Source organism: Pseudoalteromonas prydzensis, from assembly GCF_011050055.1.
In the GTDB taxonomy this organism is placed as follows: Bacteria; Pseudomonadota; Gammaproteobacteria; order Enterobacterales; family Alteromonadaceae; genus Pseudoalteromonas; species Pseudoalteromonas prydzensis_A.
The window spans coordinates 57,672-115,342 of sequence record NZ_DRGM01000185.1; the positions used below are offsets into that span (position 1 = coordinate 57,672).

Sequence of the window (57,671 nt, forward strand, 5' to 3'; positions counted from 1 at the left end):
AATTTGAACAGATAATTTGTCTGATCGTGACGGCGTACAATACGCCGTTCAGCAGATGTACTGTAAAACACCTAAGTTAATTTAATAAATGGTCGACTCTGGACAGAACTCGAATACGTCACTGTAAAAAACAGCCGATAGTTTTGGCACCATAATAGAATTTAATAACGTGACAACACGTTATTGTCAGCCAGCACCATAAAGATACTTAAAGTACGAATACAGTACCAAGCTCCCCACAGATCCAGTCGTGAGACTGTACAAAAAGAAGCGATGGAGCAACTGAACAGGCGAAAAGTTTCGTCATGTCAGCGACATAACACAGTAGAGTAACAATATGAAACGTATGCTAATCAATGCGACGCAGCAAGAAGAAATGCGCGTAGCACTGGTTGATGGCCAGCGCCTGTATGATTTAGATATCGAAAGCCCGGGTCACGAACAAAAAAAAGCCAATATTTATAAAGGCAAAATCACACGTATCGAACCGTCATTAGAAGCAGCCTTTGTTGATTATGGTGCTGATCGTCACGGATTCCTTCCTTTAAAAGAAATCGCCCGTACTTACTTCCCACAAGGTTATACTTTCCATGGTCGTCCGAATATTCGTGACGTGATCAAAGAAGGTCAAGAAGTGATTGTCCAAGTTGACAAAGAAGAACGTGGCCAAAAAGGCGCAGCGCTTACCACTTTTATCAGTGTTGCCGGTAGCTACCTTGTTTTAATGCCTAATAACCCACGTGCAGGCGGGATCTCTCGTCGTATCGAAGGTGATGAACGCACCGAACTTAAAGAAGCATTAAGCCGTTTAGAACTGCCTAAAGGCATGGGTTTAATCGTACGTACTGCCGGTGTTGGTAAATCGTTTGAAGAACTAAACTACGATTTAAAAGCGCTGTTAGTGCACTGGGATGCCATTCAACAAGCATCAGACAGCGGTAAAGCACCCTTCTTAATTCACCAAGAAAGTAACGTTATTTTCCGCGCTATCCGCGATTATTTACGCCGTGACATCGGTGAAATTCTGATTGATAAAGCCCGTGTATTTGAAGAAGCTAAAGCGCACATTGAGCGTTTTCGCCCTGATTTCATGAGCCGTGTAAAACTTTATCAAGGTGAAGTACCACTGTTCACTCATTACCAAATCGAAAGCCAAATTGAGTCAGCATTCCAACGCGAAGTACGCTTACCTTCTGGTGGTTCAATTGTTATTGACCCAACTGAAGCACTTACTTCTATCGATATCAACTCATCTAAAGCCACAAAAGGCGGCGATATCGAAGAAACTGCGCTGAATACCAACTTAGAAGCTGCAGACGAAATTGCTCGCCAATTACGTTTACGCGACTTAGGTGGCCTAATTGTTATCGACTTTATCGATATGACGCCACCGCGCCACCAACGTGAAGTAGAAAATCGCTTAAAAGATGCTGTTCGTCCAGACCGTGCCCGTGTACAAATTGGTAAAATTTCGCGTTTTGGTTTACTTGAAATGTCGCGTCAGCGTCTACGCCCTTCACTTGGTGAAGCGAGCCAAGGCCCATGCCCTCGTTGTAGTGGTCAAGGTACTATTCGTTCAAACGAATCGATTGCATTGTCAATCCTACGTTTAATCGAAGAAGAAGCGATTAAAGACAATACCTCACAAGTTAATGCCCAAGTGCCTGTTGCAGTTGCTTCATACCTGTTAAATGAGCAACGCCGAAGCGTACATCGCATCGAAAAACGTCACAACTGTGATGTGGTGATCATTCCAAATAAACATATGGATACACCACACTACGAAGTAATGCGTTTGCGTAAAGATGAAACAATTGAAGCAGCAAGCTACGAGCAAATTACAGTACCTGAGCAAGAAGTGTTTGAAACCTCAAAAACACCAACGGTCGCGGTACGTGAAGAGCCAGTGTTAAAAGGCGTGGTTATGCCATCAACACCAGCACCACAAGCTCAAGCAGTCCCGGCAGCGGCACCACAAAGCGTTGCAGCCCAGCCGCAAGTAAGCTTATTTACTGCAATTGGTAATTGGTTTAAAGCTTTATTTGCAACGCCTGCTGAGCAAACAGAAAGTAAAGAGCAACAGCAGCAAAAATCGGCTAGCGAATCTCGTAATAATCAACGTCGTAATAACGATGGTGATACTCGTCGTCGTAATAACCAACGTCGTCGTAATAATAATTCGCGCAATAAACCGCAAAGTGAGCGTACAGAACGCGTAGCTGAAGAAACGCCAGCAGTTGAAAACACGCAAAACAACGAGCAACAGGAAAGAAACGATAACCGTAACAAACGTCGTCGCAATCCTAACTCGCGTAAACGTAATGACACTCGTAGCGATGACGGCAAAGTAGTAGCAGAAAAAACAGCAGCAAAAGCTGACGTAAAAGAAGCTGCACCAAGCCAAGATGTCATTGTTGAAGCAACTGAGCAAAAACCGAAGGTTCGTCGTCAGCGCCGTAACTTACGCAAAAAAGTTCGCTTGCAAGATGAAAATGCACAACCGGCTACAACCAACAATGACGCAGAGCAACAAACTGCACCTGTTGTTGATGATAAGCCAGCTAAGCCAGTTGTAACTCAAACTGAAGAAGTTAAAACATCTGTTGAGACTACTTCTGTCGAAACAACGGCTGTTGCAGCGCCTGAGCAAAAAGCTGAACAAACGGCACCAAACGAGCAAGAAGCTGTAACACCAACTGATGAAGAGCAAGGCCAAACGCGTACGCGTTCACGCCGCTCACCACGTCATTTACGTGCTGCAGGACAACGCCGTCGTCGTCCTGAGGGTGAAGAAGCTACATCAACGCAAGGTACACAACCGCCAGCATTTATTCCAGTTGCAGATCAAGCCGCTGCTGAATATGAAGCTGAGTTAAAAGCCAAGCAAGATAAGCAAGCAGCAGAAGTAGCTGAACAAGCACCTGTGGTTGAAGAACCTACTCCTGAAGTAGTTGAACAAGCGCCTGTGGTTGAAGAGCCTGCTCCAGAAGTAGCTGAACAAGCACCTGTGGTTGAAGAACCTACTCCTGAAGTAGTTGAACAAGCACCTGTGGTTGAAGAGCCTGCTCCTGAAATAGTTGAACAAGCGCCTGTGATTGAAGAGCCTGCTCCAGAAGTAGTTGAACAAGCGCCCGTGGTTGAAGAACCTGCTCCAGAAGTAGTTGAAGAAAAACCTATGGTTGAAGAACCTGCTCCAGAAGTAGTTGAACAAGCGCCGGTGGTTGAAGAACCTGCTCCAGAAGTAGCTGAACAAGCGCCTGTGGTTGAAGAACCTGCTCCAGAAGTAGCTGAACAAGCGCCTGTGGTTGAAGAACCTACTCCTGAAGTAGTTGAAGAACCTGCTCCTGAAGTAGTTGAACAAGCACCTGTGGTTGAAGAACCTACTCCAGAAGTAACTGAACAAGCGCCTGTGGTTGAAGAACCCACTCCTGAAGTAGTTGAACAAGCACCTGTTGCAGCTGAACCTGTTTCAGAAGTAGTTGTTGAAGAAACGGCACCCGTGGCAGAGACTAAGCCTACTGCAAAACCTGTAGCGCACACTAAAACAGTGATCACTTCAGGTAAAGCAAGTGCACCAATGGCACAACCTACTGCGGTTGCAGATAGCGACGTTGCCCATACGCCAAAAGCGATGGCACACGACAAACGTGAAGCGATCCCAGATAGTGGCTTACGTGCCGGTTCTATCAAACCAGCGGGTCGCGCAAATGCAGCAATGACTAAAACCATGAGTGTTGACTAACACCTTTGGTTTAGCTTAAAAGCACAGTAAAAAGCCGCGTTAATGAAAATTAACGCGGCTTTTTTAATTTCAGTTATAAGGTTAAAGAGTAAAGGGAAAAGGGAAAAGGGAAAAGGGAAAAGGGAAAAGTTTACTAAGCCTAGCTCGACATGGCAAAAATAAACAGCCCATAGCACTTGTTATTAATAAAAAGTAACGCTGTATTTATCCTTTTTTTAGCACATATTCATTAAGCAATTCAGGAAACTTTTCTTGCGCTGGAAACTTACAAAAACTGTGCTCTGCCCCCGTACTCGCCCACTCAAGTTTTTCATCGGTGTAAGTTTCAATGAATGGTTTGTAGGTGCGAGAATCATCTAGCATTGTTGCGCGTACATTTACAAAATCATCCAAACCTTCTAGATGGGTAAATAGCCAACTCATGCAATGCTCACAAAAAAAGTGCTGTGTACTGCTATCATGCAGCCCGCCAATAACAGGCGTTCCAGATGTAATTGAAAAGGCAGCTCGTTGAAATAATGAGCTTAAGCTAAATGCGCTAGACGTCATTTTCTGACAGCCAGTGCAATGACAAGCCATAGTGATCATGGGCTGTGCGCTAACTTCAAACTTTACCTGTCCACAACGACAATGCCCTTTCGTTTTATGGGATGTGCTGTTCATTATAATCTTCCTTTAAGTTCAATTTTATCAACGCTGATGCTACGTTGAATGCATTACAAATAACCTTAGCGCATGCCACAGGGTTTGATTGCGCTATAAAATGTCCGCCTTCAATCTCAACTTGGCTGAAGCTGGAGCACATTGACGCTAAGTATTTCACCGCACTAGCACTGATCAGTAAATCTCTGCTAGGGCGAATATAAATCACTGGACAAACTAATACTTGCTGCTGTTTTGAAAGACCGGCTATGTTGCATAACCTTAATTTGAGTTTACGTTTATTCGCTGTTTGCAGTGAAGCAAATACGGGATAAACCAACGTTTGGCCACCCATTAAACTAAAACCAAACAGATAAAGTAGCTTGTTACTTAAATAATTTGCTGACAGTAAGCTAACGGGTAAAAAGCCTGTCAACTTAGATAGCAAACAAGGCGCAGAGATAAAGCTGGCCAAAAATACGATGCCTTTAACACGACTGCCAAGTAGCTTATAAATCTCATAAGCCACCCGTCCAGAATAAGACTCGGCGACAATATAGATATCAGTATCTTCAAAACGCTTCGCAAGTTCTGCACCTTGCTCAGCATAAGTTACGCCTTCAAGTGATTCATATGAAATCACTTCTGTATCAAAGCTTTCAGGAAAGTTTTCCGTCAATTTAGCAAAGAGTAAGCCTGTTCCATCAAGGCCAGGTAGCAGTATGATTTTCATGCTTAAATTTGCTATTTTGTTAGAAAGTGATTATCTGTGACCTTAACTAATTCGCTATACTTCATTTAATCACCTGTTCCAGTGAAATTTGTATTTGTGCTAGCTCCGCCACCGAAAGGCTTAGATGGGCTAATAGACGAATCTTGAGTACGATGAAATAGCCATAATCCTATTGCCGCAAAGAATGGAATTAACCAAACCAGCGCTATTTGCGTTCCCTTTTGAAATCGCTCTAAATCATTCCTTTTAGCTAAAAATACAGAAACAGCTAAATTTATTAAGAATACGATTGCTAAAATGATGTACCAATAAGTAAAATCCACTTAAACCTCCATTGTCTATTACTCGAGCTAAGGCCAAAATGCGTTAGATCTGATTTTTATTTTGTATTTTCTTGTAGTGCCGTACCAACTGCAAGGCCAATGCCAATAGCTAAACTGAAATGCAATATATTAAAGATCACACCAATAGCCACCCCGATAGCAGTGCCAACTCCACCCCCTATTGCCATATAGGCACCTAAGGTCATATTCGCTGACTTGCTTTTGTTTTTGTCACTCATATCAGCCCTTAAATCATCACAGCTATGTCGGCTTATCTACAAGTCTAAAAAATGACTCGATTTGATTTATTTTCATTTGTAAACCAACCATAGCCTAGTTCCTATTTTGGTTCAATTATTTGGCAGCGGCAAGTCATGTAAATCAACTCGCTGCACTTACTTAGTCTTTAATTCTCCCTAACAGTTCGATTACTTCTTGCACCACCCTATCTGGTTCATCATTTTGAGGGTAATGATAGCTCTTATCTGTTAATACGGCTTTGCCTTGTGGAAAAGACTCAGCCCAAGCCGAATGCAATTCGCCCCACATCGTTCGGCCTGCATCGGTAAAAAAGAGTAATGGCGGATTTTTATACTTTTTCACGGATGCAATAACGGTTACTGGAATATCTGGGATCTGTGGATAATCTGGCAACGGTCTTTTCGCCCAGAAATCCAGATACTGGTTAGATATACCATTAGCCATATCATCCAGTTTCACTTGTGCTATTTCTTGCTCAGCTTTGGCAAGATCAATCTGGCGCATAATATCAACATCATGCTCGGAAGCAGGCTCAATCAGCATAAGAGCTGAAACCCACTCAGGATATGTTGCAGCGAATCGTCTTGCGATATAAGCACCATATGAATGAGCAATATAGACGATTGGTTTTTCAACGTCTAACGCTTCAAGTAGCATGCGAGCTTCGTTTGCATACTCTTCAGAGCTATAGTTTTTCCTCAATTGCGCAGAACCGCCGTTACCAATTCTTGAATAACGAATGATGCGGGCTTCCTTTGCAAGCTTTTCAAAAACCGGCTCCCAATCAGACAACCCCGCAGAGCCACCCGCTTCTAAAAGTACCGTGTGCTTGCCACTCCCCGCCATTTCGTACTCAACATCATAACCATTAACTTTGATAAAACTAGGCTTAGCAAACACACTTGCCGTGACAAAAAAACAGCAAAGCAACAATCCAAATTTCACTTCTTCTCCTTAGATACTAACGGGCTTATCGATTAGCCCGTTTTTAAATTTATTTTAATCGGTTAGTGACTTTCGTTAACTGCTCTAATACTGAATATGTACACGTCTTTAAATAATATTATGAAAAAACAAGCCAGCCCTTTTTACTTTATTAATAAAAATACATGCTAACTGGGGTCGAAACTGGAAGTTAAAAAGCCTCCAACCACCTATTAATACATAAAGTCTATATAATTAAAGTCTTCAAATTCCGACATTTGGTAAAGTTACGTAAAACATAAACAATCATAGAATCGGGATATTCATCTTCGACTAGTTGATGAAGCTTATCAATTAAACCCTCTACAATTAGAGGCAAGTCAGACTTAAAGATCTCATCATAGGCATGATATGTTTCTGACCAATATTTTTGAGGGATCGTTTGGCATACAATGTGCGTTACAAATGCATTCCCATATTTATTAATACTCCGTTTTCGACCTGAACTCGCAATAGCCCTATTTCCCATCTCATTAGAAACATAACGAAATATTTTTACTGATTTCATTATCTTTAATGCCGAAATATTAGTATTGAATAAACTGGTATATGGTTCTTGTTGAGGATCTTCCCATAGCTTACCTGACTGTTTCTTAACTAAGGTGGAATAATCAACATCAGGCCAAAGACATGCTAAACTGAAAGTAACCTCTTCAAATGTATAATTATTATCATTTGGGATTATTTTTTCTTGGGTTCTTTTATAGTGATATTCAATATTCTCTAATCTTAATTCATTTCTAATCCGTTCTTGTTCTTTATCTAACGAAACAAAGTCTTTTTTATCAACCTTATTTTGAGTGTTTGTTGCTACAGTGATTCTTTCTCCGAATCCTTCCTTACTTCCTTCTAAAGAAATAAACTTTACAAAAACATTTATTTTAGATAAATCTATATCTTCATTTTGAGATAGTAAACCAATTGATCCGAAAGTCTGAGCACCATTAACAACAGATATTCCTTTACAAGAAAAAGAACCAATATTTTTTGCAGAACCACCTTGAGGTTTCTTTTTTATAGACTCACCAAGGATAGTTATTCCATTATTAAAATAAATGAAATTTTCAGGTTCATTTACAATGGTATTTTTAATATCGTCATTTACAGAAGAGCTTCCTAGAAAACTTCTTATATTCTTAGTAAAAAGTCTAGCCCCATATTTATCCCATAACGCGGCTAAATCAGAACCTGCAATTTGACCATAATAGGATTGATATGGCTCTTCAATATATCCCCAGTTAGATAAAAGAAAGTCTTCATTTATCGGTGTGGAATTAATTCCTGTCACCAAGCCTTTATAAGCACTGTCTATATTAAAGTCACTAAATACAACTAATTCTTCTGTATCATTTTGCTCCTTTAAAAATTCATTAATTGGTTCTAAATTTTCTTTTGATAAGCCTTTACCAGTATAAGCCATCAGTAATTGAATCTTTACTGATGGGTCATCTAAGGCTCTAAGTATTTCATCTTGTCTATTTTTTATTTTGTCATTGAATTTATCGAATTCGGCATTAATTAAGTTTTTAATACCTCTAGTAAACTTCCCAATCTCTCCAGTATCAATTCCACCATTATGTTTATTGATAAATTTTGATTGTACTATCCATAGGTTATGTCTTGATTCATCATAGTAAATAGCATCAATACCATTATCGCCATAACCGTCAGTAACGGATTCTGCAGCATCATCAACTTCTGCAAATGCTTCGACGCTTAGAGAATATGCAGCTAATGCCCTAGACCTAAATTGCTTTTCTTTGTCTTCTGGAGAACAATTTGGAGATAAGTTTGATAAATCAATTTTTCCATCAAACTCTTTATCCAAGAAGTTTTTTATTCTATTTAAAGTTAATGTGCTCATATAGTTCCTTTATGATGATTGATTGTTCAAGAAATAACACAAAACAACGTATATCCTTATACTTCCAGTAAAAGTTACAAATGTAAACAATTTATTGCAGAGATAAAGTTTGCTGCTTAGTTGAAGTAAAACGAAGATTAAGAATGTGATAGGACAGAATATATAACTCATAACGCACAAACAAAAAGCGCGGTGCATGCACCACGCTTTCAACTAACTCAAATCTGCTTAAAACTTACCGCTTATGGCTTAAAGCTGACGGCTAAAGCTCTAGTCTTCACTTTCCATAAACCGTTGCAGTTGGTCTTTAAGGTTCGGCGGTATGCCTTTAATGACTAACGTATCGGTGGCTTCGTTGTACATTACCCGTTCGCCTAAGTGTTTGCGCTCAAAGCTGATGCTAACACCGCCGCCAAGGCCGGAAAATTTAACCATGCTGGTGACGGTTTTTTTATCGACCGGGAATGACTCTTCTAAATCATAGCTTTGCTCTTTGCAAAAGCTTTCAAACGGGTTGTCGTCGCCTTTGCTAAGCGTTGCAGATAACTCGCTGACGTTGGCATCTTCACCGGTGGTGACGCAATCATTACAGTAATCAAACACTTGTTTACGTAGATCGTCTTTTTCAGATTTATCAAATTGTTGCTCTGATAAGTAATCTTCAACAGCATTGAGCATTACTTGGCTTTGCTGTTTAGGATCGATGCCTTCTTCACAGCCTAAAAAGTCTAAGAAGAAATCGGCCACTTTACGCCCTGCTCGGCCTTTAATAAAAGAAATATAGCGATTGTCTTCAGCTTGGGTGTCCCACGCCGTTAAATCGATGCGTGCAGCTAGTTGCATACGGGAAATATCTAAATGGCGTGACGACGCTAAATCAAGCTCAGAGGTAATTGAGTAATGCTCTTTGATGTTGATCAATGCTATTAACATGTAGTCGGTGGCCACATATTGGTAGTGGCAAAAAATTAAATAACCGGTTTCGTTAAACGCGTATTTATTTAATTCTTCTTTTAAAACCGTGGTGGCTTGCTCTGTCATGTGCCAAAAGCCAAGCTCGTGATTGCGGTAGCTTTGCATGGCTGATGCAACCACAGAGTTTTTATCACCACTAAAAGCACAATACCCTTTACCTGGTTTGCCGTTGTACGCGTGATGAAGTTGCTCGATGAATACAGCGACTTTGTCATTCACTGCCATTTCGTCATTGCGCAAATGAATTTGCGTATCGTCGTCTTTTTTGTCTACATAATGAACGACTAACTTTTTAACATCTATTGCCATCTTTGTTTTTCACGCCTCTGGTGTTAAAATGTGAGAATATAACTCTTTTATTGAACCAACTGATGCCAATCTTATCAAAATATTCTAACGATGAAGTAGAACAAATCGTCGATCAGCTCATTGATGTGTTAACTAAGCACAATGCGCCGGTTGATTTAAGTCTTATGTGTTTAGGAAATTCTATCACGCATATCTTAAAAGAGCATGTACCAACAGGGAAAAGACAAGCGGTTGCAGACAATTTTGCCAAAGCACTTGCGCAATCGGTTAAATAGACTTTATGAATTTATCGCAGCACAATCAGTTTTCGTCTAAAGCGAGTCAATTATTAAGTTGGGGACATTGGTTTACATTCGCCAATATCGGCTTAGTGTTGCTTATAAGTTTAAGCTACTTATTTGCCGACTCTCCTCCAACCAGCTTTATGGGTATCCTTTATATGCTAGTGACTTGGCTTAGCCACACTAGTTTTATTACCTTTATTGCCTTTGTGCTGACGGTATTTCCGCTGAGTTTGATATTCCCTTACCCACGCCATATTCGCGGTATGGCGGCGATCCTCGCTACCTGTGGTGCATCATTACTCACGCTCGATGCCTATGTGTATTTTAACTTAGGTTATCACTTAAGTAGCTCTGCACTACCTGAAATTATCACTTTATTGTGGCATCGTTTAACCAGCTCGCCGGCCCTGACTACATTACTTGCAGGCGGAATTGTGATGCTTATTTTTGCGTTTCAATTATTAGCGAGTAACTATACTTGGCATCATTTGGCGCGTTTAAAACAGTATAAGTTTGCTCGTTACGCCAGTTCATTTTTATTAGTGTGTTTTGCACTGAGCCACAGTATTCATATTTGGGCTGATGCCAATTTAAAGTTTGATATAACCAAGCAAGACAATGTTTTACCTTTGTCTTACCCAACAACGGCCAAGAGCTTATTAGCAAAAAATGACTTATTAGATATTGAAAGCTATAAGCAAGCTCACAACGTGAAGCTTAATACACAAAATGTTAATTACCTTACTCCTGCGCCACTTGCTCGCTGTGATGATTTTAGCGCTGCAACAATTGATATTTTAGTATTTAGCACTGCTGCCGCACTGGATAGTTTTGCTGAACAACAAACAAATTTACATAAAACCGCACGGTTTTTACAACCGACTGATTATCAGGATGCCTTGTTTAGCTTAATTTACGGTTTACCCGCTTATTACAAGCCAGCGCTAATGACAGAGCAAACGTTACCTGTTTGGCAAAGTAATCGTCGTAGTATGACCGTCAGTGGCTTTGCTGATTATGACTATATTAATAGTGAAACAACCAGCAATGCAGCAATCCGTATTATACAAGCTGATGAAAATACCACGCTTCGTGAAGGTGTTACTCAGGTATTTGCATTTAGTTTAGCCAGTGCTGAGCAAGGGATTGTGAGTGCTTCATCGCTATATAGCACTGATAAAAAAGTAACCCGTATTGAAGGCTTGATCCAACCAAGTGATCTAATTGCTACCAGTATTGGGCAATATTTAGGCTGTAAGGCTATCGCTAAACAAAGCATGTTAGGTGTTAATTTATATGGCAAAAAAGACGACATTGGCGTTAACTATTCGCAGGGCGTATTTATTGCGTATAAGAAAGACCGCATCACGTTAATTGATTCTGACGGTAATTATAAGAATATTTCTGCGGCTCAGGGTTTTTCTATAGAGCAAGGTTTAGATATTCCGTTTTTAGCACAAAGCATTAAAAAGCTAAAAACCTTTACCGAATAACTGCCACTGGCAATTTACCCAAGTTAGGTTATAGTTTTTATAATTGATTATGTCCTAACTAGGGAAGGCTAGCGTAATGAAACTGTGTACTCTATTCGTTATTTTTATCAGTTTGCTACTCGTTACTAATCCGGTTTCCGCTGCTGAGCAATACTATAAGTGTGTCACCGAAAAAGGCACTACTTTTAGCCAGTTTCCTTGTGGCGAGCAAGCCACAGAGCATAAACTTACCGTATCCCCGAATGTTACGCCTTCTAACATAAATCATGTAAAAGCACTTAACTCTCTTGAACGTGAACAAATTGTTCGCAATCTCAACGCAGAAATTCGCAGCGTTAAACATAAACTCGCCATTTTGAGTCGTGACCGTGACCGCGCTGAATACGAGCAACTGCAACGGCTTAATCGTTTAATGAGTGATGATGATAAAAAAAAGCTTAGTAAAGAGATAAAAAAGCAGCTAAAAGTGATCAATAAAACCTTTGCCAAAAACACCAAAGCAACTAACAAACAGCTCTCCACACTAGAAAAAAAACTGAAACGTTATAAATAAGCTATTGGGTTTTACTAGTATTTAGCATACTCTTAACAAGTGTAGAGTATATACTCTATCGGTCATTTTGGAGTACCCGTTCATGCAACCACAAAACATCGCCGAGCTGATTTTAAATGGCTTTAAAAAGCATTATAAATTATTTCAGCAGATCACTGCACAGGCCCCTCTCGCATTTGCCAATAGAGACTGGGCAAAAATGCATGATATCAGTCGCCTGCGAATAACCTATTACGATGATCGGGTAAACGAAACCACTCAGCAGCTACAAAATCAGCAATTAGCCAATCAACTTGATGAATCACTGTGGCTGCAAACAAAACAAACTTATCAGCATTTTTTAACGTTTCATCCGCAAGCAGAATTAGCTGAAACTTTTTATAATTCCGTATTTTGCCGATTATTTCATCGGCGTTATTTTAATAATGATTTTATTTTTGTTAAAGCCACTTTAGCCGATGCGCCTGCTCTGCCCGTTGAAGCCGAATACCGTAGCTATTTTCCTGTTGTAGACGGTTTAAAGCCCACCATTAGAAAAATAATCAACCAGTTTGATTTTAAAGCAGATTTTGTTAATTTAGAACGTGATATACGGCTGCTTGTTAAGGCGTTTTACAAACAAGCTCCCGACACTCATCATCGTGCATGGCAAATGCGTTTTGATATTTTACAAACGCCTTTTTACCGTAATAAAGCCGCGTATATTGTTGGCCGAGTAGTCTCGCAAAGTGGCGTACAGCCATTTATTATTGCCGTGTTGCATCACCAAGAGCACGGCCTGTATCTTGATGCGTTACTCACTAACTCATCACAAATGCGGGTTATTTTTGGTTTTGCCCGCGCCTATTTTATGGTTGAAACTCACGCCCCTTCGGCCTTAGTACGGTTTTTAAATCAACTAATGCCCAACAAAACCTTGGCAGAGCTTTACAATGCCATTGGTTTTCATAAACAAGGTAAAACCGAGTTCTATCGCGAGTTTTTAACCCATTTACAACGCTCCAGCGATGACTTTGTGATTGCTCCTGGTACACCAGGTATGGTGATGATGGTATTTACCCTGCCTTCTTTTGATTATGTGTTTAAAATAATTAAAGATAAGTTTGGTGAAAGTAAACCGTTCGGTCGCGATACTGTACTTAAACGCTATCAATTAGTAAAAAGTCATGATCGGGTTGGCCGCATGGCCGATACCATAGAGTATTCAAACGTCGTATTCCCATTAGCACGTTTTAACGCTACATTGCTTGCACAACTTAAAGCAACCATTGGCTCATCAATGATCATTGAAGGTGATTTACTGATCATCAAACATATGTATATTGAACGACGTATGACGCCACTGAATTTATATTTAGAAAACGCCAATGCTGAAGATGCCGCCGTTGCTATTACAGAATACGGCCAAGCATTAAAAGAGATGATTGCGGTTAATATATTTCCGGGCGACATGCTGTTAAAAAACTTTGGTGTTAGTAAACATAAACGGATCATTTTTTACGATTATGATGAAGTGCAATATTTAACAGATATGAACTTCAGAGCACTGCCTAAAGCAAAAAGCTATGACGACTACTTAACCAATGAACAAAGCTACTCTGTAGCACCGCAGGATGTATTTCCTGAACAGTTATGCACCTTTGTAATGCCTAACCCGCGTTATAAAGCAATTTTTACTCAGGCGCACCCTGAGTTACTCGATGTGATATTTTGGCAGCAAGCACAACAAAATGTAAAAAAAGGCATTGTTAGCCATATATACCCCTATCCGGCAGCACAGCGATTTATCCACCAGTGGTAAACGAAAGGACACACAATGAATATCAGTAAAATAGATTTAAACTTACTCGTTTATCTCGATACCTTATTACGCGAATGTAATGTTACTCGGGCCGCACATCAGCTGAGTATTACACAACCGGCCATGAGTAATGGTTTAAAACGCTTACGTAATTTATTTAACGATCCAATTTTAGTACGAACAAGCGATGGCATGGTGCCTACCGAGCGGGCAATTGAATTACAGCCAGTGATCCGCGGTATATTAATGACCTTAGAAGAAACCCTTGCCCCTAATCGCGAGTTTGAAGCCAGCCAAAGTAAACGGGTATTTCGGATCATGGCCAGTGATTACGCCGCCAGCACTTTGGCGCCCAAGTTATTAAGTAAACTTCACGCAGAAGCACCCGATACCACCTTAGATATTCTAACGCCAAGTGACGTGACCTTTCATGATGTAGAAAACGGCAAAGTCGATATGGCAATTAACCGCTTTGAAAACTTACCGCAATCGTTCCATCATAAGCGAATTTGGAAAGACAGCTTTTGCTGCTTAGTAAAAGCCGACAACCCGATAATCGAAAACTTTAGCTTAGATAGCTATTTAAAAGCCCGCCATATTTGGGTGAGTAAAACAGGCTTTGGGGTCGGCGTTGGTATGGATCCCAAAGATGTGCAAAAACTGGGTTGGGTAGATGAAGCCCTCGCACACTTTGGTAAACACCGTAATATCGCCACCTTTACCCGTAATTATCATGTCGCTATCCACTTAGCGAAAGAGCAAAATTTGGTTGCTACACTGCCTTCAAAAGCCGCCAATATTTATCTAGATGATGCTGGTTTAAAAATACTTGAGCCACCTTTTCCTATTCCGCCATTTGAACTCGATATGATCTGGAGTCCTTTGTTACACCGTGATGCAAGTCATATTTGGTTACGCCAAAAAGTGGCTGAAGTAGCCGATGAGTTAAAGTAACACTCTTACAAAGTCTGTGTAAATTTTGCTTACTGAGCTTAGCTTGGTAAGCAACCCCCTCCCCAGTAGTTATATTTACCCTATAATATACAAAGTGTTATATTAATTTCTCATACTGGAACATGGCTTGCTTTAGTTAATGTGAATTTCACTAAACTTAAAGAGGTCATAATTATGAATACCCATCAAGGACAAGACGTTAATCATATCACTGACATTATCCAAGTAATGAACAGCGGCATCGACTTTTATGAAAAAGCCCAACAAGAAGTGCAAGATCCAGCAATTGGCGCGCTTTTTCAACGTATGATAGATGCGCGTAAAGTGAGTGTTGAAAACCTTCAGCCTTATGCAATCAATGAGCAAGGAGAGCGCGAAGATGGCTCTTCATTTGCTGTTGAAGCTCGCCGTGCGTACACAGCACTTATCACTAAGTTCAGCTCAAATAACGATGAAACTTATGTTAAAGAGCTTGAAGAAGTGGAAGATAAAACACTTGAAGAAATTAAAGCCGCGATGAAAAAGCCACAGCCACAGGACTGCGAAGCCGCACTGGCTAAAGTATTATTAACCATGCAAAGCTGTCATACAGAAATGAGCCGTATGCAAAAACATTAAACACACTCATTAACTCAACGCCCAACCTTGTGTTGGGCTTTTTTATGCTAAAAACCATATTCTCATGAATTTTATAACAAAAAAATGCAAAGAATTAATAAAAATAAAATATTTATTTAACCACGATAGATTTTTATTCTACTAACTTTATAAATAGGTACCTGAGATCCGCTGTGGCGCCGCAGCATTTATTTAAACTTAATAAATATAATAAGGTTCCATTATGAGAAATAAACAACATATAAACCCACAAAACGCTGACGTTGATATGACCCCGATGCTTGATATCGTATTCATATTATTAATTTTCTTTATTGTTACAACATCGTTTGTAAAACCTGTGGCTATAGAGCTACAACGGCCTTTAGATAAACCTAATATTGATAAGCAAACTAAAAGTGCCCATTTTAGTATCGACCAAAATAATGCCGTACATTTTGGCGAACGGTTAATTGCGTTAGACCAAGTAGCCACTAACCTTGCCATGTTTGCAGCAAACTATGAAATAACCGCAGTGCAAATTACAGCGAACGAAAACAGTAGCCATCAAACGTTGATGACGGTAATGAATAATATCAAAGAGTATGATAACTACCCCATCACACTGACAGCAAATTAAACGCGCAAAAAAAGGGCCTAACGGCCCTTCAAAGCTAAATAACGTAGGAGAAGTTATTTTAGAAGCGGTATTCAGCACCTACATAATAGTAAGCACCGTTAAAGCCAAATGGCGCAGAGCGACGTGAGTATTCAAATACCCCAGTGGAACTGACAATGGTATTACCCGATGCATCCACAATTGTGCCGGCACGTGAGTTACCAATGGTGTTTTTATCTGGGTATACGTCAAATAAGTTGTTAGCACCAATATTCAGTGACAGATTATCAGTAACAAAATAGTTTACTTTAATGTCAGTTAGAATTTCAGCACCATAGGTTTGCCGACCACCGTCTTCAACGGTATATTCACCATAACGGTTAAGTGACAAGTTTACCGTCCAATCTTCTAAACGATAGAGCGCACTTAAGTTAACTCTGTCTTGTGGTTGCCACTCTTCGATGATTGAAATTTCTTGTGCAGAAAATACGTCTTCAACAGGAATTGTTTCAAGGCCACTGCCCTGTGGAGTAAATAAGTCCACCACATCGGTTTCAGTAAAGTTAGCTGCAAGTGTAAAATCTAGCGTGCCGCCTAACCCTTCAGTATTCCAAGTCGCAACAAAGTCAATACCTTGCGTTTCAGTATCAGCCCCATTTAAGAAAAACTGCCCAGCACCTGCACCAGAGCTAACCAGCGCTGCATCTAAGGTGTCAGCTAAGCCTTTGCCTAAACGATTGCTGATCACAATACGGTCATCAATATCAATTGAATAATAATCTAACGTCACATTGATGTTATCAGTCACGTTGTAGACAATCCCCATACTCAGGTTTTGCGATTTCTCTTCTTTGAGTTTTGGAATACCGATACTTTGTGCAAGGGTACTGTCATTTCTAAACGTACCAACTTCTTCAGCCACTAAGTTACCATTAGGACCAACCACAAATTGGGTGCTGATGTTATTAAAATATAACTGCTGCATCGATGGCGCTCTAAAGCCGGTGCTCACCGCACCACGTAACGATACATCATCAGTAACCGACCAGTTACCCGCAAGTTTAAAGTTTACCGTATCACCAAAACCTTTATAGTTATCATAGCGAAGTGCGCCTGAAATAATCACATCATCAATAATGTAGGTTTCAGCATCAAGATAAAATGAAATAACATCGCGCGATTCATCCACCGATGACTCTGGCGCAGAGCCGCCAAAACCTTGTGTCCCACCCGCTGCATTTTCGCTGCCAATACCGCCGCTCATACCATCGTAAATATTAACACCATTGTTGGTATCGTAATCACGGTATGCGTATTCGCTGCCTTCTAAAATACGGTATTCATCGGTACGTAATTCAGCCCCCATAGCAAGTGAGAAATCGTCATAATCTTGCGTAAAATCAAGGTTAATCGTTTGCAGTGATAGCTCCATACCATACGCATACGCTTGGCGAGGAATAGTGGCACGAATATCATCCGCACTTAAACCTTGTTCATAACGTAGTAAATTAGCGTATGAGCCATTGATAGTGTCACTGGTGGTGTAATCAATGCTGTTTTCACCATAGGTGTATGACAAGTCAAGACTTGAGCTATTATCAAACTCTTTTTTAAAGCCAAAGTTATAAGAAATATCATCAATTGTGGTATTAATTTTTGGTAAGAAGCCCATTGGGATCACTGCATCACCATCTTGCAATACAGGGTTGCCACCGCCATTGGCGTTTTCACGGAAAAATGCGGCAGATTCATTATCACGGGTTGAGTAAGTGATAAAACCATATAATTCACCACCAGCAAGTTCGTAACCGGTATTCACAGTTAGCGCAAATTGTTGCGAGTCTGCATCACCAATTCGAAAGGTATCACGTGGTGCAGTAAGCTCGCGTGGATCACCCGCTAAAAGCGTGCCATCAGCCAGTTCTGTACAACCATAAAATTGGCAAGAGCCGTGTAAACCAGCGCGATTAGTCGGCGCACGGTCGCGGTAATTGATCGTGGTATTTAAATAACCATCATCACCTAGCGCAAAACCTTTATTAAAATCAACAGTAACCGTTTCGCCATCACCCTCAGAGTATTGGCCATAATTAACCGCTGCTTTACCGCCTTCATCTGCGTCTTTTAAAACAATGTTAATAACACCCGCGATCGCATCAGAGCCATATTGCGCAGCCGCACCATCACGCAGCACTTCAATACGTTTGATTGCTGCCGCTGGGATCGCATTCATATCAGTACCTGCGGTACCACGCCCTACAGATGAATTGATATGGATAATACTCGCTTGGTGACGACGCTTACCATTGATAAGTACTAAGGTTTGATCGGGCCCTAAACCACGCAACGTCGCAGGACGTAATGCATCGGTGCCATCACTGATCGCTGAACTTGAAAAGTTAAAAGAAGGTGCAATAGCTTGTAGCATACGACCAACTTCTGTTTGCCCTGTATTTTCCAGTGCTTCCGCACTTAAAATATCAACAGGGACGGGTAAATCTTCAACTGAACGCCCTGCTACACGGCTACCGACGATGGCAATTTTTTCAATGTTTTCTTGCGCGGCTTGTTGTTGTGCGTTTGCCACTTGACTATTGGTCGCCATTAAAAGTGGTAAAACAGCGGCACTGACCCCTGAAAGCTTTCTCATGTTGTTATCATTCCTATTGATTTGTTTGAGTTTTATACTCAGTAAACCATTTTGATCAACAACCGCATCGAGTTCAGTCTGCTGCAACATATTGCTAAGCGCTTCTAACTGAGTGTAATAACCATACACTGATTGAGCTTGGTATTGTTTGGCTAAATCAAACGAAAAAACCACGGTTTGTTCCGTTTGTTTGGCAAATTCAATCAGTGCTAAGTCTGCTCGCTGCGCTTTTATATCAAATTGTATCATTTGTGATTCAACCGCTGCGCTTTGCACATTAAAACTTAATGCAAGCGGTGCGACGGCTAAAAATCCATAAATTGAATACGTTTGGTTACTGCGCAACTTATATAAACAGTTGAGAAAGAATAATCCGCTATGTAATTTTATCTTTTTATTAATTATTTTGTTACTTTTTGCTTTTACCATTGTAACGTCTGACACTTTTAATCAAAAAGCTTAGCTATGATCGGACTGTTTAAGGCTCACAATATGTTCACCTAAACGTTCATGCTCAATGGCTAAATTTAATCGTAAACTATCGAGCAACCCGACAATATCCCCAGCTTTAAAAACACCCGCGACTTTTAATGAAGCTAAACTAGGATCTGCCAATTCAAAGCGTGTTGCGGTATAACGACTCACTTCTTGTAATGCATCACTAAGCGGTTCGCCATTAAAAATTAACATCCCTTGTTGCCATGCCAAATCGCGTTGTACATCGTCTTGCGTTAAACGTGTAATTGGTTTTGTTATACTTTCTTTTATCAATGCTTTTTCACCAGAGATGACAATACTGGCATTAATATTTTTAACTTTTTCGGTATCATTACTGGCGTTTTGCAATTGTACAAAATCATCCGCATTTACAGCGACTGAAGGGTCAGTGATCATTACTTTGCCTTCTGTTACTACTAATTCTAAATCAGATGCCGCATTACGTTGCACATTAAACACCGTTCCTAACGCTGTGAATGACTTATCACCCGCCATCACCGTAAAAGGACGTGCCGCATCTTTGGCAACATTAAAACGCCCTTCACCACGACTTAGGATCAGTTGGCGACGATTTTTTGTATATGCCACTTCCAATAAACTATTGGTATTAAGTTGCACTATTGTGCTGTCGGGTAATACAAACGTGGCTTGTTCACCCACTTTAGTGCGGTAAATTTTACTGTACTTGGCTTGTTCTTGTGGTGTTGTTGGCCAATGTTCAATACCAATAAACATAAAACTGGCAATCAGTAAGGCTGCAAAAATACTTGCTGCAATAGAGAAATTAGCGCCTTTGTGGGCTGGTTTATTAATACCATGCTTATTTGGGAATAAACTACTGAGCTCATTTAACACGCTTAATTCGTCCCATAATTGGGCTAATTCGAATACCGCATCTTGATGGGCTTTATTTTCTTGCACCCAAAGCTGAAATTGCTGACGTTCTTGCGCTGATAAGCCTCGATCCATTGCACTGATCCAACGGCTCGCTGTTGCTTGAATAGCGTCTTTGGACGAAAACTGATGAATATTACTCATTTTCCCACCCTCCTGGCAGGTTTAATAGTGGGATTGTGTTGCTCACCCAACTGTTCATGCTGCTGCATATAGTGCATCGACTGTAACAACCCTTTCGCGATATGTTTTTCAACCGTGCTTTCACTTAACTTCATATGAGCGGCAATTTCTTTTTGGCTCATGCCATACACTTTCTTTAAAATAAAACATTTTCGTACTGGCTGGCTTAATTGCTCAGTTGCACGACAAAATAATAAAAAGCGCTCTTTTGAGGTCACTTCATCCTCAAGTTGCATTGACTTCAACGACTGCTGATAATCATCCGAGGTGTCTAATGAGTCACACTGTTGATTATCCCATTTTGCGATATGGTTAAGCGCTAAATGCTTGGCAGTTTTTAACATATAACTGCGTGCGTACTTTATATCTTGTTTTAAATCAGCCTGATAGCTTTTTACAAAGGTTTCTTGTACGATATCTTCTACATCATCTGGTTGCACAATACGAGAAACAAACCGACGCAACTGCGAGGACAACTCAAGAAATGTAGTGGATAATGCAAGCTTGCGCGTCATTATTGACTGTACCTTTGTTATTATTATTACGCTAAGAGTACGAGTTTTGACGACAATTACAAGCGCGATTGTTAATTTTGTGGTTATTAACGTTATTTCACTCACAAAGCACTTACAATAGTTTATTTTTCAGCTGCTGGTAAACTCAATAACGATGCCATAAACTCATAACACACTTCAATTTTTCGTGTGATTAAGCTGTTTTAACCAACTCAAACCACATAGTCATGGCCGCTTAATTTTATTCCTGTAATTTAATACCGCTAATAAAAAATCGTGATGTTAAGTCAATTAGTTGCTCAATTTTTTCTTCATCAAGTGCTGGTTTCCACTGGATCACTTGCTCCCAGTAGGCCATTTTTTTTAGCCCACCGTAGAAAAAGGCCGCCGCAATATCGGCGGGAATATCATTTAACACACCTGCCGCGTGTGCTTGTGCAAACCAGCCTTGCAATCCTTTGCCGCAATCTAAAAATTTAGCTTCTAGGCGCGCTGCTTGTTGTTTATCACGCATTGACTCAATGATCACAATACGCGACAAGGTTAAATAGTCTTCATCGCTGCCTAAAGAAAGAGACAAACGTGCAAGATCTTTTAGCTGCTCGTAAATTGGTACGTCGCTACGATAATGATAATTTTGTAACTGCTCAATACGCGACAGCAACAATAACACTACATCATCAAACAAAGCTTGTTTATTGGCGTAATGTTTATAAAGTGTACGTTTAGAAACATTCGCTTTTTTCGCAATGGCTTCCATAGTCGTGCCCACTAAGCCACGCTGTGCAAATTCTTCAATCGCAACGCACAATACATCGTTTTGTTTTGTATTATTTGGTTCCATACTGCCCCCAATATTTATCCAAATATTATACATGAATTTGCAATATAATCGTACTTTCGAAAAAGTAAACGCAAGTGTATACCTTAAACATGAATAGGTATACACTTGCGTTTACTTAAGCTAAATGGATTCTGCATTACGCAATTCAAGTTGATCATAAAATCAACACTGTGTCATGCTATTAACTTAGAAATCATTTACTATTATTCATACTTAACAATTGGAACTGTGGAGTAATCATGCGTCTGTCTTTCGCACCATCAAAATTATCTGTCTCTTTATTTTTATTGACCTCAGCCGCATTGCTACTGCAAGGCTGTAGTGAAGCCCCCAAAGCCGAGCAAGCAGCGATGCATCCGGCCGCCGTTGCCACTACAATTGCAAGCTATGAAGATGCTCCATTTACAATTGAACTGCCTGCGACCTTATCAGGCTCTAAAGAAGTGGAGGTTCGTGCCAGAGTAACAGGGATTTTAGAATCTCGTAACTTTGATGAAGGTCAGACCGTTAGCCAAGGGCAGTCGCTTTTCACAGTGGATTTAGCCCCGTATCAACTCGCTGTTGAGAGCGCGCAAGCCGCCTTAGACGGCGCACAAGCCTCATTAGTACAATCTGAGCGTGAGGTTACACGTTTAGCAAAATTACGCGCTGACAAATCAGTATCGCAACGTGACTACGATAACGCCAGTTCTACTAATGATATTGCTAAGACCACTTTAGCGGCCGCTAAAGTGGCACTAAAAGAAGCCCAGCTCAATTTAGAGTATGCACAAGTAAAAGCCCCCGTTGCTGGGGTGATGGGCCGTGAATTTGTCTCTGAGGGCACCTATGTTTCAGGCCCTGATTTACTACTAACGCAAATAACTCAACTTGATCCTATTCGGTTACGATTTGGTATTTCTGAGCGTGAGCAGTTACAAATGCGCCAAGATGTCGCGAATGGTTCATTAACCTTGCCAGAAAAAGGTCAATGGCACACGAGCATTAAATTACAAGACGGTTCACTCTCCAATAAAAGTGGCAAGGTTAACTTCTCTGATGTGCGGATTAACCCAAATACCGGCACCAGCGAACTGCAGGCCATTATCCCCAACACTGATTTTGAGCTTCGCCCAGGTCAGTTTGTGCGAGTGATGCTAAGTGGCGCGGTCCGTAAAAATGCCTTTGTTATTCCACAGCGTGCAGTGCTTGATAATGGCACCGGCAAGTTTGTTTATGTCGTAGCAAAAAATGAACAAGGCGACACGATTGCCCGCCCAGCCCCTGTTGAAGTAGGCGAATGGATCCAAAAGCCAGACAATCAAGGTGATAAAAACTTTTGGTTGATTAAATCCGGCATACAGCAAGGCGATGAAGTCATAATTGATGGCATGGCAAAGATCTTCTTTCCTGGCATGCCAGTGGTCGTTAACAATGCAACACACAGCGTAAGCGCAGAATAGGCGCAGGGAGTTTTATGTTTTCTCGTTATTTTATCGACAGACCTATTTTTGCGTTTGTGATCTCTATTGTGATTGTTTTGGCGGGCCTGGCTGCTATGCGCAGCTTGCCGATCGCCCAATACCCTGAAATTGCCCCACCGGTTGTGCAAGTTACAGCAGCCTACCCAGGTGCATCAGCTGAAGTGCTGGAACAAACAGTCGCGGCGCCAATAGAAAATGCCATTACCGGTGTTGAAGGCATGATGTATATGTCTTCAACTTCTACCAGTTCTGGTGCAACTACTATTGAAATAACCTTTGAGATTGGCACCGATATTGACCAAGCTGCGGTCAACGTCAATAACCGTGTCAAACAGGTTGAAGCCCGATTACCAGAAGAAACACGCCGCCAAGGTGTGGTAGTACAAAAAGGTTCATCAAGCTTTTTACAAGTTCATGCGTTTTATTCGCCCGATGATAGCCGTGATAGTTTATGGACTTCAAATTATGTCACGCTGAATATTTTAGACCGCATCAAGCGTATACCCGGTACGACTAGCGTACAAATCTTTGGTGCGAAAGATTACGCCATGCGTATTTGGCTGCGTCCTGATGTAATGAGCCAATTAGGTGTCACTGTTGAAGAAGTAGCGGGTGCAATTCGCAGCCAAAACTCACAATACGCGGCCGGCTCAATTGGCGCAACTCCTACCTCGCAATCCGCGCAAGAACTGGTTTACAGCGTTACCGCGCAAGGGCGTTTATCTGAACCTGAGCAGTTTGAAGAAATCATTATTCGCTCAAACTTGGATGGCAGTAGCTTACGCTTAAAAGATATTGCCCGTGTTGAGTTAGGCGCAAAAGACTATAACTTTAGAGGCACCATCAACGGCAAAGAAGCCGTGCTCCTTGGTATTTTCCTGCAACCTGGTGCCAATGCCCTTGATGTAGCAGCAGAAGTAAATGGCGTATTAGCAGAAGTTACCCAGCAATTCCCCACAGGGCTCGCTCACTTAAATTCTTACGATACCACCCGCTTTGTGGAAGTCTCAATTCGCGAAGTTGTCATAACGTTAATTGAAGCAATGGTGTTAGTGTTTTTAGTGGTATTTTTGTTTTTACAAAATTGGCGCGCAACGCTTATTCCAACCCTTGCCGTGCCGGTATCGCTACTTGGCACATTTGCGGGTATGTATATGCTCGGTTACTCAATTAACTCGCTGACCTTATTTGGTATGGTGCTGTCTATTGGTATCGTGGTGGATGACGCTATCGTGGTACTTGAAAATGTTGAACGTATCATGCATGAAGAGCATGTTAGCGCCCATGAAGCCGCCATTAAAGCCATGAAAGAAGTATCTGGCCCTGTTGTTGCGATTGTGTTGGTGTTGTGCTCTGTGTTCGTGCCAATTGCCTTTTTAGGTGGCTTAACCGGTGAATTGTTCCGTCAGTTTGCAATTACTATCTCAATTGCAGTGAGCTTATCAGGCGTAGTCGCACTGACAATGACGCCTGCTTTATGTGTACTTATTTTAAAACAAGAGCATAAACAAACCGCACGCTTCTTTTTATGGTTCAACCGTGTATTTACTAAAATTACCAGTAACTATGTGGGTGCAGTAGGATTTATGGTGCGTCGCGGTGCATTGGGTTTATTACTAATGATTGGTATGGTGTCAATCACCATTGGACTTTGGAAAAACACCCCTGGTTCGTTAGTGCCTGATGAAGACCAAGGCTACTATATTTCAGCGATTTTCTTACCTGATGGCTCATCCCTTGAGCGCACAGAAGAAGTAGTCGCTGAAGTAATTAGCGCCGTACAATCTAATCCTGCCAACGAAAATGTGGTGGCATTTACCGGCTTTGACTTTATTGGTGGCGGTTATAAAAACAGTGCCGCAACCTTATTCGTCACCCAAAAACATTGGGATGAACGTGAGATTGATACTAAAAGCTTGGTTAATGAGCTGTTTATGAAAACTGCGCATATCAACGAAGCCTTAGTACTGGCGTTTAATCCCCCCGCTATTTTCGGCTTAGGCAATACTGGCGGCTTTGAGTTTTATATTCAAAACAAAGGCGCAGGTGGTCCAGAAAAGCTACAACAAGCCATGGGATTAATGATGGCTGAAGCACAAAAAAGTCCAATTTTAAGTGGCCTGCAAACGTTATGGAGACCGAATGCGCCGCAACTTAAAGTGGATGTTGACCGCGAACAAGCGCGTGCCATGGGCATTGAAGTTGACGATGCCTTCACCGCCCTTGCAGGCACACTCGGCACTTACTATGTTAATGATTTCAATAAGTTTGGCCGAGCATGGCAAGTACTGATGTCGGCTGAAGCAGAGTTTAGAATGAAACCGGATGACATAGGCCGAATTTATGTGAAAAACAGCCAAGGTACTATGGTGCCAATGTCGGCGTTTACTAACATAGAATACAGCCGCGGACCAGAAAGCCTGAATCGTTATAACAACCTGCCAGCGGTTAAATTGCTCGGTAACGCCGCACCGGGTTACAGCTCAGGGCAAGCAATTGCTGAGGTTGAACGTATTGCGAAAGCCGTATTACCACCCGATATGACCTACGACTGGACCGGCTCTGCGTATCAAGAAAAACGCAGCTCAGGTACCACAGGAATTGCTTTAGGCCTTGCGGTGATCATGGTATTTTTAATCCTTGCAGCGCTGTATGAGCGTTGGTCATTACCGCTCTCGGTGATGTTAGCTTTGCCATTTGGTACCTTTGGTGCATTAGTGTCAATTTGGTTAGTCGGTATGACCAATGATGTCTACTTCCAAATCGGCCTAGTGACGCTACTTGGCTTAGCCAGTAAGAACGCCATCTTGATTGTTGAATACGCCTTGATGAAACATCAACAAGGTTGGAGCGCAAGCGCTGCGGCACTTGAAGCTGCCCGCCTACGGTTTAGACCGATTATTATGACCTCATTGGCGTTTATTTTAGGCGTAGTGCCTTTGGTTATCAGTTCTGGAGCCGGTGCTGGCGCACGTCATAGTGTCGGTACTGGGGTTATGGGCGGGATGATGGCTGCAACATTCCTCGCAGTATTTTTTGTGCCACTGTTCTTTTACTGGCTGACCGAGCGCAAATTAACAGAGCAACGCTCCCGTGCAGATTTAGCGGATGAAATCGCAGCTCACCATAAACGAGAGCATGTCGATACTCAAGAAGGTAATGTTTAATTACTTACAACAAAAATATAAGGGCAAACAGTAGTTTGCCCTTTTTTATGGGCATTTGATAACTAGCAATTTTATGCCGTCGGCGCTACTATATTAATTCGTGCGTCGAGGAGCCTAATTATGAACAGTGAAAAATTAACCGAGTTTGAGCAGTACTTTCAAATAGATGAAAGTAACCGAGTCAATTTGTTTGCCGTTGATGATGATAAGGTGCCGACAACATTAGCGCAACTAGAAGCGGATATTCCCCCGTTATTTAAACTCGCCAATGAAGTTAGTGAGCTTGAACAAAGCTCCCTCAGACCACTGCGTAATTTAGGTGATTTAGCACAAGAACTCGTCGTGTTTTTGCAAGCGCAATCGCGCAAAATTGACCTAATAATGAGCCATATTTTAGCTTCAGAACAACCTGAAGATAACGCTATGTACTGTGATAGCTACGGCGGTGGTGGTGTCAAATTAACCGATACAAAAGCTTACTCAATTGGCCAAGCATTTCGCACAAAATTGTTTTTACAACACGAAGCGTCAGCAATTTATTGTTACACCGAAGTGGTGGCCGTTAATAAAATTGACGATGAACACTATCAATACACCTTACTATTTAAAGCTATCCGCGATACTGATCAAGAGCTTGTCGTGCGTGCCAGTTTACATGCACAAACTCGCCAGCTTAAGAAGCGCCAACAACAGCAAGCGGAGGAACAATCTTTCGAACAATTGAAAACTGACGAAGAAACACCGACAAAGCCTGAACAATAACCATGAAAAAGCTGACATCTGCGGCTGAAATGCTAAACTAGCCGCACCTTTGTTTGTTTATTAAATTCATGAACTTTAGACTTTTACCCGAATGGGCTGAGCAAGACGCCGTTATGCTCACTTGGCCACACCAAGCCACTGATTGGTGCGACAATTTAACCGCTGTAGAGCCGGTCTATGTGCAACTATGTCAGCATATCTGCAACGTTGAGCACGTAGTGATCATCGCTCATGATCAAGCCTTAAAAACCCACATTAGCCAGTTGTTAAGTCAAAACAAGGTTGATTTAAGCCGCGTGCATTTTGTGGTGACGCCTTGTAACGATACGTGGGCTCGTGATCACGGGCCTCTCACCTGCGCTGCGCTAGAAGATAACAACCAGCTAAAAATCGTTGATTGTACGTTTAATGGCTGGGGTAATAAATTTACCAGTGAATTAGATAATAAAATTAATGCGGTGCTGGTTAAGCAACTTGCCGCTCCTACTAATCAATATCAAGCGCTTGATTTGGTTCTGGAAGGTGGCGGCGTTGAGATTGATCAACACGGTGTATTATTGACCACCAGTGAATGTTTACTTAACCCAAATCGCAATCCAGATCTAACCCAACAAGACATTGAACAATGCCTACGTGAACAACTTGGCGCAAGCGACTTTTTATGGGTTGATCACGGCTACTTAGCCGGCGACGATACCGACAGCCATATCGACACTTTAGTGCGCTTTGCGCCCAATGATACCTTAGTGTATGTAAAGTGTGATGAGCAAAGTGATGAGCACTTTCCTGCTCTTGATGCCATGGAAAAACAGTTACAAGGCTTTAAAACAACTGCGGGTAAACCGTATAGCTTAATTGCTTTGCCATGGCCTAAAGCGGTATTTAATGATGATGGCGACAGGTTGCCTGCCACCTATGCCAACTATTTAATTATTAACGGCGCTGTACTTGTGCCAATTTATGCTGATGCCAATGACGAATTAGCCTTAGCGCAAATTCAGTTAGCCTACCCTGAGCATCAAATAATAGGCGTTAACTGCTTACCCATTATTCATCAATTTGGTAGTTTACACTGCATTACTATGCAATTACCCCGTGGATTTTTAGCTGGAGCATCATTATGAGCAGCCCTGCAAATTTAACCGTTGCCTTAGTGCAGCAAAGTAACACTGATAATGCCGCGCAAAACATGGCAAAATCAATCGCCGCTATTCGCGATGCCGCAAGCCAAGGTGCGCAACTGGTGGTGTTACAAGAATTACATCGCAGTCTGTACTTTTGTCAAACCGAAGATGTTGATGTTTTTGATTTGGCCGAGACTATTCCGGGCCCAAGTAGCGACACTTTAGGTCAGCTTGCAAAAGAATTAAGCATTGTTATTGTTGCCTCACTATTTGAAAAACGTGCCACAGGGCTGTATCACAATACCGCGGTAGTGCTTGAAAAAGACGGTACCATTGCCGGTAAATACCGTAAAATGCATATCCCAGATGATCCTGGTTTTTACGAGAAATTTTACTTCACGCCAGGTGATTTAGGCTTTGCACCTATTCAAACCTCTGTTGGTAAGCTTGGTGTACTAGTTTGTTGGGATCAATGGTTTCCAGAAGCCGCGCGCTTAATGGCGATGGCCGGTGCTGAATTATTAATTTATCCAACCGCAATTGGCTGGGATCCCCGAGATGATAAAGGCGAACAAACTCGCCAAAAAGATGCGTGGGTGATTTCACAACGTGCCCATGCGGTTGCCAATGGCGTACCTGTTATAAGTTGTAATCGTGTCGGTCATGAAAGTGATCCAAGTGGCCAAAGTGAGGGTATTCAATTTTGGGGTAACTCATTTATTGCCGGTCCTCAAGGTGAGCTGCTAGCAGAAGCCAACAACACCGATGAGCAACTATTAATTGTTGAGCTTGATCAAAAACGTTCTGAAAATGTCAGACGAATTTGGCCGTATTTACGCGATCGTCGTATTGATCATTACCAAGATTTAACCAAAATATATCGCGATTAAGAATAAATTAGCGCCTCAATTGAGGCGCATTAAAGGAGTAGTAAATGGCGTTTGCGCAATGGGCAGCCTTGCCTTGGGTAAAATCTCAAAAAGATAAAATTCAATGGGGGCAACTAACCGGCAGTGGCTTAAGTATTGCCATTGCACAAGGGGTAAAGCAACAAGATGGCTTAGTACTGATTGTCACTCCTGATACCCCTAGTGCGCTGCGCTTAGAAACCGAACTAGAGTGCTTACTCCCTGATCACCCGGTGATGATTTTTCCTGACTGGGAAACGCTGCCATACGATCACTTTTCACCTCACCAAGATATTATTTCATCGCGTTTAGCCACCTTAAATACACTAAAAAAAGAACAACAAAGTGTATTGATTGTGCCTGTATCGACCTTGATGCTACGTACCGCGCCTGCTTCGTTTATTTATGGTTCAACCATTAATTTTAAAGTCGGCGATATTCTCGATACTCACCAACTTCGAAGTAACTTAGAGCAAGCGGGTTACTTACACGTACAACAAGTGATGGAGCATGGTGAATACGCCATTCGTGGCTCAATTGTTGATTTATACCCAATGGGCAGCCCACACCCATTTAGACTTGATTTCCTTGATGACGAACTCGACACCATTCGTTTATTTGATGTTGAGAGTCAACGCTCGGATGAAAAAGTCGACAAAATTGAATTACTGCCTGCGCATGAGTTCCCTACCAACGAAGCAGATATTGAGCGCTTTAGGATCAACTACCGCGAAAAATTTGGCGCCAGCTCATCGCAAGACTCCGTGTATATGCAAGTAACCAAAGGTAATTGGCCGGCGGGTATCGAATATTATATGCCGCTGTTTTTTGAGCAACTAGCGACTATCTTTGATTACCTACCAGAGCACGCCACAGTAATGCAATTAGGTGACTTAGAAGATGCAGCTGAGCATTTTTGGCATGATGTGAATGTTCGCTATGAGAATCGCCGTGTTGATCCACTGCGGCCATTACTTGAACCTGTTGCGCTGTATCAACCGATTAATGAACTGTTTGCAAATTTAGGCAATTTTGCCCGCATTCGTCTGTCGCAGGCAAAGCTGCCCACCAAAGCGGGTAATAAAAACCTCACCACCAGTGAATTACCCGCAGTTCGCATTGATCATAAACTACATGAACCGTATCAAGCCTTTATAAATTATGTTGCAGCACAAAAAAAACAAAAAGGCCGTATTTTATTATCGGTTGAATCCGACGGTCGCCGTGAATCTCTGCTCGCCATACTGAAACCCAGCGGCTTAAAGTTTAAAGAGTTTTCATCATTCGATGAATTTATAAATAGCAGTAGCGATGTTGGCTTAATTGTCAGCCCACTAGAGCAAAGTGTGGTGCTTGGTACAAAACCTGCCTTATCCATCATTACCGAACAAGAATTACTCGGCATTAAAGTCTCCCAGCGGCGCCGTCGTAAACATAAGTACGAAGCCAGTCAAGATGCGTTAATCCGAAACCTCGCTGAACTTAAAGTGGGTCAACCGATTGTGCACCTTGATCACGGTGTGGGTCGCTATCAAGGATTACAAACGATTGATGCGGCAGGCCTGATCACCGAATTTGTCACTATCACCTATGCTAGTGAAGCGAAATTGTATGTGCCGGTATCAGCCCTGCATATGCTCAGTCGTTATTCAGGCGGTGAAGAAGCCAGTGCTCCGCTGCATAAACTGGGATCTGATGCTTGGGAAAAAGCGAAAAAGCGTGCGGCTGAAAAAGTACGTGATGTGGCCGCTGAACTACTTGATATTTACGCCCAGCGCCAAGCAAAATCTGGCTATGCTTTTAAACTTGATGGTGCCGCTTATCGAGTATTTAGTGATGGTTTCCCATTTGAAGAAACCGACGATCAACGCAACGCCATCGAAGCCGTACTAGGTGATATGCAAATTAAACAAGCCATGGATAGGCTGATCTGTGGTGATGTAGGCTTTGGTAAAACGGAGGTTGCGATGCGCGCCGCTTTTGTCGCCGTTAACGATAACAAGCAGGTTGCGGTATTAGTGCCTACAACCTTACTTGCGCAACAACACTTTGAAAACTTTAAAGACCGCTTTGCCGACCTACCCATTGAAGTGGGTGTGCTGTCTCGCTTTAATTCACCCAAAGAGCAAAAAGACACCTTAGAGAAAATGGCCAAAGGCACCTTGGACATAGTCATTGGTACCCACAAATTGATCCAAGCCGATATTATATTTAAAGATCTTGGCTTACTGATTGTTGACGAAGAACACCGTTTTGGCGTTCGCCAAAAAGAAAAAATCAAATCCTTGCGTGCCGATGTCGATATATTAACCCTGACTGCAACGCCTATCCCACGTACCTTAAACATGGCGATGAGTGGCATGCGAGATTTATCTATCATCGCGACACCGCCTGCTAAGCGTTTAGCGGTGAAAACTTTTGTTCGTCAACGCGATGCAGACTTGATCAGAGAAGCAGTACTACGTGAAATTAAACGTGGTGGTCAAGTTTACTTTTTACATAACAATGTTGAAACCATTGACCGCGTGGCTGAAGAAATTAGCGAATGGGTGCCAGAGGCCAGTGTTGCTTCTGCTCACGGGCAAATGCGCGAGCGCGATTTAGAACAATTGATGAGTGAATTTTATCATCAAAAATACAATGTGTTGGTGTGTACCACTATCATCGAGACTGGCATTGATATCCCAACGGCGAATACCATTATTATGGATAGAGCCGATAAACTAGGTTTGGCGCAGTTACATCAGTTACGGGGCCGAGTTGGTCGCAGTCATCATCAAGCTTATGCGTATTTATTAACCGGCAACCCAAAAGCGCTCTCTAAAGATGCTGTAAAACGCCTTGAAGCGATTGAATCATTAGAAGATTTAGGTGCTGGTTTTGCACTGGCAACCCACGATTTAGAGATCCGCGGTGCCGGTGAGTTGCTTGGTGACGATCAATCCGGACAAATGCAAACCATCGGCTTTAGTTTATACATGGAAATGCTAGAGCAAGCGGTGAAAGCCTTACGTGAAGGTAAAGAGCCAACCCTTGAAAACTTGCTCCATCAACAAAGTGAAGTAGATTTAAAACTCGCAGCATTATTACCTGATGACTATATTCATGATGTTAATGCGCGATTGGGGATTTATAAACGGGTTGCCAGCTGTGCTAATCTTGCTGACATGGATGAATTACAAGTTGAGCTGATTGATCGCTTCGGTCTGCTGCCTGATGCCACGAAAAACCTATTTAGTTTGCAACAGCTGAAACTTAAAGCCAATGAGTTAGGCATTAAAAAAATTGAAGCAAATCCAAAGGGAGGCTATTTTGAGTTTAGCCAACATACTAAGGTTAACCCTAGCTTCATTATAGGTTTGATACAAAGTGCACCTAAGGTGTATAAAATGGATGGTGCAAATAAGTTGCGCTTTGCGATCAATGAGGCCAATGCCCGTGAACGCTTAAAAATGGTCACTGCAATGATTGCAGATTTCGAAAAAAAGGTTAGCCATTAAATGTTGCTTAAAAAATCTCTGATCCTACTGTGCTGTGTATTTAGTAGCACAGCATTTGCTGAGCGCTGGTTTGAAGTAGAAGTACTGATTTTCAAACAGCGCCCTGCTCCCTATTTACAAGAAGATTTTAGTTTAGAGCGAGATCCTATCAAGGCAAAACGTAGCCTTGATTTACTTACACCGCTTTATAGCGAGCAAGCCAAGCAGGATTGTATTAACGGTGACAGTCGCTTTAATTCGCACTCATTAACAGACGCTGTGATTGGTGCGAGTCGCTCTAATTTATGCGATGACAGTATTGATTACTTACACAGTTACTCAGCGTTACCACTAAGCCCGTTAGCGCCTGCAAAAGATGATATGGAGCAAACCTATTTACTTGCTCCCGAGCAGCTACAATTTAAGTCACAACAGCAAGAACTGGTACGTAAAGGCCTAACACCGCTATTACACACAGGTTGGCGTTTTGCAGGGGCGAGCCAATCACGCTCTGAGCACATTAAACTGTTTGGTGGTAAATTATTACGCGCCCCCGTGGTCGCCAATCCATCACAGTATCCAAATAATGACTTTATTAGTTTAGTCAGCGGCAATCAGCATATCGCCCCTGTAATTGAAAAAAATGCAGATAAATGGGAATTAGATGGTATTTTTAATATTTACTTGCGCCATTATTTATTTATTAATGCCAGCTTTGATATAAATGAAAGCCAAGCCACAGGTGAAATTCAACAGGCTCGATTTTCACAATTTAAACGGGTGATAAGTGGTGATGTTCATTATTTTGACCACCCTAAAATGGGCATGATTGTACAAATCAGAAAATTCAAACACTAAAATAAAGGAAGATAAGCAAATGAAAAAGCTTTTAATCATTGCAGCGGCACTTAGCCTTGCGGCCTGTTCAAAAGTAAGTTTAGAAAACTACGAGAAAATTGAAATTGGTATGGACAAAACTGCCGTTGAAGCTATTTTAGGCAGTGCTGATAGTTGTGTTGAAAAAACCCTGCATACAAATTGCACTTGGGGTGATGACAGTAAAAACATCGAAATCACCTTAGTGTCTGATAAAGTATCTTTATATAGTAAAACCGGTTTAGAGAAATAAACCTATTACAGCTCAGGTAGTAACAAAATTACTACCTGAGCTGGGCTCTGATCAGCAACTCATTACTACCACCAATAAACCGGATAATGGCGCTTAGGATTGCGTGATAAATTATTCACTAACAGCCCCACCAATAACATAATGGCTGCGCCAAACAGTACCGGGCTTATCACATAGTAATAACCAAGTTGTTGTATACTTTCACCCCCGATCACTGCAATCAAGGCTGTCGCCCCGCCTGGCGGATGTAATGTACGTGTTAAGTGCATTACTGCAATCGATACTGAAACCGCAAGCGCACTGGCTAAGATTAAGTCTGCACTTAAAAATTTAGCAACAGTAACCCCCACCAATGCACTAAAAACATGACCACCAATAAGATTACGAGGTTGAGAAAATTCAGCTAATGGCGCACCATAAATAAGCACCGCAGTTGCACCTAATGAGCCAATTAAAAATAAGTTAGTTAGCGGATCAAATTGGATACTTTTACCAATCATAGCGACCAAGTAAATACCCAAAAAAGAACCAAGTAAAGACCACATGATTTTACTCATTGGTTTACGCGGTGGGCATTGGCTGGTTGCGGTCATTCTAGAGATAAACAGGCGCATTGCACTCCCATTAAAGCAGTATAAAGGGGGAGATAATACCTGAAGGGTCCTGAAAATCGACCACAATATTTATTCCATTTCGCTATAAATAATCTCTATATTAACTATTTTACTTCTATTTAAAGTGATCTTATAACGCTGGTATTTTATTTCCCCGTTATTCTGATAAGACACCACCACATTTAATTGATACCTTCGCTCCACACTTTGTTTAGATATCTTATTATTATCAAGATGATAAAGTTTACCTTCGCCTTTTTTTAAGTTCCGTGCAAATGCCGCTAAACTAAACTGTAAGGTCTGTTGCAAGCTATCATAGCCAGGTAAAAACTCTTTGGCATTAACCCGTATTTCACTGGCAAAGTGCAACCATTGCGCTGCTTGCTTATTTTGCTGACGCCGTTTTGAAAATATTTTTCTCACATCCTCTGGAATATACTTAAAACGGGTATATTCAAGCCAGATATATTGTGTGGCTATTTTGTCTTTGGTAACACTATTTCGAAATTGAAACCGCCATTTTGGCCGCCCTTTGACAATCGCGCGCCAGATCACTCGGGTGATATCTTCTTTGAAGATCTCTCGCATGCCATAAATAGCACCTAAAATAATCACCAAAGTTGCAGTCACCTCGGTAAAAGAGATCCGCGCATTCAGCACTACAACCATCACAAATGCCATTATAATTGCAGTAACGGTGCCTTTAACCAGCCGTTTTAAATAACTATTAAGGTAACGAGTATTACGATTTAACACCACACCATGTTCAATCAAGCGCTGTAATAAGCGCATTTTATTAGTGATGCGGTTAGCATCTGTAAGAGTCGCCTCGGAGTTATATTGCTGCTCTTGCCGATAGTCTTGCTCTGATTTACAAAAGTTCATCAGATCATTACGCTCTTTCGCGTAATCACTGTTACGAGGCCCTTCGTCAAGTAATTTTAAAAACGACTGCTCAATATGCCAACTCAGATAGTTATCTGCATTAGTATAAAACGAGATCAGTTTTTCATCATCCGGTGTGTAACGCCTTAACTTTTTGAGTAAGCTTTGACTTTGTTCACATAATTCAATAGCCCGCTGATAAAACTCATCAACTTCTTCAATCTTCAATGTGTCTTTGATATCGGTATCAATCGCTAGGCGGACTTGGTAGCAATACAAATTCAGATTTTGCCGATAGTCTTGTTGTTCACCTTTATTTTTACTTACAAAGCGGCTACGCACTAAAGGTAAGTGAATATTATTGGCGTTATAGGCTAAATACGATTTGAAGTGGTTATTGAAATACGCTTCTTCTGTTAACGTCTGCGGATTGATGCCCATTTCATTTGGGATAGAAAAATACATGTCGATCCGCTGCTCAGTACGAGGACTCAGCTCTGATTCGATAATAAAGGATAAATTTTCATCCTGCCTTAACAATCAACTCTCCAAATAAGTAAAAAGATGCCCCTAGTTTACTGCCACACTTTCATTTGTTCAATAAAAAAGGCCTAGTAAAAACTAGGCCTTAGATAGAATCAATGTTACCTACTGATTAGAATTTAACATTCACACCAGCAAATAAACGACGACCTAATACATCAAATGTATACGGGTCAGTATTTGAGTCAGTGTTACCTGTGTAGTATGGCGGTTGCTTATCAAATAAGTTGTTCACGCCTGCTGAAAATGACAGGTTGTCATTAACAATATATGAACCACTAATATCATGATAAATAACTGTTGGTGTCGTTGGTGCATAACACGTATCTTTATTTAAACAGTTATAGCTATCCATACCTGCAATGTAACGAGCCTTATAAGTAGCACTCCAGCTATCTGCTGATACTTTTAGGCTTAGGTTAGATTTCAAATCAGCGAAACCACCTTTACCAGCAGTTACAAGGCCAGCATAATCTACTGGATCACCTGTAATTTCAACAACGTACTCGTCTAAGTAAGTTGTATCAAGCGCTGCACGCCATGATAAATCTAATGCTTCAAATACATACGCAAGGTTTAAATCTACCCCTGATGTTTTCTCAGAACCAATATTTTGTTGTTGATTGTTAAGGCTAATACGGCCTGTTGAATCAAGTTGTACGTTTGCAGATTGACATAACGCAGAATCAGCATTGGCAGATGTTTTTAAACACTGATCAACGATATACTGTTCGTTAACTGAAGCAATCGCATTTTCAATTTCAATTTCATAGTAATCAACAGTCATTGAGAAACCATCAAACCACTCTGGCTCATACACAAGGCCAATTGTTGTAGTATCAGCTTCTTCAGGTGTTAACTGGTCGTTACCGCCCACAGTTACTTCTGCTTGATCTTGTGCGCCTGGGTATGTGATTTGCTCAAACGATGGTGAATTACCAGAATAAAGCTCGTCAACGGTCGGTGCACGGAATGCTGTAGATACTACACTACGTAACATTAGTTCACTGTTTACTTTCCAAGTTAAACCAAGCTTCCACGTTCTGTCAGAACCAAACGTGCTGTAATCAAATGCACGAATAGCAGCGCTAAGCTCAATGTTATCAGCAAATGCTGTATTGGCAACTAACGGTAATGCAACCTCTAGATAAGCTTCATTAACATCATAACCACCAGATGTTGGTTCTTCTTTAGGATCGTTAGCTAGACCTTGTGCAGTTAATGAATCTGGAGTATCCCATGCCTTTTCTTGACGACGCTCGATGCCTGCGGCAAAACCTGCGTAACCAGCTGGCATTTCAAATAACTCACCAGAAAGTGATGCTGCTAGGATGAACATCTGGCTGCCTGCTGAAGACTGCTCAGTGTACATGTACTCATCCATGTTCTCTTTGGTCCACGAGTTTTGATTTACAGGATCAAAATTACCTTCGAGAATGTCTTTGGTGATCGAGCCAACATTGTGCAAGTTAGCCATGCTGCTTACTGAGTCATTACGACCAAAGTTAGCCGATATATCCCAAGAATAGTCGCCTACGTAACCATCTAAGCCGACCACAACGCGAACTGTATCAACTGTTTGAGCTAAGTCACGCGTGCCAGATTCAACCATACGACGGCCATAAGAAATATCGTCTTCGCGTTGGTAATTTACTGTTTCTGTGATGTAGTTACCATCAGCATCAGTGTCTAAGTAACCATCGCCATTAACGTCTAAACGACGATCGTAGGTTTGTGATAGTAGCGATGAATCCATTGCATCAGTGTATTCAAAATCAAACCAAATTGGCTGTGGTGCCAATTTTTGCTCAGACCAACGTTTTGTATACGTTAATTCTGCAAAAAAGTTTGTTTCATCAGAAATTTGGAAGTTAGCTAAACCCGTTAAGTTCAAGCGTTCCATTGGTGTATATAAATAGCTGTCTTTTGCATAGTTATAGCTATCTGCGTTTGAATAACGATGATAGGCATTACCTAAACCACTGACACCATTATCATCAATTAATGAAAGCTCTTGATCTTTACCATCGTCACCAACAATTTTACCTTTCTCATTGTTACCATTCCAAATATGGCCACCTTGGCTGTAACTTGAACCTGTACAGAAGAGACCATTGCTGCCTTCAGCGATTGGGCAAGATGAAAAATCACGATCTGCTTGGCTTGCTTGACCACGGTCAGTGTACTGCACACCAACAACCACATTACCACGGTCAAAAGATGCACCTACGGTGAAGTCAATTGAGTTCTCTTCCGCATCATGCTTACTTGTGGCTGCAGTATTGAGATTCATATCAAAACCTTCAAAATCATCTTTTAAGATGATATTGACAACGCCAGCTACTGCATCAGTACCGTATACAGCAGATGCGCCGTCTTTCAGAACCTCAACACGTTTGATCATTGATACAGGGATAGTATTTAAGTCAACGGTAGACGCTGCGCCGGTACCTGAGTTGATCATACGACGACCATTAACAAGCACTAAAGTACGTTGAGAACCTAAACCACGCAAATCGATGCTTGCATTACCACCAGAACCATTGTTGATACCTGGATTGGTCATTGCGCCGCCTGTAGCGGTCATTTTTTGTAAAATACCATCAATTGAATTTACACCAGATGCTTTAATCTCATCAGCGCTGATTAGTGTAATTGGGCTAGCAGTTTCCATGTCTGAACGCTTAATGCGAGAACCCGTTACTTGAATTTTTTCGATAGTTTGCGCTGCTTCGTCTGCAGCAAAAACTTGTGTGCTTGAGAACATAGGAATAGCTGCAAAAACAGCTAAACTAAGAATAGATTTTTTCATGTGAAACCCTACTTGTTGGAAAAATACCTTGCTCAGGTAGTGCTCGTTATTATTAGAATCACGAGTCAACGGTGGGCAACTTAGGCGGGTTTAACTGAACGAAAACTGAATTGATGGCCACAAATTGCCCGTGCGTTTATTTATAAACCCAAAATAGGCACAAAGGTTAATGAATGTTTCATTGTTAACTACTTAATACCTTTATTATTCATAGCGATAACTCCAATTGAAAACATTTAAAACACGCATGCAACCAAACTGATTTAGTTTGTAATCATATGTAATCAGCGTAAGCAAATACCTAAATCAGAAAAATTTACAAGTTAATCACATCATTTTAGTATTACTGCAAAACTGAGCAATAAATGCTAACCATAGTTATGCAATAATTTTGCGTATTTAAGCTAATTACCACCTTATTTATAGATTTATCTGTATGTTTAGTGCTGTTCATTGCAGCTTAATATATGAATTCGGTTGCTTTATGTGTGTGGAAAAATCGAGGCTGAGATGAGGTGGCACTTAGACAAACATCGTTATACCAATCGTGTTAAGTTACTGACCATTTATAGCGACAGAAAAATACAGTGATAACAAGGCAGAAATTTTGACATGTAGTTGTTCTACATAAAAAATTACTAACGCAGTTAGCGCTTTATTTAGCGCGCTAGAATGGTTAAATATTTAAGTCGATTGGTATTATTGTATATTCATGTTCGATTTTATTAAGTCGTCTTAAGGTAAGCATATATGAGAAAGGTTTACTTTAATTATCCTACTAAATTCACTGGCTATCTTTAAAGTACAATGTGCAAACACAGTAGCTTGTGGTCGGATTGAGAGAGGATGAAGTTATAAACAGCATGGTTGTAACTATATAAAGGCAAGCCAATATCAATAAGTCACATCAAAGTAATACAACACATGCTCAGCGTGTCCCTGCTGATTGTTAAGCTCTAGCACTAATTTCCAGGTCATGTTTCGCTCTGAACAAATGCCAACCATAGTTTGTGCGACTAACATATCATCACGCGGCGCAAACAAAACGGGAATAAAACCCATATACATAGTAACGCCTTCAAGCTTTGCGCTTTGCACTGAAACCCCATTAGGCAGTGACAAATAAATTTCAAAAGGCGTTTCAGGGGTTGTTTTTTGCTCAGCCAACCAAATTTTTACTTGGTTATTATATTGGCATAATTGATTCGGTTGGCAACTTGCAGCTGGCCTTTGCTCTTCTATACTTATCGTTTGTGGATCACATGCGACTAACAGTTGTAATGCGCTTATAAGCACCATTAAAAATTTAATTGGCATAGCATTCCTTGGATAGAATAAAGGCGGATACTAATCAGCGTACCGTTAAAATACAACCACTGAGCAGAATTATCACGCAAATGGACAAAAAGTGTCTCAAAAATAGCCAACTGTGTGAGAAAAATTGATTGATGTCATAATTTTATGCAATTGACCTATCTTTTTTAGGCCAAAAATTTTATCATTTCCCTGCAAAAATAAGGGTTTCTCGAGTTTGTTTTCTGAAGCAGTCAAGGCTTTGAGGGTTTTTGATAACATACTTGTGAATAATAGTAGGCCCCACTTTCTAAAGTGGGTAATTCATTTCTAAACGCATAAATTGCAGCGGAAGCCAGAAAATGAGCCAAACAGTAGCATCACAAACTGAGTACAACTATAAGGTTGTACGCCAATTCGCTATTATGACAGTGATTTGGGGCATCGTTGGCATGAGTATTGGGGTTCTGATTGCTGCCCAATTAGCTTGGCCAGCACTTAACTTTGATACACCATGGTTAACTTACTCTCGACTTCGTCCGTTACATACGAACGCAGTTATTTTCGCATTTGGTACAAGTGCACTTTTTGCGACGTCGTATTACGTCGTACAACGTACCTGTCAAACGCGCCTTCTTTCAGATAAATTAGCCGCCTTTACATTTTGGGGCTGGCAATTAGTTATTGTACTTGCGGTTATCACGCTACCTTTAGGTATTACCAGCTCAAAAGAATATGCAGAGCTTGAGTGGCCAATCGATATCTTAATTGCTGTGGTATGGGTTACCTATGCAGTTGTGTTCATGGGCACCATAGCTAAACGTAAAGTGTCTCATATCTATGTTGCAAACTGGTTCTATGCTGGTTTTATCATTACTGTTGCAGTACTGCACATTGTAAATAGCATGGCAGTGCCGGTATCATTAACTAAATCATACTCTATCTACGCAGGTGCGGTAGATGCAATGGTACAGTGGTGGTATGGTCATAACGCGGTAGGTTTCTTATTAACCGCTGGTTTCTTAGGTATGATGTATTACTTTGTACCGAAACAAGCAGGCCGTCCGATTTACTCTTACCGGTTATCAGTGGTTCACTTTTGGGCATTGATATCACTTTATATTTGGGCTGGTCCTCACCATTTACACTACACTGCGCTTCCTGATTGGACGCAAAGTTTAGGTATGGTTATGTCAATCATCTTATTCGTTCCTTCTTGGGGTGGCATGATCAACGGTATCATGACGCTATCAGGCGCATGGCACAAACTACGTACTGATCCAGTGCTACGCTTCTTAGTTGTTTCATTATCTTTCTATGGTATGTCTACCTTTGAAGGTCCGATGATGGCAATTAAATCTGTAAATGCCCTTTCTCATTACACTGATTGGACCGTTGGTCACGTTCACTCAGGTGCGCTTGGTTGGGTTGCGATGATTTCTATTGGTGCAATTTATCACCTTATCCCTGCGTTATTCTCGCAAGGTCGTATGTACAGCGTAAAACTTGTCAATACCCACTTCTGGTTACATACCGTAGGTGTTGTACTTTACATAGTTGCGATGTGGATCTCAGGTGTTATGCAAGGCCTTATGTGGCGCGCAGTAAATGCTGACGGTACATTAATGTATAGCTTTGTACAGTCGCTACAAGCATCACATCCTTTCTATGTTATGCGCTTCTTAGGTGGTGTATTCATCGTCGCGGGTATGCTGGTTATGGCTTATAACGTTTACCGTACGATTTCTGCGAAAAATGATTCGTTGAAATTAGACGCGCAAGCACAGTTAGCATAACGGAGTGAGATGATGAGCAATAAAAATTCACAAAACAAACATGAAATAGTCGAAAAAAATATCGGCCTTATGGCTATCTTGACTGTTTTTGCTATCAGCTTTGGTGCATTAGTAGAGATCACGCCACTGATGTTCCAAGACGATACCACTAAGCCTGTAGATGGCTTACGTCCACTTAATGCACTTGAAATGGAAGGACGCGATATCTATGTACGTGAAGGTTGTTATAACTGTCACTCGCAAATGATCCGCCCTTTCCGTGACGAAGTTGAACGTTATGGTCACTACTCTGTAGCAGGCGAATCAGTATGGGATCACCCTTTCCAATGGGGTTCTAAACGTACCGGTCCTGATCTTGCTCGTGTTGGTAAACGATACTCGGACGACTGGCATTACGCTCACTTAGTTGACCCTCGCGCAGTGGTTCCTGAGTCGAACATGCCAGGCTTTCCTTGGTTAGCAGAGGATCGCGTTGATACAAGCCTGACTCTGAAAAAACTTAAAATTTTCCGTGATACATTTGCTATCAATCCAGAAAACCCAGCACACCCAGGTTTAGGATATGGTAGTGATGAAGAACTAATCGCTGACGTTGCCAAAGTTGATGCAATGAATGACGGTAAAGGTGCAACAGAAATGCAAGCCCTTATCGCTTATTTGCAACAACTTGGCACCCACTTGAAGTAATTAATTATGGATTACGGAACATACAGAGGCATTTTAACTCTGGTAATTTTAGTACTATTTATTGTCATTGTTGTGTGGGCGTACAGCAAACGTAGTAAAACACGTTTTAAAGACGCTGCAAATGCCATCTTTGAAGATGAGAAAAAGCATAACGATACAATCTCTAACGAGGAAAAGGGGTCTGAGAAATGACTAGCTTTTGGAGTATATGGGTTATTGTATTAACCCTTGCCTGCTTATTTATCATTTTTGGCTTACTTGTGTGGAATTTAACAAACTACACAGGCGTTAAAGAAGGTGAAAGCTGTGGGCATGAATTTGATGGCATTGAAGAGCTAAATAACCCACTGCCTAAGTGGTGGACTTACATGTTCTTTGCAACATTCGTATGGTCAGTTTACTACTTAGCCGCATACCCAGGTTTAGGTAACTGGGAAGGTTTAGGTAAATGGACCAGTTCTAATCAGGGTATTACTTCTTTAGCAGAATCTAAACAAGCTGTTGAAGACGCGCAAGCCGATGGCCGCTTTGTTAAGCTCGATGCGGAATACCGTGCAGCAGATGAACGTTTTGGCCCTATTTTTGCCGCTTTTGCTCAGCAAGATATCGAAACGCTTGCTACTGATGAAAAAGCACTGGAAATTGGTCAGCGTTTATTCGCACAAAACTGTTCTCAGTGCCATGGTTCAGATGCACGTGGTGGTCAAGGCTTTCCTAACCTAACTGATAAAGATTGGTTATATGGCGGTACGCCTGACAAGATCAAAGAAACCTTATTACACGGTCGTATTGCAGCAATGCCACCTTGGGGTGCTGCATTAGGTGAGCAAGGCGTTAAAGAAATGACCGCTCATGTACTAAGCTTGTCTGGCCGTACAGTCAACCAAAAAGACGCAAGCGCCGGTGCAGCTAAGTTTGCCATGTGTGCTGCGTGTCATGGTGCAGATGGTAAAGGTTCTGTTGCTCATAACCTACCGTTTGGCGCTCCTGACTTAACGGATAACATCTGGCTCTATGGTGGCTCACAACGCGCTGTTGAAGAAACTATCATTAATGGCCGTGCCGGTGTAATGCCAGCATGGAAAGACATTTTAGGTGAAGAAAAAATCCACCTATTAACGGCTTATGTATATAGTTTATCGCTAGATAAATAATCAAAACGTTAATGAAATGTTTATAAATTAATGTTTTGATTCAATAGTTTAATTAAGATCAAAAAAGCCTCCATCTGGAGGCTTTTTTTTAGTCTTTTCAATTAAATTCCTATAAAATGCGCTTATCGTAACCAAATTAAGTGTATTTATGACTGCTACTCCTTGGTATAAAAATTTCTGGCCTTGGTTCTTAATCTTTTTTCCACTCGTTGCCATCATTGGTTGTATTTCTTTGTTTATCACAGCAATCGGCAATGGCCCTGATATGGTTGTTGATGATTACTACAAAAAAGGTAAAGCGATTAACTTAGAGTTAAGTAAGTTCGATAAAGCTAAAGCGTTATATTTACACGGTGAATTACATGTTGATAGCGACAAGGTAAGCTTTAAATTCAATAAAGGTGATACTAGTAATATTCACTCGCTAAAGCTGTCTTTTTATCATCGCACAATTCAGGATCATGATTTTAGTACTCATTTAACACCTAATGCGAATGGTGAGTTTACCGCTATTATCGAACCATACATTAATGGTACTTATACTGTATTTATTGAGCCAACCGACGGTAGTTGGAAACTAAAAGAAAACATCACTTTGCCAAGTGAGCAAAGTATTGCCATAAGTCCGGAATATAAGTAGTCACCCTATCATGTCTAATAACTGCTTTCATTGCCTTGAAAGTGTACCAACTGGTTTTAGTGCTACGGTTGTTATAGAAGGTAGCGCGCAGTCAATGTGTTGCATTGGCTGCCAAACCGTTGCTGAGACCATTGTCGCCCAAGGCATGACCGATTATTATAAATTCAGAACTGTGACGGCAGGTAAAGTTGAGCAGCTCATCCCTGAGCAGCTTGAATTGATCAAAAGTTACGATAATGAAGATATTCAAGATGAGTTTATCGCCACAAATGGTGATGTCAGTGAAGTGCTACTCACCGTTGAAGGCATCACTTGCGCCGCGTGTGCATGGCTTATTGAAAAACAACTGCTGAATATGCCAGCCGTTAAACGGGTAGATGTAAACACCTCAACTAACCGTGCCATGATCCAATGGCACAAAAATGCCTTGCCGCTGAGCGAAATAATCAAATCATTACTTGAAATTGGTTACAAAGCGTATCCTTTCCAAGCCGATCTTGAAGCAAGCCAAAAACAACTCGTTGCCAAAGCCTACATACGCAGGCTTGGCGTGGCAGGCTTAATGACCATGCAAGTGATGATGTTCGCATTTGCCATGTATTTTGGTATGTTTTCTGGCATGGAAGAAAACTTTGAACAGTATTTTCGCTGGATCAGCCTAATACTCGCCTCACCAGTTATTCTCTACAGCGCGATGCCCTTTTTAAGCAACGCAATTAATGGCTTAAAAGCAAAACAACTGAATATGGATTTACCTGTTTCGTTGGCTATTTTTGGCGCGTATGGCGCTAGTAGCTATGCAACAATTATGGCAGTTGGTGAAGTCTATTTTGAATCTATTTGTATGTTTACCTTTTTACTCTTATTAGGTAAATATTTAGAGTTTCGTGCGCGTCTTAAAGCCAGTGAATTTACCGCTAACTTGCAAAAATTATTACCGCTTACAGCACGAAAATTGGATGAAAATGGCCAAGAACGTATTATTGCAGCTAAAAAGCTGCAACTCGATGATCGGGTATTAATTAAAGCTGGGGAAACCATTCCAGCAGATGGCATTATTTGCGCGGGCAGCACCACAGTTGACGAGTCAATGATGACTGGTGAACATTTACCTGTTAATAAATACATTGAGCATCACGTTTTTGCAGGAACGCTAAATCATGATGGTGTGATTGAAATTCGCATCAACAAAATTGGCCAAAATACACTTTTAAATCAGATAATAAAGCTTCAGCACAGTGCACTTGCCACGCGGCCAAAATTGGTAGAAATTACCGACAAAGTGGCACAATGGTTTGTTGCCTGCTTACTGATCTTTGCCTCGATCACCGCAATAGGCTGGTATCAGGTTGACCCAGAACATGCATTTTGGATCACTATTGCGGTGCTTGTAGCAACCTGCCCTTGTGCACTAAGCTTAGCTATTCCAACCGCATTGACCTGTGCTGTGGCCACGCTGACTCGCAAAGGAATACTGATTAAGCAATCGCATGTGCTCGAGACTCTGCCACAATTAACCCGCGTTGCATTTGATAAAACAGGCACGTTAACGCAAGGACGTTTTACACTCGATGCCGTCGATTTATTATCTGGCTCACTTTCTAAAAAACAAATTTTAGGCTTAGCTGCGCAACTCGAAAGCTATTCTGAGCATCCTATTGCCACTGCGTTTACTGAATTTACACCGACGCAACGCCATTTGACCAATATTAAGATTCATCCAGGCCTTGGTATTACCGGTGAAGATGACACGCATCATTATGCAGTGGGTAAAAGCGGCTGGTTTAACAGTAAAAAAAGCAATGCTCAAGCCACTTTTTATATTGATCAACAACCGGTTGCCAACTTTTATTTTGTTGATGAAATAAAAAACAATGCAGCACAGTTAATCGCCTCTTTACAGCAGCAAGGCTTAACTTGTCATATGCTAACCGGGGATGCCTCAAATGCAGGACAGCAAATTGCTAAGAAGCTCAAACTTGATAGCTTTAAAGTAGCCTGCTTGCCAGAAGATAAACAAAGCGAAGTACAACACTGGTCTAGCCAAGGTGAAATTGTCGCCATGGTAGGCGATGGTGTCAACGACAGCCCAGTGTTTAACAGCGCGCATTTATCTATTGCAATGGAAACTGGCGCTGATATTTCCAAAAATACCGCCGATGTGGTATTACTCAACAGTGATTTAGCTGCTATCGATCATTTATTAACGGTATCGAAAAAAACGCGCCGCATAATAAAGCAAAATTTAACGCTCTCATTGCTCTATAATGGCTCTATCTTACCGCTTGCGGCATTAGGTCTTGTGGCGCCTTGGATGGCGGTCATAGGAATGTCTGCAAGTTCCATTATTGTGATCAGTAACTCACTGAGGTTATTAAAGTTATGAGTATCATTTATATCCTAGTCCCCATTGCTATTTTATTTGTATTAATTGCAATTGGGGTGTTCTTTTGGGCTGTTCGCGGTGAACAATTTTCAGATTTAAACAAACAAGGTCATAGTATTTTGTTTGAAGACGACAAAGAGCAACACAAAAAAAGCAATGATTGATCCGTTATTCGTCAGCGCGTTTATTATGGGATTAATTGGCAGCGGTCACTGCATTGCGATGTGTGGCGGTATTGCCAGTTCCTTGCAATTAGCAACAGATAAAACCCGACCATGGCAGTACTCTATTGCGTATAACTTCGGCCGTGCTGGCAGCTATATGTTAGCGGGAGCACTGGTTGCAGGGATCAGCAGCCATTTTGCCACCCAAAGTCATTGGGTCGCGTTAACCTTAGCATTGCTAAGTGGCCTATTTATGATCTTAGTGGGCTTGTATATCATGCGTTTAGGTGTAAGCTTACAATGGCTTGAATCGCTGGGAAAAACATTAGTATGGCAGCACTTGGTAAAGCTAAACCGCTTTATCATGCCAATCAACTCATTACCTAAGGCAATCGCTTATGGCGCACTATGGGGTTGGCTACCGTGTGGTTTAGTTTATTCAGCGTTAACGTGGGCGATGACCAGTAAAACGGCCACTGACGGCGCTTTAGTCATGCTATTTTTTGCTCTTGGCACATTTCCGGCCATGTTAAGCATAGGCATGGGCGCACAAATATTACATAAAGTATTAAACCACCCATGGGCACGCATAGTGCTGGGCAGTGTACTTATTTGGTATGGGGTTTATTTACTTATTATTGCAACTGATCAGCTGCTGCATTAATCTTAACAGATTAATGTGACAACATTTTATGGATTGAACTCATGGATTTATCTCACAACAAAGCCAAAAACAATTGCACTATCAGCTGTAACGACTGCAGTATTAGCCAATTATGCTTGCCCTTTACCCTCAATGGTCAAGAGCTGGATAAACTGGATGAAATCATCGAGCGTAAAAAGCCATTACATAAAGGTGATTTTCTGTTTGAGTTGGGTGCCCCATTGAGCGCTATTTTTGCAGTTCGCTCTGGTTCATTTAAATCATACACCCTCTCTGAGCAAGGGGATGAACAGATCACTGGCTTTCACTTGGCAGGAGACTTAATTGGTTTTGATGCAATAAATAAGATGACTCATCAAAGCTTTTCTCAAGCACTTGAAACATCAATGGTATGTGAAATCCCATTTGACACATTAGATGAATTGTCAGGTAAATTGCCGAAATTACGCCAACAAATTATGCGTTTGATGAGCAGTGAAATTAACTACGATCAAGAAATGTTACTGTCTCTGAATAAGAAATCGGCTGAAGAGCGCTTAGCCAGCTTTATTCATAATTTATCGAATCGTTTCGGTGAGCGTGGTTTTTCCCGCAAAGAGTTTCGCTTTACCATGACTCGCGGCGAAATTGGCAATTATCTTGGCTTAACCGTTGAAACTATTAGCCGTTTACTCAGCCGTTTTCAAAAAGCAGAGCTAATAAAAGTGGAAGGTAAATTTATCACTATTTTAGATAGTGACGGTTTATCAGCCGCCGCGGCAATTCATCCTAAATAAACTTGATCTAGCGCAACATATGTTTTGCTGTTACTTTAACTCCTCATGAAATGCGTTACACTGTAAGTATTAACTAACCATAGAATGTAGTTAAAGGAGCAGCTTATGAACACTATCAAACAGATCCTCGCTATTATCGACCCAACCACTGATTCGCAGCATGGTTTATCTCGCTCTATTGAACTTGCTAAAAAATCCGGTGCCAGTATCACCGCCTTCATGAGCATTTATGATTTTTCATATGAAATGACGACCATGCTCTCTGGGGATGAACGCGAAGCAATGCGTAACGCAGTCGTAAAAGACCGTCAATTATGGGTAGATGATATTTTGACCCAGTATCCAGAGGTCAAAATCCAAAGCCAAGTTGTTTGGCACAATCGCGCTTATGAGGCGATCATCGATACAGTTATCAATCAACAGTTTGATTTAGTCGTCAAAGGCACTCACCAGCACGATACCCTTAAATCCGTTATTTTTACGCCCACTGATTGGCATTTAATTCGTAAATGTCCAGCCCCCGTATTATTAGTCAAAGAGCATGCATGGCCTGCGCAAGGGAATATTTTAGCTGCAGTTAATGCCGTCAGTGAAAACCAACAACACCTTGATTTAAATCATCGCATTATTAAAGACGCGCAATTTTTATGTGAACTTGCCAACGCCAGTTTAAATCTGGTCAACGCCTACCCTGCAACACCTGTGAATATCGCCATTGAAATTCCAGAGTTTAATCCGAGTGTCTACAATGAATCGGTGAAAAAACACCATATTGAATCAACCCAAGAATTAGCAGCCAAGCATCAAATTAGTCAACAAAACTGTATTATCGAAGAAGGTTTACCAGAGGATGTGATCCCGGATGTCGCTAAGCGCCTTAACAGTGAACTTGTTGTCATTGGTACCGTTGGCCGTACAGGCTTAAGTGCGGCATTGGTGGGGAATACCGCAGAGCATGTTATTGACAGCCTTGATTGTGACGTATTGGCCTTAAAACCCGATGGCTATGTTTCTCCATTAGCAAAATAAATTAGTCAATAAATAAGTTTTGAGCATTGTCACTTTCAGCATATAATACGCCCCTTTATTTTACGCATAGTATTCAAGGGGCCGTAATGTCGCATTCTGTTCAAGCCAAAGCGCAATTTAACTTCAATAAGTTACAAAAGCGCTTACGTCGCCAAACTGGTCAAGCGGTGATGGACTTCAATATGATTGAAGCAGGCGATCGCATCATGGTCTGTTTATCAGGCGGCAAAGACAGTTATACGCTACTGGATATGCTGCAGCATTTACAACGCGTTGCACCCATAAAGTTTGATCTCTTTGCTGTAAATCTAGATCAAAAGCAGCCAGGATTTCCTGAACATGTGTTGCCAGAATATTTAGACACACAAAACATTGAATACAAAATTGTCGAAGAAGACACTTACAGTATTGTCACCGATATCATCCCTGAAGGTAAAACCACCTGTTCACTATGCTCACGTTTACGCCGCGGCATTTTATACCGTACCGCAAATGAAATGGGTGCAACTAAGATTGCCTTAGGCCATCATCGTGACGATATGATTGAAACAATGTTCCTAAACATGTTTTACGGTGGCAAACTCAAAAGCATGCCGGCTAAATTAATGAGTGATAACGGTGAGCACATGGTCATTCGCCCATTAGCATACTGTAAAGAAACTGATATTGAACAATATGCTATCAGCCAAGCCTACCCTATCATTCCGTGTAACCTGTGTGGCTCACAAGAAAATTTACAGCGAAAACATACCAAAGCGATGCTTGCTCAGTGGGATATTGACCACCCAGGTCGTATTGAGAGTATTTTTACAGCAATGCAAAATGTGGTGCCATCACACTTAGCAGATAATGAATTGTTTGATTTCGCCAACTTAACAACCGGTGCAGTAATAGATGGTGGTGATATTGCGCTTGATAAACCAGATATCCCAAAACAACCTGTACTTAGCGACGATGAAACAGCTGAAGTAATGACGATTAATTTAAGTTAACAAATTAACTTATACAATAAAATGCCGCGACTATCGCGGCATTTTTGTTTTATTGCCAGTTACGGCATATCCATTAACGCTTGACTCTGTTCATCAATCTTAATGTGATAGTTCTCATGTCTTAACCCCAGTAATTGCGGTAACGTTGCAGCAATACAAATTGATGACAAAGTACCCACCACGATCCCCACAAATAGAGCGATCGCAAAGCCCTGTAATGGCGCACCTGCCAATAACCAAACGCTTGCGACCGTCGCAAGTGTAGTGCCAGAGGTGATCAAGGTACGGGTCAAAGTGCTCTTAATCGATTCGTCTATCACTGTATTCACGCTAGCTTGTTGTTTTTTAGTATCTAAACGCAGCAGCTCGCGCACTCTATCGCCAACAATAATAGAATCATTTAAGGAGTAACCAATGATTGCCAGCAAACTCGCTAACACGGTTAAGTTAAAATCAAGTTGTAGCCATGCAAATAAGCCAACCACTACAATCACATCATGCATTAAAGCAACGACTGCTCCCAGCGCTAAACGCCACTCAAACCGTAGCGCTAAATAAATCATCACGGCAACCATCGCTGCAAATAATGCCAAACACCCTTGTTCAAATAATTCATCACCCACTTGTGAGCCTAAGTAAGAAGATGACACAACTTCAGCACCCAGCGTCTCATCTTGCGTAACCGTTGCGAGCCACACTGAAGTACTTGCTTGCTCTGCTTCTCTTAGCTGAAAGTGTTGGCTAGATTGTGCACTCAAGGTAAAGTTATCAGGATGATAACCACTAATTTTAGCGGCTAGTTCAACCTTACTGATCGGCACTGAGGTAGTAAACTCGGTTAAATAGCCGCCGGTAAAATCAAGGCCAAAATTTAATCCTTTGGTAGCAATACCTAGTACAGAAAAAACCACCAATAAGATAGATAAAACCAAACCAGATAAACGTAAACGTGTTGCTGTGCTCATTTTCTCAGTTGCTTTATTCATGCGGTTACTCCTCGTTTATTTGCCAATTTTAAGTACAACGTTTGGCTTAATGCCTTCGATACATAAACGCCGGTAAACACACTGGTTATCAGTCCCAAAGCAAGCGTAATTGCAAAACCTTTGATTGGCCCATAACCAATACCGTATAAAATAATAGCGGTGATCATAGTGGTAATATTGGCATCAAAAATAGTGCTGAAAGCTTGTTTATAACCCTGCTCTATTGCTTGATATGGCGCACGGCCTTTACGGCGCTCTTCTTTGATACGTTCAAAAATAATAACATTGGTATCAACAGCCATACCAATCGTCAGTACCAAACCTGCAATCCCTGGTAAAGTGAGCACCACGCCAGGCAACAGCGACATTAATCCAACCAAGGCGGTTAAATTCAGCAATAAGGCAATATTCGCCACCAGCCCTAAACGGCGATACCACAGCGCCATAAAGGCTAATGTAATACCCATGCCTAACATTAAAGCGGCTAATCCGTTGTTAATATTATCGGCCCCTAGGCTGGGTCCAATGGTTTGCTCTTGCACTATGGTCACCGGAGCCGTCAGTGATCCAGCACGCAATAATAGCGCTAAATCTTGCGCCGCTTGTGGGCTTTGCATATTAGTAATACTAAATTGACTGCTCAGGTGCTGGGCAATATTAGCAACATTAATCACTTCACTTTTTTTAACCACATTACCTTGGGCATTTTTGTAATATTCAGAATACACCGTGGCCATTGGTTTACCGATATTACGTTTTGAAAACGCCGACATGGCTTCGCCACCTTGACTATCAAGACTTAGCTGCACCAATGGTTTTCCCCATTCATCCCGCCCAGCATGAGCATTATTAATATGCTGACCTGAAAAAATAGCAATGGGATCTAGGTTGATGGTCCCCCCATTTTGCAGAGTAAAGGTTTTTCCGCCATATTCTTTTAGTTGATAAAAATCAAGTGATGCCGTTGCACCAATGATCCGCTTTGCTTCTGTAGGATCTTGTACACCGGGCAGTTCAATACGGATACGTTGCTTGCCTTGACGTTGGGTTACCGCTTCTGTGATGCCTAATTCTTCAATACGGCCACGCAGAGTAGTCAAGGTTTGACTCATCACCTCTTTAGCAAACGCGCTACTGCCTTGCTCACTAAAGCTAAATGCCACTGTTGTTAACTTACCTTGTGCATGCACAGTCGCGGCTAAACGTTCAAAACGCTTTAATAGCTGCGCTTGCACTGCAAGTAATTCATCTTGAGCCGCTGGCAATGCATGCAATTCAAACCCCTGTGCATTTTGCTGTACGCGAACCCCTCTGGCTTTCTGATCACGAATAATCGTTTTTGTTTGCTCATAAGCGCTATCAAGTTGTTCTTGTTGTACTTTAGCTAAATCAACATCTAATACAAATAGCACGCCACCATTGAGATCAAGCCCTAGTTTTATCGGCGCTAATCCTAAACTTTGTAGCCAGTCAGGACTTGTTTGATGAGTCACTATTTTTACATGCAACTGCGCAAACTCACTTTTTAACGCTTGTTGCGCTGCTGCGCTTTTGGTGGGCTCTTGAAGTAGCACATTTAATGAAGGTAGCTGCTGTGATGACTGCACGGATTGATCGACAATAAAGCCGTGTTGATTTAAAAAATCAATGACATTTTTTTGCGTATCAATCGCTAGTAGCTCGGAGTGTAACGGCTGTTGCGGTGTAACATGCAGCCACGATTTTGCAGGATATAAATTTGGTAAGGCACTAATAGTCAGTAATATCAGCGCTAAAAGCATCGCCATATAGCTTATTTTAAAACGCTGCAACAGCGGTTTTTTTGATGATTTTTTTAACATACTTCTTCCTTAAGCCTATCAAAGCATAGGCTTCACGCCAGATAGGCGCAGTTATTTACTGCTTTAGCGAAATCGCTAAAACACCGAAAAATTAACTGGAAGAATTAACTGTGGTAGGTAAGGACTGCCCGATACTGTAAATTAGCGTCTTTCCAACCACTCAAACGTGACTTTTTACCATCATAAGATACAAACCAAGGTAATCGTGTGGGTGGTTCAAGAGGCTGTAAGTAGAGTTGCCGCGCAAGGCTTGGCACAAAAAACTCAAATATTGCCGCATAATTTGGCTCTACTTGACTAGGATATAAAAATAATGACGAGTTGCTAACCGTTAAACGTGGTTGCAATGATTCAAAACCAGATCCTTGCGGTTGTTGATCCGCAGCTAACATGGCGACTTGTTTACTTACAGATAAGTGGCTGGATACTGCTGTGTTGGCTGCTTTAGGTTGAAAATCACTGAACTGCGAAAAAATCTCTGCTCCAACCAATACGCTCGACTGTGTCTGAATTACCGCCATGCTACTGGCAGCAGTTGCCTGCACACTAAAAAGTGCAGCAAACATCAGTAACACGGTAAGGACTAAGCGAAAGCGAATCATTTTATTATCAAAAAAGTGAACTAGCTTATTAATGAGGCTGAATCATACTATTTCAATAGCTAATTTACGATAAAAAAAGCCGCAAGCTTACTACCTGCGGCTAAACAAGCACGGATCTAAATTAATCAACTGCCAATGATGACATGTCAATCACATAGCGGTGAGATAAATCGCCTTCTTTTAGGCGCTCAAACGCTTGATTGATTTCATCCATTTTAATCATTTCAACTTCAGGAAGAATATTGTGCAGTGCACAAAAATCGAGGATTTCTTGCGTTTGCGCAATACCACCAATTAACGAGCCCGCCACACGACGCCGACCCAATAATAATGGCACTGAATTTGACTCTGCCATTTCACCCACTTGGCCAACCAGCACTTGCGTACCATCAATATCTAAAAGCGGCAGATATGGGGTAAAATCATGCTTAACGGGAATGGTATTAATGATCAAATCAAAGTTATTTGCATGGCTCTCCATCGCTTTTTGATCGTTAGATATCAATAAGTTTTTTGCACCATATGCTAAAGCCTTCGTTGCTTTATCAGCACTACGACTAATGGCTGTCACATGCGCCCCCATCGCGGCTGCAATTTTAATAGCCATATGGCCCAAGCCACCTAAACCAATCACCGCAACACGGCTACCAGGGCCGACATTCCAAGTACGAAGCGGTGAATAAGTGGTTATCCCGGCACATAAGATCGGTGCACATTTTGCCAAATCTAAATTTTTCGGCACGCTAAGTACAAATTCTTCACGGACAACAATGTGCTTTGCATAACCCCCTTTAGTCATTTCACCGCTAATACGGTCTTGCCCTGAATAGGTACCAACCATGCCTTCGCGGCAAAACTGCTCTTCACCTTGATGACACTGATCGCACGCTAAACAGCTATCCACCATACACCCTACCGCAACATGATCGCCAACCTTGTACTTAGTAACGCCACTGCCTACTTCTAATACGCGGCCGACAATTTCATGACCCGGTACGATGGGGTATTGTGTCCATCCCCAATCATTTTCAGCGGTATGTAAATCAGAATGGCACACACCACAATACAAAATTTCAATATTGACGTCTTCACTGCGCAAAGCACGGCGTTCAAAATGATAAGCTTCTAATGGTTTATCCGCAGCATGTGCCGCATAACCTACTGTTTTCATGTTTGCTCCTTATTTTAACGTCAGACTGTATAACGTTAAATGTTACACTATTAGCCATATAGTATAGGCTTAATTGTAAATTTCCACTTGCCTAAATCAGGCAGACTTTTGCCTGATTCTACATTCATCAAATTTATAAAAGAGAGCCTAAATTGCGTGGAATGAGCCAAAAAGAGCATACCAGTAAACATGTAGATGCCATGAATTTAAAGCAAAGTGTTAAAACACTTTGGCCTTATTTAATGGTATTTAAAGGTCGGGTCTTGTTAGCCGTACTTGCGCTTATTGCTGCAAAAGGTGCAACCTTGCTGATGCCATGGGCGCTTAAAGAAATTATTGATGCCGTTGATGGCAACCTGCAAGCCATTCTTATCGTCCCTGTAGCGCTGTTACTTTTATATGGTGGACTGCGCTTTGCAGGGGTGTTTTTTGGCGAACTACGTGATGCTTTATTTGGCCGCGTAACAGAGCATGCCATGCGTCATATTGGCCTGAAAGTATTTAAACATTTACATGCACTTGAGCTGAGCTTTCATTTAGATAGACAAACTGGCGGCATTAGCCGTGATATTGAACGTGGTACCCAAGGGTTAAGCTTTTTAATGCGTTTTTTAATGTTTAATATCATCCCTACCCTCTTTGAAATTCTTATTGTGGCAGTCATATTCGCGACGCTTTTTTCTCCTTGGTTCGCACTTGTTACGCTCGTTGCAGTGATTATTTATATCGTCTTTACTGTTATTGTTACGCAGTGGCGTAATCGCTTCATTCGTGAAGCAAATCAGGCTGACAACAACAGCAATAGCCGTGCAATTGATAGCTTACTAAACTACGAAACCGTCAAATACTTTAATAATGAAGCCTATGAAGCGAAAAGTTACGACTCATTTTTAGCCACTTGGGAGCAAGCACGGCTAAAAAATCGCTTATCTTTATTAGCACTCAATTCTGGTCAAGCACTGATTATTGCCGCTGCGATCACCGCCTTGATGTGGTTAGCGACCTTAGATGTAGTATCCGGCGAACTCAGCATTGGTGAACTGGTGATGATCAATGCCTACATGATCCAGCTATTTTTGCCGCTTAACTTTTTAGGCTTTGTGTATCGAGAAATTCGCCGCGCCCTCACTGATCTGGAAAATATGCTTGGCCTATTAACCCGTAAGCCACTCATTACAGATGAAGAAAATGCGCAACAGCTCACTATACAAAACGCGAATATAGAATTTAAAAACGTTAATTTTGGCTATCACAGCTCGCGGGCTATTCTCAAACAACTGAGCTTTACCATTAAAGCAGGTAGCAAAGTAGCCGTTGTAGGTGCCAGTGGTGCCGGCAAAAGCACCCTTGCCCGCTTGCTGTATCGTTTTTATGATATTGACAGTGGTGCAATTTGTATTGATGGTCAAGATATACGCAGTATCACTTTACACAGCTTGCGCCAAGCAATTGCCATCGTCCCACAAGACACCGTACTTTTTAATACTAGCATACGGGACAATATCGCCTATGGACGCCCTGACGCAACAACAGCGGAAATTGATCACGCTATTGAAATGGCTCATTTAAAGCCCTTTATAAGCAGTCTTGATAAAGGCGATCAAACCCTTGTCGGTGAACGCGGCTTAAAAGTCTCTGGTGGTGAAAAACAACGCATTGCCATCGCTCGCGCCATCTTGAAAAAATCACCGATCTTAATTTTTGACGAAGCGACCTCAGCGCTGGACTCTCACTCAGAGCAAGCAATCTTAAACGCCATGCGCGAAGTTGCCAATAACCATACCAGCTTAGTGATTGCGCACCGACTATCAACAATTACCGATGCCGACACTATCCTTGTTATGCAAGCCGGAGAGCTTGTTGAACAAGGTAGCCATACGCAACTTTTAGCCTTAGATGGCGAATATGCACGGATGTGGCAGTTACAACAAACGCAAGCAAAAAATTGATAACTATCGCGTACTCCGTTACTTTAATTGTTAACACAGCTTTATCGGGTGGTTAGGTTATTCACCTCAAAAAGTTTGTCTCGCTTTGCGTTATCTATAACAATCAAGTGAGAATTATAAAAACGTATGATAAAAATAACATTCAGGGTAATCCAATGAAAAAAACACTGATTGCAGCCACACTCGCTGCCACATTTTTAGCAGGCTGTTCAAAGCCTGAAACAACCGAAACAGCCGCACCTAAAACAGCCGTTGAAACAACAACTGCCCCCGCAGAAAAACCTGAACTAGGTAGCTTTGGTGTAGATTTAACAGCCCGTAATGAAGCAGTAAAACCAGGCGATGATTTTTTTATGTACGCCAGTGGTACTTGGTATGACACCTACGTTATGCCTGCTGACAAAACACGCTACGGTGCTTTTTCAGGATTAGCTGAGCGCAGTGAAGAACGTGTTAAAGAAATTATTGAAGAAATTGCTGCACGCGATGATTTAAATGCAGAAGAGCAACTGATTGCTGATTTTTACAACGCCTACATGGACACCGAAACACTCAATAAGCTAGGTGTAGCACCGATCAAACCATTATTGACTGAGATCAATGACGTGTCATCAACCGATGACCTCACTAAATTGTTTGGTCAAGCCTGGCTTAGCGGTGTTAATTCACCGATTGGCGGCGGCATGTGGTTTAATCGCCTTGACCCCAATAAATATGAAATGTCTTTAGGCGCAGGGGGGTTAGGTTTACCCGATCGTTCATACTACCTTGAAGATTCAGAGCGCTTTGAAAAAACCCGTAACGCATACGTTGTACATATCGCTCAAATGCTTGAACTAGCAGGTGTAGACAACACCACTAAACGTGCACAAGCAATTTTAGCCCTTGAGACTAAAATTGCACAAGGTCATTGGCCTCGCGAAAAACGCCGTAACCG

The 57,671-nt window shown here is 41.5% G+C and carries 48 protein-coding genes (1 of these 48 only partly in view); 29 read left to right on the plus strand and 19 right to left on the minus strand.

Annotated elements, in window-relative coordinates; all coding sequences use genetic code 11:
• Positions 1–337 precede the first annotated feature (337 nt).
• The gene (gene rne, locus ENH88_RS18545; RefSeq protein ID WP_304184563.1) at positions 338–3,742 is read left to right on the plus strand and encodes a ribonuclease E; all 3,405 of its coding nucleotides are present in this window, start codon (positions 338–340) and stop codon (positions 3,740–3,742) included.
• 204 nt (positions 3,743–3,946) lie between these two features.
• Here the strand turns inward: rne and ENH88_RS18550 are convergent, their stop codons facing one another.
• The 7 genes from ENH88_RS18550 to yejK form a co-directional block, all read right to left on the minus strand.
• Complete coding sequence (locus tag ENH88_RS18550) at positions 3,947–4,405, minus strand: GFA family protein (protein ID WP_304184564.1); 459 nt, start codon at positions 4,403–4,405, stop codon at positions 3,947–3,949.
• Complete coding sequence (locus ENH88_RS18555; protein WP_304184568.1) at positions 4,386–5,117, minus strand: alpha/beta fold hydrolase; 732 nt, start codon at positions 5,115–5,117, stop codon at positions 4,386–4,388. The genes ENH88_RS18550 and ENH88_RS18555 overlap by 20 nt, the downstream gene beginning before the upstream one ends.
• A gap of 65 nt (positions 5,118–5,182) precedes the next feature.
• Positions 5,183–5,440 carry a hypothetical protein gene (locus ENH88_RS18560; RefSeq protein ID WP_304184569.1) on the minus strand — a complete coding sequence of 86 codons (258 nt, stop codon included), beginning with the start codon at positions 5,438–5,440 and terminating at the stop codon, positions 5,183–5,185.
• 56 nt (positions 5,441–5,496) lie between these two features.
• Positions 5,497–5,679, minus strand: a complete 183-nt coding sequence (locus ENH88_RS18565) for a hypothetical protein (protein ID WP_304184571.1) — start codon at positions 5,677–5,679, stop codon at positions 5,497–5,499.
• A gap of 160 nt (positions 5,680–5,839) precedes the next feature.
• A complete protein-coding gene (locus tag ENH88_RS18570; RefSeq protein WP_304184651.1) occupies positions 5,840–6,547 on the minus strand; it encodes an alpha/beta fold hydrolase in 708 nt (235 codons plus the stop codon).
• A 325-nt stretch (positions 6,548–6,872) separates the two neighbouring features.
• Entirely contained in the window at positions 6,873–8,549 is a 1,677-nt protein-coding gene (locus ENH88_RS18575) for an AIPR family protein (protein ID WP_304184572.1), read from the minus strand.
• A gap of 270 nt (positions 8,550–8,819) precedes the next feature.
• Positions 8,820–9,833 carry a nucleoid-associated protein YejK gene (yejK, locus tag ENH88_RS18580; RefSeq protein ID WP_304184575.1) on the minus strand — a complete coding sequence of 338 codons (1,014 nt, stop codon included), beginning with the start codon at positions 9,831–9,833 and terminating at the stop codon, positions 8,820–8,822.
• A gap of 62 nt (positions 9,834–9,895) precedes the next feature.
• On the opposite strand from yejK, the gene ENH88_RS18585 reads away from it, so the two are divergent.
• The 7 genes from ENH88_RS18585 to ENH88_RS18615 all read left to right on the plus strand — a co-directional run bounded on the left by ENH88_RS18585 (position 9,896) and on the right by ENH88_RS18615 (position 16,155).
• On the plus strand, positions 9,896–10,108 hold the full coding sequence (locus tag ENH88_RS18585; protein ID WP_016707302.1) for a DUF1414 domain-containing protein: 213 nt from the start codon (positions 9,896–9,898) through the stop codon (positions 10,106–10,108).
• 5 nt (positions 10,109–10,113) lie between these two features.
• A complete protein-coding gene (locus ENH88_RS18590) occupies positions 10,114–11,610 on the plus strand; it encodes a DUF3413 domain-containing protein (protein ID WP_304184577.1) in 1,497 nt (498 codons plus the stop codon).
• Positions 11,611–11,686: 76 nt separating this feature from the next.
• Entirely contained in the window at positions 11,687–12,163 is a 477-nt protein-coding gene (locus ENH88_RS18595) for a DUF4124 domain-containing protein (RefSeq protein ID WP_304184579.1), read from the plus strand.
• A gap of 82 nt (positions 12,164–12,245) precedes the next feature.
• Positions 12,246–13,964 (plus strand): bifunctional isocitrate dehydrogenase kinase/phosphatase, encoded by a 1,719-nt coding sequence (gene aceK, locus ENH88_RS18600; protein ID WP_304184580.1) that lies wholly within the window; start codon positions 12,246–12,248, stop codon positions 13,962–13,964.
• 15 nt (positions 13,965–13,979) lie between these two features.
• Positions 13,980–14,918, plus strand: coding sequence for a LysR family transcriptional regulator (locus ENH88_RS18605; RefSeq protein ID WP_304184582.1), 939 nt, complete (start codon positions 13,980–13,982; stop codon positions 14,916–14,918).
• Positions 14,919–15,092: 174 nt separating this feature from the next.
• Positions 15,093–15,536 carry a ferritin-like domain-containing protein gene (locus tag ENH88_RS18610; protein ID WP_304184585.1) on the plus strand — a complete coding sequence of 148 codons (444 nt, stop codon included), beginning with the start codon at positions 15,093–15,095 and terminating at the stop codon, positions 15,534–15,536.
• A 223-nt stretch (positions 15,537–15,759) separates the two neighbouring features.
• Positions 15,760–16,155 carry an ExbD/TolR family protein gene (locus ENH88_RS18615; RefSeq protein ID WP_304184587.1) on the plus strand — a complete coding sequence of 132 codons (396 nt, stop codon included), beginning with the start codon at positions 15,760–15,762 and terminating at the stop codon, positions 16,153–16,155.
• Positions 16,156–16,213: 58 nt separating this feature from the next.
• Here ENH88_RS18615 and ENH88_RS18620 read toward each other — a convergent pair whose 3' ends face one another.
• From ENH88_RS18620 to ENH88_RS18635, 4 genes are all read right to left on the minus strand, one after another.
• A complete protein-coding gene (locus ENH88_RS18620) occupies positions 16,214–19,213 on the minus strand; it encodes a TonB-dependent receptor plug domain-containing protein (protein ID WP_304184652.1) in 3,000 nt (999 codons plus the stop codon).
• A 30-nt stretch (positions 19,214–19,243) separates the two neighbouring features.
• Positions 19,244–20,320, minus strand: a complete 1,077-nt coding sequence (locus ENH88_RS18625; RefSeq protein ID WP_304184589.1) for a FecR family protein — start codon at positions 20,318–20,320, stop codon at positions 19,244–19,246.
• The gene (locus tag ENH88_RS18630) at positions 20,317–20,874 is read right to left on the minus strand and encodes an RNA polymerase sigma factor (RefSeq protein WP_304184591.1); all 558 of its coding nucleotides are present in this window, start codon (positions 20,872–20,874) and stop codon (positions 20,317–20,319) included. The genes ENH88_RS18625 and ENH88_RS18630 overlap by 4 nt, the downstream gene beginning before the upstream one ends.
• A gap of 241 nt (positions 20,875–21,115) precedes the next feature.
• Entirely contained in the window at positions 21,116–21,718 is a 603-nt protein-coding gene (locus ENH88_RS18635; RefSeq protein ID WP_304184594.1) for a TetR/AcrR family transcriptional regulator, read from the minus strand.
• 239 nt (positions 21,719–21,957) lie between these two features.
• Here ENH88_RS18635 and ENH88_RS18640 point away from each other — a divergent pair, with 239 nt between their 5' ends.
• The 8 genes from ENH88_RS18640 (at position 21,958) to ENH88_RS18675 (ending at position 33,750) form a co-directional block, all read left to right on the plus strand.
• On the plus strand, positions 21,958–23,160 hold the full coding sequence (locus ENH88_RS18640) for an efflux RND transporter periplasmic adaptor subunit (RefSeq protein WP_304184596.1): 1,203 nt from the start codon (positions 21,958–21,960) through the stop codon (positions 23,158–23,160).
• Positions 23,161–23,174: 14 nt separating this feature from the next.
• Entirely contained in the window at positions 23,175–26,348 is a 3,174-nt protein-coding gene (locus tag ENH88_RS18645; RefSeq protein WP_304184597.1) for an efflux RND transporter permease subunit, read from the plus strand.
• A gap of 120 nt (positions 26,349–26,468) precedes the next feature.
• Positions 26,469–27,110, plus strand: coding sequence for a PilZ domain-containing protein (locus ENH88_RS18650; RefSeq protein WP_304184598.1), 642 nt, complete (start codon positions 26,469–26,471; stop codon positions 27,108–27,110).
• A 68-nt stretch (positions 27,111–27,178) separates the two neighbouring features.
• Positions 27,179–28,234, plus strand: coding sequence for an agmatine deiminase family protein (locus tag ENH88_RS18655; RefSeq protein WP_304184601.1), 1,056 nt, complete (start codon positions 27,179–27,181; stop codon positions 28,232–28,234).
• Complete coding sequence (locus tag ENH88_RS18660; protein WP_304184603.1) at positions 28,231–29,124, plus strand: carbon-nitrogen hydrolase; 894 nt, start codon at positions 28,231–28,233, stop codon at positions 29,122–29,124. Before ENH88_RS18655 ends, ENH88_RS18660 begins: the two co-directional genes overlap by 4 nt.
• Positions 29,125–29,168: 44 nt before the next feature.
• Positions 29,169–32,642, plus strand: a complete 3,474-nt coding sequence (gene mfd, locus ENH88_RS18665; protein ID WP_304184605.1) for a transcription-repair coupling factor — start codon at positions 29,169–29,171, stop codon at positions 32,640–32,642.
• Entirely contained in the window at positions 32,643–33,479 is an 837-nt protein-coding gene (locus ENH88_RS18670; protein WP_304184607.1) for a peptidoglycan binding protein CsiV, read from the plus strand.
• 19 nt (positions 33,480–33,498) lie between these two features.
• Positions 33,499–33,750, plus strand: coding sequence for a DUF3862 domain-containing protein (locus ENH88_RS18675; RefSeq protein ID WP_304184609.1), 252 nt, complete (start codon positions 33,499–33,501; stop codon positions 33,748–33,750).
• Between the two features lie 65 nt (positions 33,751–33,815).
• On the opposite strand, the gene ENH88_RS18680 is transcribed toward ENH88_RS18675, so the two are convergent.
• The 4 genes from ENH88_RS18680 to ENH88_RS18695 all read right to left on the minus strand — a co-directional run bounded on the left by ENH88_RS18680 (position 33,816) and on the right by ENH88_RS18695 (position 39,921).
• A complete protein-coding gene (locus ENH88_RS18680; RefSeq protein ID WP_304184612.1) occupies positions 33,816–34,364 on the minus strand; it encodes an HPP family protein in 549 nt (182 codons plus the stop codon).
• A gap of 69 nt (positions 34,365–34,433) precedes the next feature.
• Entirely contained in the window at positions 34,434–35,789 is a 1,356-nt protein-coding gene (locus ENH88_RS18685) for a hypothetical protein (RefSeq protein WP_304184615.1), read from the minus strand.
• Between the two features lie 115 nt (positions 35,790–35,904).
• Positions 35,905–38,604, minus strand: coding sequence for a TonB-dependent receptor (locus tag ENH88_RS18690; protein WP_304184618.1), 2,700 nt, complete (start codon positions 38,602–38,604; stop codon positions 35,905–35,907).
• 894 nt (positions 38,605–39,498) lie between these two features.
• Entirely contained in the window at positions 39,499–39,921 is a 423-nt protein-coding gene (locus ENH88_RS18695; RefSeq protein WP_304184620.1) for a hypothetical protein, read from the minus strand.
• 338 nt (positions 39,922–40,259) lie between these two features.
• Here ENH88_RS18695 and ccoN point away from each other — a divergent pair, with 338 nt between their 5' ends.
• The 11 genes from ccoN (at position 40,260) to ttcA (ending at position 50,185) form a co-directional block, all read left to right on the plus strand.
• Positions 40,260–41,693, plus strand: coding sequence for a cytochrome-c oxidase, cbb3-type subunit I (ccoN, locus tag ENH88_RS18700; protein WP_304184622.1), 1,434 nt, complete (start codon positions 40,260–40,262; stop codon positions 41,691–41,693).
• 12 nt (positions 41,694–41,705) lie between these two features.
• Positions 41,706–42,380, plus strand: a complete 675-nt coding sequence (ccoO, locus tag ENH88_RS18705; protein WP_304184653.1) for a cytochrome-c oxidase, cbb3-type subunit II — start codon at positions 41,706–41,708, stop codon at positions 42,378–42,380.
• Positions 42,381–42,386: 6 nt separating this feature from the next.
• Complete coding sequence (locus tag ENH88_RS18710) at positions 42,387–42,572, plus strand: cbb3-type cytochrome oxidase subunit 3 (RefSeq protein ID WP_304184623.1); 186 nt, start codon at positions 42,387–42,389, stop codon at positions 42,570–42,572.
• Positions 42,569–43,534 (plus strand): cytochrome-c oxidase, cbb3-type subunit III, encoded by a 966-nt coding sequence (gene ccoP / locus ENH88_RS18715; protein ID WP_304184625.1) that lies wholly within the window; start codon positions 42,569–42,571, stop codon positions 43,532–43,534. Before ENH88_RS18710 ends, ccoP begins: the two co-directional genes overlap by 4 nt.
• 148 nt (positions 43,535–43,682) lie before the next feature.
• The gene (locus ENH88_RS18720; protein ID WP_304184627.1) at positions 43,683–44,174 is read left to right on the plus strand and encodes a FixH family protein; all 492 of its coding nucleotides are present in this window, start codon (positions 43,683–43,685) and stop codon (positions 44,172–44,174) included.
• Between the two features lie 10 nt (positions 44,175–44,184).
• On the plus strand, positions 44,185–46,560 hold the full coding sequence (locus ENH88_RS18725) for a heavy metal translocating P-type ATPase (RefSeq protein WP_304184629.1): 2,376 nt from the start codon (positions 44,185–44,187) through the stop codon (positions 46,558–46,560).
• Positions 46,557–46,724, plus strand: coding sequence for a cbb3-type cytochrome oxidase assembly protein CcoS (gene ccoS / locus ENH88_RS18730; protein WP_145233504.1), 168 nt, complete (start codon positions 46,557–46,559; stop codon positions 46,722–46,724). Before ENH88_RS18725 ends, ccoS begins: the two co-directional genes overlap by 4 nt.
• On the plus strand, positions 46,717–47,388 hold the full coding sequence (locus tag ENH88_RS18735) for a sulfite exporter TauE/SafE family protein (protein WP_304184631.1): 672 nt from the start codon (positions 46,717–46,719) through the stop codon (positions 47,386–47,388). Before ccoS ends, ENH88_RS18735 begins: the two co-directional genes overlap by 8 nt.
• A 41-nt stretch (positions 47,389–47,429) precedes the next feature.
• Positions 47,430–48,164: an FNR family transcription factor gene (locus ENH88_RS18740; RefSeq protein ID WP_304184633.1), complete on the plus strand. Its 735-nt coding sequence runs from the start codon at positions 47,430–47,432 to the stop codon at positions 48,162–48,164.
• A gap of 105 nt (positions 48,165–48,269) precedes the next feature.
• A complete protein-coding gene (gene uspE / locus ENH88_RS18745) occupies positions 48,270–49,193 on the plus strand; it encodes a universal stress protein UspE (RefSeq protein ID WP_304184636.1) in 924 nt (307 codons plus the stop codon).
• A gap of 86 nt (positions 49,194–49,279) precedes the next feature.
• A complete protein-coding gene (ttcA, locus tag ENH88_RS18750; RefSeq protein WP_304184638.1) occupies positions 49,280–50,185 on the plus strand; it encodes a tRNA 2-thiocytidine(32) synthetase TtcA in 906 nt (301 codons plus the stop codon).
• Between the two features lie 59 nt (positions 50,186–50,244).
• Here ttcA and secF read toward each other — a convergent pair whose 3' ends face one another.
• From secF to ENH88_RS18770, 4 genes are all read right to left on the minus strand, one after another.
• Positions 50,245–51,171 (minus strand): protein translocase subunit SecF, encoded by a 927-nt coding sequence (gene secF, locus ENH88_RS18755; protein WP_304184639.1) that lies wholly within the window; start codon positions 51,169–51,171, stop codon positions 50,245–50,247.
• Entirely contained in the window at positions 51,168–53,012 is a 1,845-nt protein-coding gene (gene secD, locus ENH88_RS18760; RefSeq protein WP_304184640.1) for a protein translocase subunit SecD, read from the minus strand. The genes secF and secD overlap by 4 nt, the downstream gene beginning before the upstream one ends.
• Before the next feature lie 104 nt (positions 53,013–53,116).
• Positions 53,117–53,614, minus strand: a complete 498-nt coding sequence (locus ENH88_RS18765) for a hypothetical protein (RefSeq protein ID WP_304184641.1) — start codon at positions 53,612–53,614, stop codon at positions 53,117–53,119.
• A gap of 121 nt (positions 53,615–53,735) precedes the next feature.
• A complete protein-coding gene (locus ENH88_RS18770; protein WP_304184643.1) occupies positions 53,736–54,785 on the minus strand; it encodes an NAD(P)-dependent alcohol dehydrogenase in 1,050 nt (349 codons plus the stop codon).
• A 200-nt stretch (positions 54,786–54,985) separates the two neighbouring features.
• On the opposite strand from ENH88_RS18770, the gene ENH88_RS18775 reads away from it, so the two are divergent.
• Together ENH88_RS18775 and ENH88_RS18780 are read left to right on the plus strand one after the other, a co-directional pair.
• Complete coding sequence (locus ENH88_RS18775; protein ID WP_304184654.1) at positions 54,986–56,734, plus strand: ABCB family ABC transporter ATP-binding protein/permease; 1,749 nt, start codon at positions 54,986–54,988, stop codon at positions 56,732–56,734.
• A gap of 155 nt (positions 56,735–56,889) precedes the next feature.
• A protein-coding gene (locus ENH88_RS18780; RefSeq protein ID WP_304184645.1) for a M13 family metallopeptidase crosses the window boundary here: on the plus strand, positions 56,890–57,671 show its start. Its footprint extends 1,300 nt past the window's final position; the window shows 782 of its 2,082 coding nt (coding positions 1–782); its start codon is at positions 56,890–56,892; its stop codon lies off the right edge, out of view.

What these genes read in the sequence shown, in the direction of transcription:
- rne (WP_304184563.1), top strand. Translation starts at nt 338, where the DNA reads ATGAAACGTATGCTAATCAATGCGACGCAGCAAGAAGAAATGCGCGTA.
- ENH88_RS18550 (WP_304184564.1), bottom strand. Translation starts at nt 4,405, where the DNA reads ATGAACAGCACATCCCATAAAACGAAAGGGCATTGTCGTTGTGGACAG.
- ENH88_RS18555 (WP_304184568.1), bottom strand. Translation starts at nt 5,117, where the DNA reads ATGAAAATCATACTGCTACCTGGCCTTGATGGAACAGGCTTACTCTTT.
- ENH88_RS18565 (WP_304184571.1), bottom strand. Translation starts at nt 5,679, where the DNA reads ATGAGTGACAAAAACAAAAGCAAGTCAGCGAATATGACCTTAGGTGCC.
- ENH88_RS18570 (WP_304184651.1), bottom strand. Translation starts at nt 6,547, where the DNA reads ATGGCGGGGAGTGGCAAGCACACGGTACTTTTAGAAGCGGGTGGCTCT.
- ENH88_RS18575 (WP_304184572.1), bottom strand. Translation starts at nt 8,549, where the DNA reads ATGAGCACATTAACTTTAAATAGAATAAAAAACTTCTTGGATAAAGAG.
- yejK (WP_304184575.1), bottom strand. Translation starts at nt 9,833, where the DNA reads ATGGCAATAGATGTTAAAAAGTTAGTCGTTCATTATGTAGACAAAAAA.
- ENH88_RS18585 (WP_016707302.1), top strand. Translation starts at nt 9,896, where the DNA reads ATGCCAATCTTATCAAAATATTCTAACGATGAAGTAGAACAAATCGTC.
- ENH88_RS18590 (WP_304184577.1), top strand. Translation starts at nt 10,114, where the DNA reads ATGAATTTATCGCAGCACAATCAGTTTTCGTCTAAAGCGAGTCAATTA.
- ENH88_RS18595 (WP_304184579.1), top strand. Translation starts at nt 11,687, where the DNA reads ATGAAACTGTGTACTCTATTCGTTATTTTTATCAGTTTGCTACTCGTT.
- aceK (WP_304184580.1), top strand. Translation starts at nt 12,246, where the DNA reads ATGCAACCACAAAACATCGCCGAGCTGATTTTAAATGGCTTTAAAAAG.
- ENH88_RS18605 (WP_304184582.1), top strand. Translation starts at nt 13,980, where the DNA reads ATGAATATCAGTAAAATAGATTTAAACTTACTCGTTTATCTCGATACC.
- ENH88_RS18610 (WP_304184585.1), top strand. Translation starts at nt 15,093, where the DNA reads ATGAATACCCATCAAGGACAAGACGTTAATCATATCACTGACATTATC.
- ENH88_RS18615 (WP_304184587.1), top strand. Translation starts at nt 15,760, where the DNA reads ATGAGAAATAAACAACATATAAACCCACAAAACGCTGACGTTGATATG.
- ENH88_RS18620 (WP_304184652.1), bottom strand. Translation starts at nt 19,213, where the DNA reads ATGGTAAAAGCAAAAAGTAACAAAATAATTAATAAAAAGATAAAATTA.
- ENH88_RS18625 (WP_304184589.1), bottom strand. Translation starts at nt 20,320, where the DNA reads ATGAGTAATATTCATCAGTTTTCGTCCAAAGACGCTATTCAAGCAACA.
- ENH88_RS18630 (WP_304184591.1), bottom strand. Translation starts at nt 20,874, where the DNA reads ATGACGCGCAAGCTTGCATTATCCACTACATTTCTTGAGTTGTCCTCG.
- ENH88_RS18635 (WP_304184594.1), bottom strand. Translation starts at nt 21,718, where the DNA reads ATGGAACCAAATAATACAAAACAAAACGATGTATTGTGCGTTGCGATT.
- ENH88_RS18640 (WP_304184596.1), top strand. Translation starts at nt 21,958, where the DNA reads ATGCGTCTGTCTTTCGCACCATCAAAATTATCTGTCTCTTTATTTTTA.
- ENH88_RS18645 (WP_304184597.1), top strand. Translation starts at nt 23,175, where the DNA reads ATGTTTTCTCGTTATTTTATCGACAGACCTATTTTTGCGTTTGTGATC.
- ENH88_RS18650 (WP_304184598.1), top strand. Translation starts at nt 26,469, where the DNA reads ATGAACAGTGAAAAATTAACCGAGTTTGAGCAGTACTTTCAAATAGAT.
- ENH88_RS18655 (WP_304184601.1), top strand. Translation starts at nt 27,179, where the DNA reads ATGAACTTTAGACTTTTACCCGAATGGGCTGAGCAAGACGCCGTTATG.
- ENH88_RS18660 (WP_304184603.1), top strand. Translation starts at nt 28,231, where the DNA reads ATGAGCAGCCCTGCAAATTTAACCGTTGCCTTAGTGCAGCAAAGTAAC.
- mfd (WP_304184605.1), top strand. Translation starts at nt 29,169, where the DNA reads ATGGCGTTTGCGCAATGGGCAGCCTTGCCTTGGGTAAAATCTCAAAAA.
- ENH88_RS18670 (WP_304184607.1), top strand. Translation starts at nt 32,643, where the DNA reads ATGTTGCTTAAAAAATCTCTGATCCTACTGTGCTGTGTATTTAGTAGC.
- ENH88_RS18675 (WP_304184609.1), top strand. Translation starts at nt 33,499, where the DNA reads ATGAAAAAGCTTTTAATCATTGCAGCGGCACTTAGCCTTGCGGCCTGT.
- ENH88_RS18680 (WP_304184612.1), bottom strand. Translation starts at nt 34,364, where the DNA reads ATGCGCCTGTTTATCTCTAGAATGACCGCAACCAGCCAATGCCCACCG.
- ENH88_RS18690 (WP_304184618.1), bottom strand. Translation starts at nt 38,604, where the DNA reads ATGAAAAAATCTATTCTTAGTTTAGCTGTTTTTGCAGCTATTCCTATG.
- ENH88_RS18695 (WP_304184620.1), bottom strand. Translation starts at nt 39,921, where the DNA reads ATGCCAATTAAATTTTTAATGGTGCTTATAAGCGCATTACAACTGTTA.
- ccoN (WP_304184622.1), top strand. Translation starts at nt 40,260, where the DNA reads ATGAGCCAAACAGTAGCATCACAAACTGAGTACAACTATAAGGTTGTA.
- ccoO (WP_304184653.1), top strand. Translation starts at nt 41,706, where the DNA reads ATGAGCAATAAAAATTCACAAAACAAACATGAAATAGTCGAAAAAAAT.
- ENH88_RS18710 (WP_304184623.1), top strand. Translation starts at nt 42,387, where the DNA reads ATGGATTACGGAACATACAGAGGCATTTTAACTCTGGTAATTTTAGTA.
- ccoP (WP_304184625.1), top strand. Translation starts at nt 42,569, where the DNA reads ATGACTAGCTTTTGGAGTATATGGGTTATTGTATTAACCCTTGCCTGC.
- ENH88_RS18720 (WP_304184627.1), top strand. Translation starts at nt 43,683, where the DNA reads ATGACTGCTACTCCTTGGTATAAAAATTTCTGGCCTTGGTTCTTAATC.
- ENH88_RS18725 (WP_304184629.1), top strand. Translation starts at nt 44,185, where the DNA reads ATGTCTAATAACTGCTTTCATTGCCTTGAAAGTGTACCAACTGGTTTT.
- ccoS (WP_145233504.1), top strand. Translation starts at nt 46,557, where the DNA reads ATGAGTATCATTTATATCCTAGTCCCCATTGCTATTTTATTTGTATTA.
- ENH88_RS18735 (WP_304184631.1), top strand. Translation starts at nt 46,717, where the DNA reads ATGATTGATCCGTTATTCGTCAGCGCGTTTATTATGGGATTAATTGGC.
- ENH88_RS18740 (WP_304184633.1), top strand. Translation starts at nt 47,430, where the DNA reads ATGGATTTATCTCACAACAAAGCCAAAAACAATTGCACTATCAGCTGT.
- uspE (WP_304184636.1), top strand. Translation starts at nt 48,270, where the DNA reads ATGAACACTATCAAACAGATCCTCGCTATTATCGACCCAACCACTGAT.
- ttcA (WP_304184638.1), top strand. Translation starts at nt 49,280, where the DNA reads ATGTCGCATTCTGTTCAAGCCAAAGCGCAATTTAACTTCAATAAGTTA.
- secF (WP_304184639.1), bottom strand. Translation starts at nt 51,171, where the DNA reads ATGAATAAAGCAACTGAGAAAATGAGCACAGCAACACGTTTACGTTTA.
- secD (WP_304184640.1), bottom strand. Translation starts at nt 53,012, where the DNA reads ATGTTAAAAAAATCATCAAAAAAACCGCTGTTGCAGCGTTTTAAAATA.
- ENH88_RS18765 (WP_304184641.1), bottom strand. Translation starts at nt 53,614, where the DNA reads ATGATTCGCTTTCGCTTAGTCCTTACCGTGTTACTGATGTTTGCTGCA.
- ENH88_RS18770 (WP_304184643.1), bottom strand. Translation starts at nt 54,785, where the DNA reads ATGAAAACAGTAGGTTATGCGGCACATGCTGCGGATAAACCATTAGAA.
- ENH88_RS18775 (WP_304184654.1), top strand. Translation starts at nt 54,986, where the DNA reads ATGAATTTAAAGCAAAGTGTTAAAACACTTTGGCCTTATTTAATGGTA.